Source organism: Loktanella sp. M215, from assembly GCF_021735925.1.
Classification (GTDB): domain Bacteria; phylum Pseudomonadota; class Alphaproteobacteria; order Rhodobacterales; family Rhodobacteraceae; genus Loktanella.
This window is the reverse complement of the sequence record NZ_WMEA01000008.1, coordinates 57,672-112,751: the sequence shown is the minus strand read 5'-3', so window position 1 is coordinate 112,751 and position 55,080 is coordinate 57,672. Positions and strand designations below refer to the sequence as shown.

Here is a 55,080-nt window from a genome sequence, read left to right as displayed (position 1 = left end):
GTTCACCGCGTGTCCCTCGTTGCGCAGGTGCCACGTCATCTGGCGAACGCCGAAGAAGGGCGTCTCCAGGAATTGCACGTCGATCAGCCGCATCAGCGCGAGGTTCTGCTCCGTCTCACCCTGCGGCATGTAATAAAACGACGACCGCGGTATCGACAGAAGCGCGCACTGCTGGCCAATCGACAGGTCCGGATGGTCGCGCTCGACCATGCTGCGCCTCACTTCCCGCCCCAAGGTTTGAGCTTTCTTTCCAAAAAAGAGTTGGCCACAGCCAGCTCTCCGATCTTGGCATGCAAGTCCCTGACCTGGTCTTCATCAACGACGGGTGCCTTGCGGCCGCCACGTTCGAAGACACCAGACGCGCCGTCCAGCAGCGCACGTTTCCATTGGTTGATCATCGTCGGATGCACCCCGAACCGGCTCGCCAGTTCCGACACGGTCGCCTCACCTTTCAACGCCTCAAGCGCCACCCTCGCCTTGAACTCAGGGGCATGTTGCTTTCGTTTCGTCATCTTCGATCTCCTTCGTGGTGAAGATCAGCAGACAGCAATTCAGAGCTTACGTCAGTGTCCAGTTTTCGGGGGGCACCTCAATGTCCTCGGCCTCCAGGTCGATGCCATCGGTGGCGAGGATGAATTTTGCCTTGGCGCGAGCGGTAGTGGGACTGGACTTGAGAGCTTCCAATGTTGCGGCAACCTTGCCTACGGTACAGGTCGCAAGGTGAATGTTGTTGGTTTGAAGAACGCCGCCTATGTCTGACTTATTAGACGCGCCGGTGCGCAGGCGCTTGATGGTCGTGTCCTTGTTCCCGAACGCCATCAGGAAGGCATAGGGAAACTCTTCAGCGTCGAAGGGCTGTTCCGCAAGCTCAGAAATAGCTTGCTCAATTTCGACAGCGTTCATGACTGTTTTTCCTTGGTTTGCCGGAAGTCATAACTGTCGCAGCAGTGTCGGCCTTGCGGGTTTTCTACCTGCGGAGGCCACGAGATTGTTGAATATTAGGAGTCTATTACGGCGATATTTTGCAATGCTGATCAGGCGTGAAAACCGCTTCCTTGGGTTACTGTAAACGTTACGCCCTCACGTTGCTTGAGACGCGCCACCATTGCCAGCAGATTGTCCGCCCGAGGATTGCCCTTGGTGCTCAGCATACGCATCAGGCTCTTTGGATCCTTCTGCATGTCATGCGCCAAAGCGTCGAACCCAACGGTCGCATTCACGTAATCCCGCAGCAGTAGCTTGCCGGTTTCCAGATCATCACTCAGCAGCGCTTCGATAGCTTCCTTGAACAACCCAACGCGAAACGCAGGGTCTCGATCGGCGCGAGCCTTGATCGTATCCTTGAAACTTCTGGTCAGTGCCATGTCAGTCTCCTTTTGACTTTCGGGATTTATAGTCGTCCCAATGGGCCTTCGCGTGCTTGATGTCTTGTGCCTGGCGCCGCTTGGTGCCGCCGCACAGCAGGATCACAAGCTTATCGCCGTCTTGCCCGAAGTAGACCCGATACCCTGGACCAAAGGTGATGCGCCGCTCCGACACGCCTTCTCCGACAGGCTTCACATCTCCTAGGTTTCCAGTTTCGATCCGTGCCAGTGCCGTTCGAACTTTAAGAGCGGCGGTAGTGTCCAGCCGGTCGAACCAATCGGCGAATGGGACCTTACCCGCTTCGGTGACATAGATAACGAGTTCGATCATAAGAATTTATGGTGACATATGTGTTACTAAGTGTCAATGCCTACTGCGTCGCACTTACACACATTGCGGTTGGTTGTGACCCTCCCCTGCCCCGCCCATTGTGTGGCCGTAGACAATTTACGGCGCGCTGTTTTTCAAGGCTGCATAAAGGGCGGACTTACTGATCCTAATTCGTGCGGCCGCCTCGCGCACGTTTAGACCTGACGCCATGAGCTGCCGGGCGCGAAGAATTTTGTCGGTTGTGACTGCGATAGGCCTACCACCTTTGCGCCCTCTCGCAGCTGCGGCAGCTAGCCCAGCATTCGTTCTTTCGCGGATCAGATCGCGCGCAAACTGGCCAAGCGCCCCGAAGATGTGAAAAACGAGACGTCCGGTCGGCGTGGTGGTGTCAATATTTTCCGTTAGCGACTTGAAGCCAACACCGCGACCTTCAAGTTCTGCAACGGTTTGCAGCAGATGCGTCATCGACCGACCCAGACGATCAAGTTTCCAGACAACCATTGTGTCGCCTTCTCGCAGAAACGAAAGTGCGGCGGTAAGCCCCGGTCGCTCAGTCTTGGCACCGGAGATACCGCGGTCCTCGAAGATGCGGGAAGCCCCGGCGGCATTCAAAGTGTCGAGCTGAAGGGCAAGATCTTGTTCAGCGGTCGAGACCCGGGCGTATCCAATGAGCGACATGACAATCCTTTGGGCTTGAAGGCGCTATGATCCGCCCCCGCCAGACCCATCTGTCCGCAATCCCATCCAAAAATCAAGTTGTCCAGTTACCCGTTGTAGAGGCGTTGTTGGACTGACTTGGCATTTGTCCATTAAACGCACGTCTGATGGACAACGGATAATTGTTCCAGTCATTTAGCTGTTCGGAGAGCACATCGCATTTTTGGTCTAGGGCGTTCTTAGGACGGTACCATCGGCGTTTTGCGCTGATGCAATCGCGTCTCGTCCTGCGCAGGCGACAATCGGACCGATAGCCCGATCTTGCAGTGTCTGGAAAAGGTGACCAGTTGAGCGCGACCCCCGCGCCCTACCTTGGTCTGTAACTGGAGCGGTGCCGCGCAACGGATATTGCCTTTTTGGGCCCGGCTCGGTCTAGTGATCCTGCTTGGTGTTCCAGACGCACTACGTGTAGGAACCGAACAGGGAATCTGGTCAGGATCGATCCGGTATGGAGATCCGATGCCAGAGCCGCCCCCGCAATTGTAAGAGTTGAGCGACTGCCGAATTGTCCACTCACATCCCATGATGTGGGGAAGGCCGGCAGATCGTTATGACCTGCGAGCCAGGAGACCTGCCAAGCACAATGCAAACCGACCGTCGGGTGTGACGGCAAGGAGGATGACCTAAGACGATGCTTGTTCAATCGAGGGTGCGCGATGCAGGCGGCACGCGCGTAATCTTAATTGCCTTGGCGTTCGGCCTAGCTTTGATCGCGTCCGTTGGCTTTGCCTCGGCCTGTGCCATTCACGACGCGGTGCACGATGTGCGCCAAGCGACCGGCCTTTCCTGCCACTGACATGTTGCGTCCCATTCTGACGACCGTGCTGCTGGCTGGCGCGGCCGCCGGCGTTCTTCACCTTGTCTTCGTTCACCCGATGCACCGATGATCCCTGTCATGCAGGGGCCCGCCTCGTTGAACGACATTGAGTCCACCGCAGTGTGGTCGCCGAAGCGTTTCGTCAGTGTCTTGACCTGCAGCATGGACGTCCCCCGACGTTTCGATTGGGGGAAGACTTAAGGACTACAGGATTCAGTTTTGTTTAATGATCATGACGGGACCGTGACAAATGCGGCGGCTGGTGATCCAAGTCGCGTCCGCCGAGAGAATTACGAATCCCTTGGGAACGGTACAAATCCGGCCTACCGTGACGTCCAGATGACAAAATCGGGGGATTCGCCATGAACAATCGATCGCGCTACATCGCAGAAACGGATGAACGCGGCACTGTGATCTGGTTATGGGAGCTGCATCCGGGCGACCGCATGGCCCGTCCGGTCCGCAAGCTGTCGCTGCTTGATCAGCGTCTTTGCGATGCGACGATCGAGGGCGCGAGCCTGAATTCCGTGACAGACTGGTTGGCGCGCGAGCAGCAAAGGTCACCTATCGGCGGACGTCAGCTGTCCGACGGCGCGAACCGGCATTGACACATCACGTCGTAAGCGACCGGGCGGCCCATACGGCCGCCCGGGCATCGTAATTGATCAGACGGTTTGCGGCTCCAGATCGACGGACCACAGTTCAACATCGGCACTGTCCATCAGACGCACTGTCATGACGCCCGTATCCGCCGCGATATCGACTTTGCCAAAGAACTGCATCCCGTCGCTGGGCGGCAAGTTTGCTTGACCGGCGTCAGGATGTTTGGCGAACCGGACTTCGGGACCAAAGGTATTGTCATACTCGCTCGGGCCGAAGGTGCCGGCGTGTAGCGGACCGGACACGAATTCCCAGAACGGTTCAAAATCCTGAAACACGGCGCGGTCGGGGGAATAGTGATGCGCTGCGGTGTAGTGAACATCTGCCGTAAGCCAGACCGTGTTCGCGATCTGTGCCGCCTTGATGAACGACAACACGGCGGCGATGTCCTTTTCGCGGCCCAGCACGGGGCCGTCGCCGTTGGCACCGTTCTCCATCGCGGTTTCGCCATCGCGCACCATCATCCCGATGGGCATGTCCGCGGCGATGACCTTCCATGTCGCGGTGGAATTCACCATCTCGCGCTTGAGCCACGCCAACTGGTCGGCACCCAGAAACGGAGCACCCTCAGCCTCGGTATTGGCGGTGTTGTCGCCACGATAGGTGCGCATGTCGATCAGGAAGATATCCAGCAGCGGACCGTAGGACACGCGGCGATAGACACGGTTGGGCTCGGCAAGGTTTTGCCGCGTCGGCATCATCTCGTGGAACGCATGGGCGGCGCGGGATGACAGAAGCTGCATGGATTTGACGGTGTATCGGTCGTCGCTGGCCAGTACCTCGTCGGGATACCAGTTGTTCGTGACCTCGTGGTCATCCCACTGGGCGATCATCGGCACGGCGGCGTTAAACACCCGCACGTTGCTATCCATATAGTTATAGAGGTGCTGACCGCGGAATTCGTCTAGCGTCTCGGCGACCTTAGACTTGGCCGGGGTGACGATGTTCTTCCACATCGTCCCGTCGGCAAGCGCCACCTCTGCCTCAACCACGCCGTCCGCATAAACTGTGTCGCCGGAATGCAGAAAGAAGTCGGGGGCATGACCCAGCATGGTGGCATAGGTCGTCATGCCGCCGCGATCCTCGTCGATGCCCCAGCCCTGCCCGGCCGTGTCGCCGGACCAGACAAAGCTGACGTCGCGGCTGCCCATAGGTGCGGTGCGGAACGTGCCGGTGACGGGGTCGGACAGCGTGCCGTCGGCCAGATCGGCCATCGTTACGCGGTAAAAGATATCCTGATCGCTGGGCAAACCGGTCAGTGCCAGCTTGCCGGTAAAGTCGCTGGGCGTGCCGACGGCCAAGCCGGGCACGGCGCGCGCATCGGTCATGCTTTCGGTCGTGGCCCATTCGACCAGCATCTTGGCCTCGCGGTCAGCGCGGCCCCAGATGACGGCACCGTCGTGGGCAACGTCGCCCGACATGACACCATGGGTGATCAGCGGGCGCGACTGCGCGCGCGACAGCGACGGCATGGCAAGTGATGCGCCAAGGGCGGCACCGCCCATCAGGGTCTGTCGGCGGGTAAAGGAAATGCGCGGCATCCAGGAATCTCCGTTGATGAATTGCTCATCACGGATCGTCGGACCGTCAGGTAACAGTTGATTGTTAGCGGCACGACGGTTTCATGAACCTTGCGTGACAGCTGTCGGCAAGACAAATCGCACAAGTTAGATCACCGCCGCATAGGCGTCACTTCTTCGTCGCTTTAGAAGTCTTGACCTTTGAAAGTTTGGCTTCTTTTTTCGTCCCCGTGGATTTCGCCTTTTTAGACGATGGGGCCTTCGTCGCCTTGGCCTCAACCTTATTCTTCGACTTATCGCCCTCGGACTTCTTTTTCTTAGGCTTTTTTATCTCGGCCTTTTTGGCATCAGACTTTGTGGCCTTGGACTCTTTGGCCTTCGACTTTTTGTCAGACGCCTTCTTGTCTGGCTTGCCAGATTCCTTCTGTGGGGTCTTCTTGTATTTGCCCACATCTTTCATCACGGGTGGATCGCTGGCTTCAACTTCGGCCGGGTCTTGCGATGCCAGACCCTGTTCCGTATCGCCGCTGACAGCAGACCGGGCCGCAGTCAAAAGCTTCTCTGCCCGCAGTGCGCCAAGGCGCGGGATATCCAGCAAGATGTCGGGCGATGCCGCCGCCAGCTGTTCTGCGGTGGCAATCCCGCGATTGGCGAGTGCCGTGGCCAGTGTCCGACCGATCCCGGCAACCTTTTGGAGAGGTGTCATCTTGAATATCCCTTGAGCGTCACGCGTCAAATCCGACGAGGGACCGGCCCCGAAGGCCAGCCCCCCAGCCGTCAACCATCCAGTTCAGGCGGCTTTCTTCAGCGCCTTCTTTGCGGCCTTCAGTTTCTTTTCCTGACGCGCCACTTTGGCCTTCCGGGCTTTGACTTCTTTTTCCAACGATTTTACGGTTGATGTCTTGGACATTTTAGATCTCCGATTATTTCAAGTATCGTGCCCGTCAGGCTGATTGTCGTGATCGCGCAGAAAGTCGCGAATGAAGCGGCGTATTTCACGCGCCGCACTCGTGTCGAGCGTATCGCATAATGACACGAAGCGATCCCTGTCAGATGCCGTGATCCTGACGATCAACTGACTGTCCTTCAGGTCCTTCTTCTTCGTCTTCTTCTTGTCGGTCACATCACATCCTGTCGATGGGCACGTCATTTGTTACGACAATATATATCGTTTGTATATACATTCTTTGCAAATGGCAGTTTGGCGCCCGTTTGAACGCAATACGCCGGGACAAAGCCCGGCGCATCGCATCATTTGAAAACGCCGGGTGCCGCAACACCCGGCAGGCGTCAGTTCGACAGCGACTTCGTCGCATTCGCGGCGACAATCATCGGCCGGAACGTAAAGACGTCGCGCGTCGTGGCGTCCACGTCGACCGGATCCAGTGGACGTTGGGCGACCCGAAGGTCTGCACCCGCGTGAGGTTCGCCAGCGTGTGGAAGGCGTCGGGCAGCGGCTTGTCGATCTTGAAGTAGTGGGTGTCGCCGTGCACCAGAACGACCTGACCGTCATAGCCTTCGGTCTGCGCCATTAACGCATCGAGGAAGGCGGCATAGCCTTCCTTACCCGGCATGCGGCTTTCGTCGTCATCCTCGGTCTCTGGCACGTCAAAGCCCATGTCGGCCTGAATGACGATCATGATGCCCTTGTCGCCGGCTTCCTTGGCCTTGGCGAAGGAATCAGTCAGCCAGGCGATGTTGGCCGCGTCACGCTCCTGATACTCCGCATTGTCAGCGGCGCATTGTTCAGGCGTGCGGGCGCTTTTCTTTGTGCAGGCGTCGTCGTCGGCGACCATGTTGTTGTTCGATCCCGGTACGTTCAGGCCCACGAACATCGCACCATCGCGGCTGTAGCGGGTGTTCTCGGCGAATTTCTCGCCCGGTGCCCCCTGATGATCGACCGGCATCTTCGTCTGACCGAAGGTATCTGCAGTGTCGAACATGGTCTGACGAATATGCGTCAGACGCTCGATGTTGTCCCAGCCGCCGTTGTTCGTGCGGTGGCAGTCGGTCCATTCGTTGTCGCCGGGGACATAGATGACCGGGGCGGTCAGGCTGTCGAACATTGCGATGGCATCGGTATAGATCGCGTCGGTGCATTCGGACGAACCGTCCTTAATGTCGCCGTCATACATTGAAAACGCGATATCGGAGGCGTTGATGTCCGCGATCAGCGCAGGAATGGCGGGCGCGTCATTTGCTTTGGCATAGGGCATGTCGCCCCACAGACCCATGGAAAACGGCTCTGCGCTGGCGACGGTCGCCTGCATGATGCCACAGGCCGCAAGTATGACGGCAAGGCGTGAAACAGTATTCATATCGAGATTCTCCTATCCGCGCGGCACAAAGGCCGCTGCCGCCGCTTAGGCCCGTCCTGTGAACCTCTCGTGACAGTGAAATTTGGTGCCCTGTGAAGCGGCTGCCCCGCCTGTCACGAATTCGTCTTGCAAACGTTAATTTCCCGTTACCCGCAGGGCGCAGAGCTTGCGCGTCGCAGGCCTGTCGCCTGCCGGGGCGTCCGTGCCCACCATCCGGAGATCGAAGATGACATCCCTCACCCGCTTTGCCCTGCCGCTGCTCGCCAGCGTCTCTGCCCTGTCGATGACGGCCGCGTTCGCCGAACCGACGAAAGAGCTGATCGACGCCGCCAAGGCCGAAGGCACCCTGACCACCATCGCCCTGCCCCACAACTGGTGCGGCTATGGCGAGGTCATCGACGGCTTCAAGGCCAAGTATGGCCTCGAGGTCAACGAGCTGAACCCGAACGCAGGCTCCGGCGATGAGCTGGAAGCGATCAAGGCCAACAAGGATAACGCCGGTCCGCAGGCGCCCGACGTGATCGACGTGGGCCTGTCCTTCGGCCCCGCGGCCAAGGACGAAGGCCTGATCCAGCCCTACAAGGTCTCGGTCTGGGACAGCATTCCCGACGATGCCAAGGATGCTGACGGATACTGGTATGGCGACTATTACGGTGTGCTGGCGTTTGGTGTGAACAGCGACATCATCCCGGATGCCCCCACCAGCTTTGCCGATCTGGCCGATGCCGCCTATGCCAACGCCGTCGCCATTCCTGGCGATCCGCGCACCGGCAACAGCACCATGATGACGGTTTATGCCGCAGGTATCGCACAAGGTACCGCAGCAGGCGGCGACGCGTTGAACGCCGGCATCGGCTATTTCAAGGGCCTGAAGGACAGCGGCAACCTTGTGCCCGTCAACGGCAATTCCCAGAACCTGACACAGGGCACCACGCCGCTCTACTTCGACTGGGATTACAACCTGTTGGCGATGCGCGACACGCTGGCCGGCAATCCGCCGATAGAGGTCGTAGTGCCGTCCGACGCCGTTGTCGCGGGCGTCTATGTGCAGGCGATTTCCGCCTACGCACCGCACCCGAACGCGGCAAAGCTCTGGATGGAATACATCTATTCCGACGAAGGCCAGACGCTGTGGCTGAAGGGCTATTGCCACCCGATCCGTTTCAACGACATGGCCGACCGTGGCGTGATCCCGCAGGACCTGATGGACAAGCTGCCGCCGGCGGATAACTACGCCAAGGCCGTATTCCCGACGCTGGACGAACAGGCCGCCGCCAAGACCGCCGTGGCCGACAACTGGGCCAAGGACATGGGCGTCGAATAACGCTCCGCCTCACCCTGATCCGGGCGGCAGGTGCAGACCTGCCGCCCAACCCCTGTCCGCAGGAACATCCTTTGACCCTGACCGCCCTGTCGTCCGACACCGTTCCGCCCCGTAGCCGCCGCCTTCAGCTGAACTGGGCCTGGCTGGGCCTTGTGCCCTTTCTGGCCTTCGTGCTGCTGTTCCTGATCCTGCCCGTTCTTTATCTGGTGAACGGCGCGTTCCAGTCGCCCGATGGCACCTATACCCTCGACACCATGCTGCAACTGTCCGCGCCAGAGATCGTGCGGTCCTACCTTCTGTCGATCCGGCTCAGCCTCGCCTCTGCCGCGATGGGCGCGGTGTTCGGCCTGATCTTGGCCTATGCGCTGATCCTTGGCGGGCTTCCCACATGGGTGCGGCGGGCCTTCATGACGTTTTCCGGCGTCGCATCGAACTTCGCAGGCGTGCCGCTGGCTTTTGCCTTCATTGCCACGCTGGGGCGGTTGGGGCTGGTGACGCTGGTTCTGCGCGACCTGTTTGGCGTCAACATCTATGGCATGGGCTTCTCGCTCTTTTCCTTCTGGGGTCTGGCACTGACCTACCTCTACTTCCAGCTGCCGTTGATGGTCCTGATGATCACCCCGGCGCTCGAGGGGCTGCGCCCCGAATGGCGCGAGGCGGCCGAGAGCCTTGGTGCCACACGGACCCAATACCTGACCCGCATCGCGCTGCCTTTGCTGGCGCCGTCCGTGCTGGGCTGCTTCCTGCTGCTTTTCGCCAATGCCTTCGGGACGCTGGCCACGATCTATGCGTTGACCTCAGCCAACTTTCCTGTGGTGCCGATCCTGCTGTTCCAGCAGATACGGGGCAACGTGCTCTATAACCCGAACCTTGGTTACGCGCTCGCCGTGGGCATGATCCTGATCATGGGCCTGTCGAACACGCTCTACTTCGTCCTGCGCCGACGGGCAGAGCGGTGGCAGAAGTGAAGCGCACCCCCGTCCTGTCCATCGTCATCGCCCTGATCGGGGCCGCGTTCTTTGTCCTGCCACTGATCGCAACCTTCAATTTTTCCCTGCGCATGACACGCGGAGAGTTATCGTTCGCCGCCTACAGGTCCGTCTTCGACAGCGACATCTTCCTGTCCGTCCTTGGCTTTTCCGCCACTGCGTCGTTTACGGCCATCATCGCGGGCAGCGTCATCGTCGTGCCCACCGCCTATTGGGTGCGGCTGCGTCTGCCGCGCCTGCGGGGCATGGTCGAATTCTTAAGTCTGCTGCCACTGATCATCCCGCCGGTCGTGCTGGTCTTTGGCTATGTCCGCATCTACGGCACCAGCTCGATCCTGCCACTGACGATGACCGAAGGCGGCACGAACGTCCTGCTGGTCATTGGCTATGTGGTCCTGTCGATCCCCTACATGTATCGCGCCGTCGACAACGGCATGGGGGCGATCGATATCGCGACCCTCACAGAGGCCGCCGAAAGCCTTGGCGCGTCCCGCCTGCGCACCATCGCCTTTGTCATCTTTCCCAACATCCAGTCGGCCATCCTGTCGGGAGCCTTCCTGACCTTCTCGATCAGCCTTGGCGAATTCGCTATCACCAGCCTGCTGAACCGCCCGGCGTTCGGTCCCTACCTCGTGCAGATGGGGCAGGACTACGCCTATCAACCTGCGGCCCTTGCCATCATGGCCTTTGCCTTCACGTGGGCCTGCATGGCCCTGATGGAGGTGTTCGCCATCCGCAAACCGGGCCAGCGCCTGCTGCAATTCCGCGCGCCCCGCGCCGTCACAAAGGCCGAAACATGAGCTTCCTGACCCTGACCGGCATCGGCAAGTCCTTCGGGGCCAATACCGTCGTCCGCGACTTCGACCTCAGCGTGGCGGCGGGCGAATTCGTGTCGTTCCTCGGGCCATCCGGCTGCGGCAAGACGACGGTCCTGCGCATGATCGCGGGGTTCGAGACACCAACCAGCGGCAAGATCCGCGTCGAAGGCACCGACGTCACCGCCCTGCCCGCCAGCCGTCGCCGCAACGGCATGGTGTTTCAGGCCTACGCGCTGTTTCCCAACATGTCCGTGCGTGAGAACGTGGCCTTCGGTCTGCAAATCGCGGGTATGACACGCGCCCAGATCACAGCCCGCGTCGCCGAGATGCTTGACCTTATCGCATTGGGTCATCTGGCGGACCGCTATCCCTATCAACTTTCCGGTGGCCAGCAACAGCGCGTTGCCTTGGCACGCGCGCTGGCCCCCCGCCCGAACCTGCTGCTGCTGGATGAACCGCTGTCGGCGCTTGATGCGCAGATCCGCACGTCCCTGCGCGACGATATTCGCCGCATCCAGCAGGAACTTGGCATCACCACCGTCTTCGTCACGCATGACCAAGAGGAGGCGCTGTCGATCTCTGACCGGGTCGTCGTGATGCACGCGGGCCGCGCCGACCAGATCGGCACACCGGCGCAGATCTACAACCGGCCCGCCACGCGTTTCGTCGCGGGCTTCGTCGGCAAGCTGAATACCTTTGCCGCACAGACCGGGGCAGACGACACCATCGCCTTTGCCGGGCAATCCATCCGCAATCCGCACCATGTCGGTGCGGCACCCGGTGCGCCGATCACGGTCGCCTTACGGCCAGAGGCGCTGTCGCTGCACCGCCGCCCCGGCGACGACCTGTCGCTGCCGGGGCGGGTGCTGCACAGCAGCTTCCTCGGCTCCGTCATTCGTGCTCAGGTCGATGTGTCGGGCCAACCGGTCAGCGTCGACATGTTCAACCGCGCCGATCTTCCCTTGCCCATAGTGGGCGACCAGACTGACGTCTGGTTCACCCGCGACGACGTCCTTGTCATTCCAGAGGTTTCCCCATGATCCTGCCCGCTTTCGCCGCCCCAGGTCGCTTCTACCGCGGCAACCTGCACACCCATTCGACCCTGTCCGACGGCATTCTGGCGCCGCAAGAGGTTTGCCGCCGCTACAAGGCCGAAGGCTACGACTTCATCGCCCTGACCGACCACATGATCGGCATCTACGACTATCCCATCGCCGACACGGTCCCGTTCCGTGACGACGATTTCACGACGATTTTGGGCGCGGAACTGCATGCCGGCCCGATGCAGAACGGAGAGTTGTGGCACATCCTGGCCGTCGGCCTACCCGCCGATTTCAAACCGGCCCATGCGCCCGCCTTCGTCCCCGTCGCGAATCAGGAAACCGGACCGGAACTGGCGCAGCGTGCGGTGGATGCCGGTGCCTTCGTCGCCGTGGCCCACCCACAATGGTCCGGCATGACGCTGGACGATGCCCGCAGCCTGACGGCTGCCCATGCGGTCGAGATCTACAACCACGGCTGTGCTGTGGGTTGCGATCGCCCCGACGGATTCCAGTTCGCCGACCTGCTGCTGTCCGAAGGCCGCGACCTGACCATGGTCGCCACCGATGACGCACACTTCTCGGAACCCGATCATTTCGGCGGCTGGGTCATGGTGAAATCTGAAGACCGCACGCCAGAGGCCCTGCTGACCGCCCTCAAGGTCGGTCACTTCTATTCCAGCCAAGGCCCGCAACTGCATCATATCGAAGTCACCGACAAAGCCATCACGATCGACAGCAGCGCCGTTGCCGCCGTCATCGTTCAAGGCCACGGCTCGGCGGCGCAGGCCGTCCACGGCACCTCGATGACCCGCACGACCGTTCCTCTACTGCGCTGCGCCACATCACCTTGGCTGCGCATCACCGTCATCGACCGTGCAGGCCGTCGCGCGTGGAGCAATCCGGTCCGGCGGACCGCGTCATAGGGACTGAGTGACCGCGGGCCGCACGTCCGGGATTTCAAAGTCCAAAGACTGACATGCGGCACGTTGATGGCCACTCGTCACATCGCTCGCAGCGGCGTCCGCACATCTTGCCTGCGCTGGTCCGCGACATGCATCGCAGACCAGCCTGTCTTACGGGCGTGCTGTCAAAGCTGGCCCAGCGACCAGAAGAACGTCTCGCCAGAGCTGTCATCGACGCCATCGTTGTCGGTGCTGGCCCAAGCGGTGCCATCGGCAAAGATCGCCAGCCCTTCGATCTTGTCCACGACATAGCCGCCCTGGGCCTTCAGATCGGGAATCAGGTCGCGGACTTCAGTCTTGGTGACGACGGGCAGATCAGACCCGATCGGGGCGGCGACCATCTGATCGGCAGGGATGCTGTAGACCTTCTTGATGGCCGCAGCGGCGCCGATTTGGTTGTCACGCTCGACGACGTAAAAGCTGTCGCCGTGGGCCACGATTTCCGACAGGCCGACCCAGCCTTCGTCAGCGCTGGCCTTGGGATACAGGACGGCGCCCCATTCCTCGGTGTCGGTGTTGTAGGCGATCAGTTTGACATGATCCGCCGGATCGTCGCCCCATTCGCGCTGAACCGCCATCCAGAGCGTATCGCCGACCTTGGTGATCCCCTCAAAACCGTAGCGCGTTTCTTGCGCCAGCAATTCCGCAGGCAAACCGATTTCCTGGTCGATCTCGCCATCCGCATCGACGTGATACAAGGCGTGCGGGATCAGCTGATCTGTGCGCCCCTCGGAGGCGACCCAGTATCCACCCTCGCCATCCAGCGTGATGCCTTCCATGTCCAGCTTCTGCGCCGGAGAGCCAGCGCTTGTCACACGCAAAGCATTCGTGATCCGGGCGGGCGACTGCGTTGTGTCGATGGTAAAGATCGTGGGTTGGTAGCCGTAGAAGCTGTCGTTGACCGTATAGATCAGGCCGTCCTCGCCAGCCACCATGCCGGAGATCGCGCCCCAGCCAATCAGCTCCTCTGCCCCCGCGGAGGTCAGTTGCGGATAGGCGGCCGCTGCGTCCTGATATTCGTAAATCATCACGTGGCTGCGCGCGCCATCATCGGCGACAAGATCGGCCTCGTTCGCGGTGATGAACAGGTTGCGATCGGGGATCGCGATAGCCCCTTCCGGCGCGATACCGGATGGCAGAAGCTGTTTCAGCACGGGTTCTATCGGAGGCGGAGTGTGTGGCATTTCTTGCTGTGCGCAGAGACGATGCATCGGATCGTCGCATCGTCTCTGCGGACCCAGCGTCAGGGTTGCAGTGTCTTGTTCACATAGTTCCAGACGTCGCTGATGACGACCGACCCTTCGCCAACACCGCTTGCCACGCGCTTGACTGACCCCAGCCGCACGTCACCCACGCCAAAGATGCCGGGCGCGGATGTCCCAAACGGCGTCGCCGCACCGACCGCCGGGCCGGTCAGGACGAAACCCTTGTCATTCAGGTCAATCACCCCTTCCAGCCATCCGGTGTTGGGCGCCGCCCCGATCATCACGAACAGCCCGCCAAGATCGATGTGCCGCTCTGTGCCATCCCGGGTGTCGCGCAGCCGGCAGGAGTCCAGCGTCGTCTCACCGTCGAGGGCCGCGACTTCGGTATAAGGGTGAATGGTGATGGCGGGTTCGTGTTCCAGACGACTGCTGAGGTAGGCCGACATGGTCTCGTGCAGGTTATCCTTGCGGATCAGGACGTGGACATGCGCAGTGACCCGGGCAAGGAACATCGCCGCCTGTCCGGCCGAATTGCCGCCGCCAACGATAGCGACATGCCTGTCCCTGCAGAACCGCGCTTCCATATCCGTCGCCGCATAATAGACTCCCGCCCCCTCGAAATCCTCGAGCCGCGCAATAGGCAGCCGTCGGTATTGCACCCCTGTCGCCACCACGACGGTCTTGGTCTGGATCGTCTCACCATCGTCCAGCGTCAGGTCCCAGGTCTCGTCGGGCCCGCGCGCGATGCCCGTCACCGACCGCGGCATGACAAACCGCGTGCCAAGGCGCATCGCTTGAATTTCACCACGCCACGCAAGATCCCCGCCCGAGATGCCGGTGGGAAAGCCCATGTAGTTCTCGATCCGCGACGATGATCCAGCCTGCCCTCCGATCACCTCGTTCTCGATGACGATCCCGCGCAGGCCCTCGGCCCCGGCGTAGACGGCGGCGGCAATGCCCGCCGGTCCACCGCCGACGATGGCCACATCGAACAAACCTTCGCCAGTCAGCGGCATGTCCAGTCCCAGCAGCCGCGCGACGGCGCGCGGGGTGATGTCAGTCAGCTGTTTTCCCGCAAACAACGCCGTCGGAATATCTAGCGCGCACTCGGCCTCGCCCAGCAGCCGACAAGCCTCATCGGACCCGAGCTCCAGCCTCTTGACCGCGATACGGTTCCGGGCGGCGAAGGATTCCAGCCGCCGCAGATCCCTGCTCTGGTCGGCGCCGATCAGGGTCAGCGCGCTCTCGTCATTCTCGAAAATCCGCCGCCTGCGGCCCGCGAACACCGTGACGATCCGGTCCGACAGTTCCGGCACCCGCGCCATCAGAGCCAGCATGTCCTCTCGCGGGACGACGACGACCCGAGTGTCGACGGCGGCGCGCATCCCCATGCTCCAGACACCGCCGTTCAGAAAAGCGATCTCGCCGAGATACTGCCCCGCCTTCAGCGATCCCGGCGTCGATTGCCCACCGGTTTGGCTGTCCAGTAGGATGACGTCGCCGTCCTCGACCAGCATGAACTCAATCATCGGATCACCCGGACGGACGACCATATCCCCTGTTGCGTAGCACCTCTCAACCCCGATCGCGCGGATGGCGTCGAGGTGGCTTTCATCGAGTGGCACGCGCGGCTCGTTTGCCAGATTGATCGCAAGCGACTCCATTAGATTTGTCTCCGAACGAGGTTTCTGAAAAGATTATAAGCGCGGGTCGCGCATTCCTAGAGAATTTCAGCATTTGGAGTCTGCTGCAGCGCCATCGCCGCAGTGACTGGTGCAGGTCGCACAGATTATGAACTTAGGGCTAGCAAGACTCATGAGCCTCAGGCTTTATTTGATGACACAATGTGAGTGGCCAAAGACTTTCTCGCTCAACAGTATCCATCATTCTCTGAATGTCAGAAAATCAGCAATGAGGGCTCAAACCAGACCTTCGCCACCGCTACCGGTAAGGTGTGGTAAGCGGAACGGACCTAGTTTTTGCCAATGCTATCGGAAAGTCCGCTTGTGGCGGAACGCTAAAATTCATGAAGCGCAATAGTTCTTTTTTCAGTCTGATGAAGCGCGGTCGTCCTTCGTGAGCCGCTCCAAGTTGGCGTTCAACCGGTACAGCATGGAGCGGAACAGTGTGATTTCTTCCTCTGTAAAATCGCAGAGCGCATTCTTGTTACCTTCCATCAGAACGGCAATCGCAGCAGGTAGACCTGCCTCCGCCTTGGACGTCAGTACGATCTTCCGGCTGCGTCCGTCGTTTGGATCGGACACGCGCGTGATCAATCCATCGCGCTCCATACGGCCAAGCATCTGTGCCATGGGCGGTTGACCGATCTTAACGGCGCGGGCGAGATCGCGTTGTGTGTCGGCCCCTCCGTCGCGCAACGCGATCAGGACCGGCAAATAACCAACTCCGAAGCCAAGAGGTTTGAGGCGCGCTTCGCTCAGGCGAGCGAAACCGCGCGCCGCGATGCCTATCAGGTGCCCGGGCGTCGAGAGTACGTCTTTATCCATCATGCATGCCCTCTTGCGACATAATTACATACGTGCGTATATATAATCTTGGCGCTGTGTCGAGATCCGATGCCGTCGGCCCAATCAATTCTTCTGGAGACATTACCATGCTGCACGAGAAGATCACGGTTCGTATAAACGATAAAGACTGCACGACCCATGTTCTCACGCCAACAGGTAGCGAAGGCGGTCCCGCCATCCTCTTCTACTTCGATGCCGGCGGCATCCGTCCTGTCTTTCTCGACATGGCGCAGCGGCTCGCAAATGCAGGCTACGTCGTCCTCGTCCCTGACCTATTCTATCGCTACGGCCCTTACGGACCATTCGTCCCTGCAGAGGTCTTCGCGGGCGATGCCGCGGCCACTCTTGGACCGCTCATGGCCACGACCGGCAATGCGGTTGCAGCCAAGGACACCGAAGCGGTCCTCTCCTACCTCGACACGAGAACGGACGTGCGTGGCGAGAAGATCGGGTCGGTTGGATTCTGCTTGGGAGGCGGGATGGCAATCGCTGCTGCAGGGACCTACCCAAACAGGATGGCCGCCGCCGCAAGCTTCCATGGCGGCGGTCTCGCAACCGACGCCCCCGATAGCCCACACCTCTACGCTCGGACGCTGAACGCCGAGCTCTACATCGCGGCAGCAACGGACGACGCTTTCTACCCGTCAGGGATGGCGGACCGGTTCAAAGATGCCCTCGACACAGCGGGGGTGACCTACAGGCACGAGACGTACCAGGCCGCCCATGGTTGGATGAAACCGGATTTTCCCAGCTATAACGAAGCAGCGGCCGAGCGTGGTTGGGGCGAGATGATTCCGTTCTTAGATCGTTTGCTGAAGGATCGGTAGCTTCTGCGCGACCGGCTAAAGACGTATCTGGCAGGATTTCCGGCGTTCATTCAGTCCCCTTTTAGATTGAGCGATCGCGGGCGAACAGGAACTCATGTCCTGCTCTTTCGTTGAATACCTAACGATGACGAGAAGCCGCTGTCATAGACAGGCTCCGTAATACACAAGCCTTAGCGTCCAGACCGATGCGCGGCGGTGGTCATCTGATCAACGTGAACCGACGAACGGAAGAGGAAAAATCCAATGCCAACGCTATATACAATGCCGGGCACCTGCTCACTTTCGCCGAATATCGCCGTGGCTTGGCTCGATGCACCGGTCGGAATCCACACCATGGCCTACGGCGACCATAAGAAGGACGACTACCTCGCTATCAATTGAAAAGGCAAAGTGCCTGCGTTGAAATTCGAAAACGGCGACGTCCTGACCGAGGCCGCAGCGATCTTGTCCTGGCTCGGCGCAGCCTACGGATCCGACAGCTACGCCAGCGATACTGAACTCGGTCGGAAAGAAGCTGAAGCACTGTCTTACATGACATCGGAAGTACATGCGGCCTACGGCGGTCACTTCGGTCCACAAAATCTGGCCGAGACCGAAAGTGGTCAGGCCGAGGTCAAACGTAAGACATACAAGACTCTTGCTGGGCAATATGATCGCATGAATGGTATTCTGAGCGATAACGGTGGCGAATGGTATCTTGGCAAGCGTTCATTTGCTGACACATTCCTTTACGTGTTGACGCGCTGGATCGCGCAAACGCCGCTATCGATCGACGACTACCCGGCGCTGAAGCAACATCGTGCACGCATGGAAGCTGACAAAGGCGTGCAGGTCGCCCTCAAACGTCAAAATATGGAAGCGATCGGGTGATATCAGGCAATGACCCGGCGGGACGGCCAATTCTGTCTGATCCGGCTCAATGGAGATCACGCCACGCCGTCCAGCCCCGCACAAGTCCGTAGCTGACGAGGGTGAGCGAGACGAGGACGCCGTCCACGATCAGGCGCAGCATCGGGTCATCCGATGCGACGGCGCCGCCTGCGGATCCAAGCAGGGAAAAACTGAAGAACGTGATGCCAAGCTTTTGGAACAGGACGAGCTCCCACAGGCCGGGCATGCGTCTGGGATAGAAGGCGAGCAGCGCGAACAGACCCGCAAAGACGGGGTAAGCCAGCATTTCCCATGTGTGCGACACGATGCGATCAGGCGGGATTGAGCCAAGCTCGAAGGCCGCATTGGCAAATGCGCCGAGGGTCGAAACTCCCAAGGCAATCATGATGTATTTGGCCACGCGGTCGCGCGACGTCGAGGAGTCGTTCGTAGCCACTGTTGAGTTTTGAGTGTCAGATAGAGTCATGGGATCGGTCCTGTCGTGAGTGAAGATTGGTATGGTGACTGGTGCGCGAAGAGTGGCGCTGAGGCATGTCGTGGCCGTCGCCCACCGGAACTGAGGCCTGAAGAGGCAGCAGTGTCTGGGCGTTTTCGACCTATGCCGCCTGAGAAGTTGATTTTGGCGCAGTCGCGGCGATGAACGCGCGGAGTGCGTCGGCATATCCGTCCGCTGCAGCGGAGAGTGCGGACGGGTCCAGCTTACCGGCGTTGTAGATGATGTAAGGCGCGTGCCACGGCAGACCGCAGCGATAGGCAGTCGCCTTCAATGGAGTCAGAAGGGCGTCGATTGAATAGTAGTTCTGTCCTTCGGGTGTGTAGGCGTCCGGGACGTTACCGGCGGTTACGGCGATCATGATGGGCGTCCCGGAGAGGAGCGCACCTTCCGTAGCGGCGTTGATGTAATACATCCGGGTCAACACGGCGTCCTGCCACGCTTTCAGCAGCACAGGTGTCGCATACCACTGCAGCGGAAACTGCAGCACGATCCGGTCGGTATCCAGCAGCATTTGGGCTTCCACTTCGGCATCCGTAAACATGTCGATGACGCCGTCCGGGTAACGGGCTTGCATGTCGACGACGCGCACGCCTTCGACGGTTGTCGCCGCCTTGGCAAAGGCTGCATTTGTAGTCGATGCTGACAGATTGGGGTGAAACAGAAGGACTAGTGTCTTGGTCATGGGATGTTCCTTTGGGTTGATCTGACTTCAACCTAGGAACGCCGCAGAAATAACTCCAACAGATATAAAATATAGTCTATTATTCAGGTCATGAATTTACGTGCAATTGATCTCAATCTGCTGGTGGTGCTCGAAGCCCTTCTCGAAGAGGCGCACGTCAGCCGTGCCGCTCATCGCCTGAACCTGTCCCAGCCAGCAGTGTCCAGTGCGCTGCAACGATGCCGTGACCTCTTCGATGATCCGCTCCTCGAACGCGGTCGCGGGGTGATGCACCGCACGCCGCGGGCCGAGGCGCTGCGCGCGCCGCTCAAGGCGTTGCTGGCCGAGGTGCATGCTCTGGTCGACCCAGTTGAACGCCCTTTACGGGACTTGGACCAGGTCATACGTATCACTTCCGCCGACGATCCGACTCTTCTGATCGCAGGTCCACTTCTGGCGTCCCTGTCACAGTCGGCGCCGGCTTTGAGGATTGTCTTTCACCCGTGGGTTGGCACACACGGCACCTTGCGAGCTCTGACGGACGGCAATACCGATCTCGCGATTTCCGTGCTTGCGGTCGATCAGCCCGGGCTGGAGCGGGTTACGTTGATGCACGAGACCTACGTTGTCGCAATGCGCAAAGGACACCCTGCCGCAGAGCGTTTCGATCTCGACGCCTGGCTGTCCTGGCCGCATGTCGTCGTCTCTGGCCGTGGCCAGATGCAGTCGCCGCTTGACCTGCAACTCGCCGAGATGGGCCGGAGCAGGTCAGTCGGTGTGGTCGTGCCGGCGTTTCAGATTGTCTTGCCGCTTTTGACAGGCACCGACCTGATCGCGATGGTGCCGCGGCACGGGTTTGCCGATCGGCAGCACCCTGATCTTATCTGTTTTGATCCGCCGATCGACGTTCCAGGCTTCCCCCTGCATCTGGCCTGGCACCGGCGTCAATCGCAGGATCGCGGCGTCCAGCATGTCATCGACACGGTCCAGGATATCTTCCGCGATATCTTGGGATAAAACGGGCGCGGCGGGTTCACCGAAGCTTAGCAATCCGGGCCGAATGCGCGCCAATGTCACGGGCTCCTTCTGACTGAGCGGTCGGCCGGAAGGAGCTTATTTTATGACGAAACGATAAAGTCAGCTGCTGATGTGATGGCTGATACCTTCCGGTTCTATTGGACTACAATTTATGCGGCGGCAGCCGCGATCTGCGGCTCCAGACCCGCGATAAAGCCGTCCATCGTCTGCTCGCCCAGATCGACCGCCTTGGCCCCGCCACCCGCGACGACGGTGACGTCATCGATGCCGATAACGCCGAGAACGAGTCGAAGGTACTGAGGAGCGATGTCACGGTTCTGAATTGGCGAGCCCTCGGTGTAGACCCCGCCCGACGCGATTAGGATGGTGGCCTTCTTGCCCGTCAAAAGGCCCTTGCCGTCGAAACCGAGTGTCATGCCTTTGCGCACGATATGATCGACCCATGCCTTAAGTACGGCGGGTACGTTGTAATTGTAGACCGGCGTGGAGATGACGATGTGATCGGCGGCGATGACTTCGGCCGTCAGCGTATCTGAAAGGCCGAGCGCGGCTTTCATCTCCGGCGTGTGAGCGTCCGGCGGCGTGAAGTAGGCAGCGAGCCATGGTGCGGTCACGAATTGCAGACCTGTTTCCATCAGATCGCGATCAACGACCTCACCCGCTGGATAAGTTGCGCGCCAGTCGGCTAGGAAGCGTCGCGTCATATGGCGAGAGATGGAAGATGCGCCGCGGGGGCTGGTCTCGATGCTCAAAAGTCTGGTCATGTCAGGGGTTCCTTTGGTTGATCTATCCGAAGCGGAAGCCGGAAATCGGCTTGCCGAAAGCATGTCCGTGGAAGTCGGAATGGCCGAGCTCGCCAGATACGGCCCCGGCGGCCACCATCAGCGGCAACAGGTAATCCTCGTGCCGCTGAGCCTTACGAGCACCGGGGGCTTGCTCCCATGCGCTGAGCGCGGCGTCGCGGGTCTCGCCATCTCGTATCTCTAAGAACCGCCTCCGGCCGGACGTCCACCCGGGATACGACACCCGCCAGATAGGCCTCAAACTCATGCCATGTGGCGCGCATCGGACCGGGTTCTAGGAAAAAGCGGGGACCACCGCCGTGACTGATGAAGTGTGTTGGTTGCATGCAACCTTCATAACCATGGCATTCCGATTGCGGGAGCGATGAAATAGTGATCATCTTCATCTAGAAGAGAGATGGAGTATGATTGGCAGTCTAAGTCTCGACCAGCTTCGCGTCCTCATTGCGATCGCCGACGCGGGCAGCTTCTCCGCCGCTGGGCGCGCCCTCGGTCGGGTGCAGTCTGCGATCAGCCAAGCAATCGCAACGCTGGAAGCAACGCAGGGCGTCGCGCTTTTCGACCGGAACAGTTATCGCCCGCGCTTGACCGAGACCGGCCGCGTACTGGTCGATCAGGCGCGGCTGGTCTTGGCCAGTGCGGCCCGGTTCGAGGCGGTCGCGGCTGGGACGCGGGCCGGGCTGGAGCCCGAGCTGACGCTTGCAATCGACCCGCTGGTGCCAAGCGCGCTATTGATCGACAGCCTGCGCGCGCTGAACGAGACCTATCCCGATCTGCCTATCAGCTTTTCGACCGAGGGGCTGGGTGGTTCCCTTCGGCGGCTCCGCGACGATGCGGCGTCGCTGGCGATCTGCCTGTTACTTCCCGCCGTGCCCGACGATATCGTGGCGTATCCGCTGCTGAACGTCGCCATGTGCCCCGTAGCCGCTCCTGGCCATCCGCTTGCATCGTTGAAACGCCGGATCACGCGCGATGATCTCGCAACCCATGTGCAACTCGTTTTGTCGGACCCGGTAACGCCTGACGGGGCGAACTACGGCTTATCGAGCGCGCGGCTGTGGCGCTTCGTCGATCTCGGGCGACGTCTGGATTTCCTCCTTGCCGGTTTCGGATGGTGTCGAATGCCCGAGCATCTTGTCGTGGACTTGCTCGCCAACGGCAAACTCATCGCGTTGCAGATTGAAGACGATTCTGCCCCTGCCGCCGGGCTCACGATCTACGCCGCACACCGGCGCGACCGCGTCCTCGGCCCCGGTGGACGCTGGTTGCTCAATACGCTTCGCTCGCGTCTGGGCAACGACTGATTGTTTGTGAGGGGATCCTTCGACGGACATTTGTCGCCGCAGTTCTGTCCGAACCGCAAAGGTTTTGCCGGGCATCCTCGTCCGTTGTGAAGAACACGGTGTTGGAGCGGGCCTCTGCCGTCATGCGTGAAACAATTCATGCCTGGCCGTGCTCAAGGACCCTGACGACGTTCGACATCCCGTCCTGCATATATTTCTTCCAAATGCTGCGATAATGAGGCCAAGGATTGGGCGACTCAGCACGCTTGTCGGCTTGAACCCGTATGTCCAAATGATCTTGGTGATTTCGCCGACTTCTTCAAACTGCCACAGACCCCGCGCTTCATTGGTCATCCATCCAAGCGGGCCAGAAAAGCCGGAAACCATGTATCCGAATCGGGCCGAACCGTTCGCCGGCGGCACACCGCCCGTCGGATTGCTAAGGGTTATTTGTTCGCGAAGGCGGGCGCCATCTCCCAACACGACCGTTCGGGACATCCCGACCTCGTCCCACCGTCCGGTCTGACCTTCGACGGCGACCACGGGTGGAATAGGGCCTTTCGCTTTTGGAAACACCATTGGTAGCTCAATCGGAACGAAACGCTCCCACGCCACTGCAAGAGGTATATTGGCAGTTGCCGAAACAACTGCAGACGGTCCTAATGATTTAGGATCAGTGAGATTGTTCGCCACGTCTTCACCCTCTATCAGTTCCCCGAAACATAGTGCGACGTTCGTACTAAATCAATCTTGCTCTCGGATTGTATCTGCGACCTGCTCCAGCAGACGAACAAGCGTTTCGCGGTCCTCTTGGGGAAGGGCATTCAGCATTGCCTCACTTGACTGAACCTGCGCCAAGGCAAGAGAGTCAGCCAAAGTCCTGCCAGCCTTCGTGAGAGTTAAAACCCGAACGCGTTTATCGTCAACACATTGCATTCTTTCAACAAGGCCCTTGGTTTGCAGCCTGCTCACAGCGCTTGTCATGGTTGTTTTTGGCAGGCGCAATGCGCTGCCGATATCTCCCTGAACGGCTGGGCTGCATGCTACGGCGATATTCGCAACGATCGACGTCTCGACAAGGCTCAACCCTTCGTAAGGGCCATCCGGTCGCATCTTGAACTGCGCGATGAGTGTCGTGATCGAATCCGAGAGGCGTTTTGGAAGGTCAGTCATGTCCCTTTCATAGCAAATGCAATCATGCGGATCAGCCTCTATCGGTCCAAAAGCCACGGCTATTTTCAGTTGAGAGACGGCCAAGTGAAGAAGATGCGGCATCGGTCAACGCAACGTGACGACGATCTTCTCAGCGGAGACGCCTGCCTTCTGCGTCTCGAGCGCGGCCTGCAGCGCGTCGAGACCATTGCCGACGATGCGCGCCGCCGGAGCAGGTTTGAGGCTGCCATTTTTGAGTGCCTCGGGCAGATAATCCTCGTAGATCGCCTTCCCCATCTCGTTGTCCCGCAGCGTCAGGCCGAAAATCTGCGTCGCCGTGACGGTTTCCGGTTTATCCTCCGGAATAGGCAGCGTCGACGCGACGGTGCGGTTCCCTTTGAGGCGGCTGACGGCGTCGTAGCACGGGCCTGTCTCGCCAACTGTGAATATGGCTCCGGCGATCTGATGGCCGTCGAAAGCGGCGACAACCGCATCGACGACATCGTTCCGGTGATAGTCGATCACCTCGCGCGCCCCCAAGGCCTTCAACGCATCGGCGTTCTTCGGCGATGCCGTCGTGACGACATCGTAGCCCGCAGCGACCGCGAGTTGGATCGCACAGGAGCCGACGCTGGACGCACCGCCCCATACCAGAACTGTGATGCCGGACTTTTTCGCCCCCATGCGCGGGTGGTCGAGTCCAAGATGGTCGGTCTGGAACAGACCGCAGGCGGCCGTGCCGATACCGAGCGGCAGGACGCAGGCCTGGGTATACGTCATGCTGTTTGGCATCGGCGAAGCCAAGTTCACGTCCAGAATTGTCCGGGTCTGGAAGCCACCTTTCGCCGGGGTATTCGTCCAGCAGCCGACCGCCTGACCCAGCACCCTGTCGCCTACGGCGAACCTTGTGACGCCCGGGCCGATGGCCACGACCTCTCCTGCGACGTCGTTGCCGAGGATCATCGGATATTGCATCCAGTCGCCTACAGGCTGAGCCTGAAGGATCCAGTCGGCGGGATTGATGGCAAGCGCTGCATTGTGTACCGCGATCTCATTCTCGCCGGGTAACGACTCGTCAACCGCCTCGACGCGCAGCGTGGCATCCGGTTTGGGCTGCCAAGCGGCCATCAGATGTGTATCCGTCATGGTTTGTCTCCTTGAAACCGTCTGGTCCTCAGATAGCCCTCGTTTTGCACAACAGGAGCCGTGATCGTATCCCGGTATGATCCTTACCCCGCTCTGCGGAACTGCCTGAAACCGATCGTGCCCGCCGCAATGATCGGCACCGTGGCGAACGCCGTTAAGATGCCCGTGGAGTTCATGGGTGGCGTCAACGGATGTAGATACTTGGAAGGTTCAGTTGGGTCATGCTGATGGGCTTCTTTGCGGGTTTGACGTCTCAAGCCCCGCTGGAATCCATTTTGACAAAGGGGTAAGATATCCTGGTATGGACTGGAGATAGCTGGCGATGGCGCAAGAGGAAGACAACGGCCTTGGCAGATATCTCAAGGATCGCCGCGGCAAGCTGGACCCGGCGGCGTTCGGTTTTCCCCTGACGCGCCGACGCACGCCGGGGCTGCGTCGCGAGGAGGTCGCGCTGCGCGCCAATGTCAGTGCGACCTGGTACACATGGCTTGAACAGGGACGTGGAGGCGCACCGTCCGTTGACGTGCTCGACCGTATCTCGCGGGCGCTCGTCCTGACCCCGGCGGAGCGGGAGCATTTATTCCTGATCGCGCAGGACCGGCCCCCCAAGGCGAAGTATACCGTGCCAGAAGCAATCTCTGACCAGCTCCAGCGCGTTCTCGATTCCCTCGTGTCCAGTCCCGCGGTCATTCGCTCCGCGATCTGGGATGTGGTCGCCTGGAACCGGGCCGCGACGCTGATCCTGAGCGACTATTCCGCGATGGAGCCAGGCGAGCGCAACATCCTGCGTATCTTCTTCACCGATCCCCGAATCCCTAACGGGATGCTGGACTGGGAGCAGGAAGCCCGCTTCATGGTCGCCGCCTTCCGGGCCGATGTCGCGCGTGCCGGCGCATCGCAGGCGACCACGGAACTGGTGGCACAGCTCTCCGCGGCGAGTCCCGCGTTCGCGGCGATGTGGCAAGACAACGAGGTCGCGTCCTACGGCGAAGGGCACAAGAACATCGTCACGGGTGTCCTTGGGCCGATGACTTTGGAATATGCGTCGTTCACCGTCGACGGTCGCCCGGACCTTGGCCTGATGATCTACACGCCGGCATCGCGGGACGTGGCTTCGCGGATCGCGCAACTCGTTGCCGCATCGACGTATTAGTTCCCTTTGGGCAGACTCTGTAAGGGGTTATACCCTGATAAGATCACGTATTGTTCGGACCATCTGCTGGATGGAAAGACGTCTCCAGACATCAATGGAGATACCGATGAACCGTTTCACATACAGACCAAGCGCCTTGGCCGCCATGGCCGCTATCCTGATCTCGGGTCCCGCATCCGACCTTGCGGCGCAGGAGACCGACACGGGCCCCCGTGCCATTCCAGCCCGCATCATCCCCACACCGGAAGGCCTCAGCAAAGCCGGAAGGGCGTTGGTCGCGCAACCGTTCTGGCTGCCGTTCTGGAACGAACATCCAGCATCGGCTGATGTGTGGAAAGCCTATGAGGCGGGGTCCGTGGAGCAGATGGAGCCGGTGCTTGCTGATCTTCGCGAGAGTCTGGGCGTCACCATCGAGCAGGTCGAGATGGGCGGCGTCAACGCTTACATCCTGACGCCAGAGACGATCCCTGCAGCGCATGAATTGCAGTTAATCGTGAACGCGCATGGCGGTGCCTACGTCTTTGGTAGCCGCGCATCCGGAACTTATGAAGCGACGTTGATGGCGGCCTATGGCGGATACCGCGTGCTGGCCTTCGACTACCGCTTGGCGCCTGAAGCTCCCTACCCTGCGGCGCTGGACGACGGTGTCGCCGTCTGGCAAGCCGTGCTGAAGCATTATGAACCCGAACGGGTCGCGTTCACCGGCAACTCAGCCAGCGGCGGGCTGATCGTGGCGATGACGCAGCGGCTCGTAGCCGAAGGCCTGCCGGTTCCTGCAGCCGTGGCCGTGAATACCCCATGGGTGGATCTGGCCGGAAGCGGCGATAGCCTGTCCGTCAATGAGGGCGTGGACAACGTCCTGGTAAGCTATGACGGGTTTCTATCGGACGCAGCGCGCCTCTATGCGGGCGACACCGCGCTGACCGATCCGGGCGTCTCACCGGTCCATGGCGATTTCGCGGGCTTCCCGCCGACGCTGCTCATCAGCGGAACGCGCGACTTGCTGCTGTCGGACACCGTGCGGACTCAACGGGCACTTCGGCAGGCGGGCGTAGAGGCAAACGTGCAGATCTTCGAGGCCTTCTCCCACGGGCAGTATCTCTTCGATCCTGTGGCGCCTGAAACGCTGGAGATCTTTGCGGAGATCACCTGTTTTCTCGACGCGCATCTCGCACCATGAGGTGATCGCGCATACAGTTTCAATCAAGCCCGTCTCCGACTGTGTCAGGCTGTTGCTTGGCGAGGCACTGCCCTCGCCATTGGTTGAATATCTGGACGTGTTACGCGGTGTGCCCGTTCTATCATACGCAATTATAGTGCGACGACCGTGGGCTATCTGCTTAGCAGATCACTGATCTCGGCCGATAGAAAATCGGCAACACGGCGGATACGGGCATTGCTGCGGACATCCTCGCTCATCACCAGCCACACGGGCAACGCACTCAGCGTGATGCAGTCTACCTGCTCAAGTTGGTCGTTGCGCCTGGCGAGGACGAGCTGACCAACGCCGATGCCAGCACCGGCAAGCAGCAGATTCCAATTCATCATGACGTCGTCGGTCCGGATCGCGAACTCTTCGCGCGTCAGAGCGATGCCATAGGCCGAAAAGGCCCTCACCAAAAAATCATTGCGATCGAGGCCAATCAGGTCGTGGTATCGCAGATCGTCCTTCGACGTGATCCGGCCGTGCAGATCAAAGTAGCCACGCGTCGCAAACAGGCCAAGCGGTGTGTCACCAAGCTTGCGGGCGATCAGCGCGTTCTGCGTCGGTTTGGCCATCCGGATGGCGATATCGGCGTCACGCCGCAGAAGATTCTGGTTTGCGTCTGAGGCGACGATCTCGATCTGTATGCTCGGTTCGGCCTGCCGCAGCGCCGCGAGCATCGGCGGCAGTATCAGATTGGCGGCGATCACCGACGCGGTGATCCGCACTGTGCCCTGCAACTGCTGCGACCGACCCTGCGCCTTCAGGTTCAGGGCCTCGGCAGCCGCGCCCATGGCGCGGGCGTCTTCGATGAGGCCGAGTGCCGCCTGTGTCGGGTCCAGTCCTTGCGCCGATCGGGTGAAGAGTATCACCCCGAGTGCCGTCTCCAACTCGCGGATGTGCCGGCTCAGCGTCGGCTGGGTGGAGCCGATGTTCCTGGCCGCGGTCGAAAGCGAGCCGCCCTCGACGACGGCGAGGAACGAACGGAGCAGCGCCCAGTCGAGACTATTCATTTCCGGAATGACCTTATCGTTAATTGGCCGATTACTATTCAAAAATACGGCAGTTACCTTGGTGAGGTCAACCACAAGATCGCGGCCCCGCCCAGCGGTCTACAAACTAGGAGAAACCGACCATGACCAATACCAGCAGCCAGACGCAATTCATCACCACCGAAGGCGGCCGTGTCGCGTTCGAAGATACCGGTGGCAACGGCCCCGCCATTCTCGCCATTCCCGGCATGGGCGATCTTCGTTCGGAATACCGGATGATCCGCCCGGTTCTGCAGCAGGCCGGTTACCGCGTCATCACCATGGATGCCCGCGGTTTCGGAGAAACCTCCGCTACGTGGAGCGATTATTCTGCCCGCGCTGTAGGGCGGGACGCAGTGGCCGTTCTCAAGCACCTCGGTGTCGGACCGGCCACCATCATGGGCAACTCCTTCGCCGCAGGATCAGCCCTCTGGGCCGCACAGGATTCAGCGGAGAACGTCAACGGCGTCGTGCTGTTGGGGCCGATCGTCCGCGATCTCGAAGCCTCCTTCATCCAGAAGCTGTCTCTCAAGATCGGCTTTGCCGGCCCTTGGATGGTCGCGTTCTGGACCATGTACTGGAACACCCTGTTCCCGACCGTCAAGCCCGCCGACCATGCCGCCGTGAAGGCCGCGATCACCCAGAACCTGCGCGAGCCCGGACGCATGGACGCCCTGAAGGCGATGCTCTCCCTCTCCAAGGCCGATACCGCCGCCATTCTCGCCAAGACGACCGTTCCCGCATTGATCGTCATGGGTACCAAGGACCCGGACTTTGGCGATGCGGTCGAGGAAGCGCGGACGCTGGCCGGCCTGCTGGGGGCACAGACCATTATTGTCGACGGTGCCGGACACTATCCGCACACCGAAATGCCCGAGATGGTCGCACCAAAGCTCCTGTCCTTTCTGGACGATCTGAAAAGCAACGGCGCCAATGACCGCCTGCGCGCCGTCGCCTGAAGCGACATCGCCTCTGATCCAGACCGCCGCTCAGCGAGAGCGGCGGCGCTAACGAAAACCTTGAAGGATTTAAACCATGCGCTGCAAGAACCTAACCGATATCGATGCAACGCGGATGACCACCCAGATCGTCCTCCCCGGAGTTGTCGCGCCGTCCGGACTGCAGGTCCGCCAGGTCGGCATACCTGTTCCCGGCGCCAATCAGGTGCTCTTGCACATGGAGGCGAGCGGTGTGTCGTTCGCCGAAAAAGCGATGCGGCGCGGGCGCTACCCAATGCAGCCGAAGTTTCCATTCGTGCCGGGCTACGATGTGGTCGGCAAAGTTCTCGAGGTTGGTCCAGGCGGTGATCCGTCGATGATCGGGCGGCGCGTTGCGGCGGCTCTGAAGACCGGCGGCTGGGCGACCCATGTGCTGGTGTCAGCAGACGAGATCGTGCCGGTGCCGGGGGGCGTCGCAGCGGCCGATGCGGAGACAGTGATCGTCAATGGCGTCACCGCCTGGCAGATGCTCTATCGCAAGGCGCAGGCCAAGCCAGGTCAGACGACCCTGGTGCTTGGCGCGTCAAGTGGTGTCGGCACCATCCTCGCGCAGCTCGCCATTGCTGATGGCATGAGGGTGATCGGCACGGCGTCGCCGCGCCATCATGCGGCGCTCAAGGCATTTGGTGTCGAACCGATCGACTACGCCGACCCGGACGTCGCGGCGCGCGTGCGCGCCCTGTCGCCGTGCGGTGTTGATGCGGTGTTTGATCATCTGGGCCCAAGCAGCGTCAGGCAGAGCTTTGGGCTGCTCGACCAGGGTGGCATCCTCGTCGTCTATGGCATTGCGGCGGACCTCGACAAGAAGACGGCGATGTTGCCGCGGTTCCTCGGGCTGCTTGCGACACTCTCGCTCTGGTCAGCGTTGCCTAACGGCAGGCGCGCGATGTTCTACGATTTCTGGCAAGGCATGCTGACCGGCAAGGCGGTAGCGAGGCAGCGCCGCCGCGAGGATATGGCGAAGGTGATGGAGCAGCTCGCGACAGGTGCAATCAAGCCGATGATCGCGGCGACCTTCCCGCTTATCGAGGTGGCGGCGGCGATGGAGAAATCCGAGGCGCGCGGCTTATTCGGAAAGGTGGTTATCGTACCGTGAAGCATGTGACTCGCGAAATTGAAATTGCAACACTGAGAATTCCTAAGGCTGACTTGCGCGCTGTCAATCCGGCGGAATGGGCCGCCGCACTGCATATTACAAGATACTGTCCATAAAACCCAACTTTTCAGAACAAAAGTGCGCAGTTGTCCTTTGTCGTACTTGAGGTCGAGCCGTTGATTCAGCGCGATCACATCCGCTGGGGATGTCAGTCGCCTCCATGACTGGCACTACTGCGCTGAAACCTTCCTTGAACGGCAGCAAACGCGCGCTCGCCACATGTACATTGGCGTGAGGAAAGCTCTACGATCGTACCCAAGCGGGTCTTCGATCGCCTTCTTTGAAACGGCTTCCACGGCGGCGCCGGTTGCGGGAGCTTCATGCCTGCTGAGGCTGCCCCTCAAGTCTTTTCCTCAATCAGCCGAATCAGCTCCTGCACGGCGGCGCGATACCCCGGCGCCCCCAGCCCCGCCATGACGGCGGTAGCGACCCCGGACACCAGCGAATGATGGTACATCTCTTCACGTTTGTGGATGTTCGAGATGTGAAATTCGATCAGCGGACCGGGAAACATCTTGAGCGCATCCATGATCGCCATGGAATAGAAGGTAAAGGCGGCGGGGTTGATGATCATTCCCGCGCCATTGTCAGTCGCCTCGTGAATCCAGCCGATCAGCTCGGATTCCGAATTGCTTTGCCAGAACGCCAGCGGCCAGTCGCCAGCGGCTTCGCGGCAGATCGCCTCGACCTCGGCCAGTGTCGTATGGCCATAGATCTCGGGCTCTCGCTGGCCGAGTCGATTCAGGTTCGGTCCATTCAGGACATAGATCGGTCGCATGACAGTCATCCTGTGTAGCCAAAGAGACGCGGTAGCCAGAGCGATATGCCCGGCACCAATGTGATCAGGGCCAGCGATGCGATCAGCACCAGCAGGAACGGCATCACTTCCTTCACAATGCGACCCAGTGGCTGGCCGGAAATGGTGGTCATCACGAACAGCAGAAGGCCATAGGGCGGCGTGATCAGGCCCAGCATGATGTTCACGACACAGACGATCCCGAAATGCACCATGTCGATCCCAAGCGCATTGGCTGTCGGAATGAACACCGGCACGACCACCAGCAGGATCGTCGTCCCCTCCAGCAGACAGCCGAGGATCAGCAGGATCACGTTGACCATCAGCAGGAACTGCACCGGTGTCATGTCGAACCCGGCCAGGAAGGTGCTGAGGCTGGCGGGGATATTTTCGACCGTGACGACGTAATTGTAGACTAGCGCCCCGGCGATCAGCATCCCGATGGATGCGGTGGTGCGGGCAGAGCCGGACAGCGAGGCCCGTAGCGATGCAAATGAAACGCTGCGGTACAGAAACGCCGACACCAGCAGCGCATAAAGGGCTGCGACGGCTGCCGCCTCCGTCGGGGTGGTGGCTCCGCCGTAGATGCCGCCCAGCAGGACGACCGGCATCATCAGCGCAGGCAAGGCACGGAAGGTGACACCGGGCAATTCGCGCAGGGGCACCGGATCCTCGATCGGGAAATTGCGACGGCGCGCGGTGCCCACGATGATGCCGGCCTGTGCCAACCCCATCAGCAGTCCCGGCACGACACCCGCAAGAAACAGGAACCCGATGGACGCGTCCGAGACCAGTGCATAGACCACGACAGGGATCGAGGGCGGAATAATCGGGCCGATGACGGCGGAACTGGCGGTCAGTGCGGCGGCAAATGCGGGTGGATACTTGCCCCCTTCGGTCATCATCTTCTGCATCATCTTGCCGGTGCCTGCGGCGTCCGCGATGGCGGACCCGGACATGCCCGCAAAGATGACCGACTGCACCACGTTGACCAGCGCCAGCCCGCCTCTGAACCGCCCGACAAAGGCGTTGCAGAATGTCAGCAGGCGCAAGGTCATGGACCCGGAGTTCATCAGCTCCGCGGCAAGAATGAACAGCGGCACGGCCAACAGGATGTAGCTGGTGAACAGCCCGTTCAGGATCTGTTCCGCCGCGATGCCCATGTCCTGCCCTGCCAGCAGTAAATACAGGATCGACGAACAAATCATCGCGTGCCCGATGGGCAGCCCCAGCAGGGCCAGCGCGACGATGGAAATGACACTCAGGGTGAAGGGATCGAACATTATTCCTCCACCTCGTCCATCATCGTGTCGGGCACATGACCCCGGATCGCCTGCACCAGCAGGTAGACATAGCGGATCAGCACGGCCACGACGAAGACCACGAAGATCGAGAACAGGTGGTCATACCGGATGTCGAGGTAAGAAGTCTTGGTCACCTTCATGAAGGTCACAAAGTCCCAGGTTGCGGGCAGCGAATAGCCGTAAAGGAACAGCAGGGCCAGCGACGACAGGATCACCATGATCCGCCGGACGCCAGGCCTGACCGAGGTGTAGAGGATATCGAAGCGGATCTCGTCCTTTTCGGGCACCACGAAGGCCGCACCCCACAAAACCAGCCAGAGCCACATGACGATCGAGAGTTCCGACGCCCAGCCGACGGGCAGGTTCAGCAGGTAGCGGAACACAACCTGACAGATGAACGCGATGAACATCACAGCCAGCATGATCGACGCGATATCGTCGGCGCGCCGGTGCAACCAGCTGCCGACCCTCCTCGAACGTTTCATTTCCGCACTCCCCCCTCAGAAAGGCCATGCCCGCGAAACGCTGCGGGCATGGCACGGCACCTTACAGCGCGTTGATCTTGTCCAGCATACCCTCTGGCCAGTCCTTCGAGATATCCGAGTCCAGATACATCTGCTGCGCATGCGTGCGGAAGGCATCGACGTCGGGGGTCGAGATCTTCAGTCCCTTCTCCTCGAAGAACGCACCCAGCTCGTCCTCACGCGTCAGATGCTGCGCAGTGCTCCAGGCAATCGCCTCGTCGGCGGCTGTATCGAAGGCCGTGCGCTGCTCTTCGGTCATGGCGTCATAAGCGGCCTTCGAGATCACAAGCAGATCGTAGCCGACCAGATGCGACGTGCGCACGATCTGGTTCATCACCTCGTAGAACTTCATGTTCTCGACGTTGGGATAGGGGTTATCCTGCCCGTCGATGGCACCGGTCTGCAGGCCGGTATAGACCTCTGCATAGGCCATCGGCGTCGGGTTTGCCCCCAGCGCCTCGCCAAGGAATTGCCAGGAATCGCCGCCGGGCATCCGCAGCTTGATGCCGCTCATGTCCTCTGGCGTCATGATCTCCTTGTCGATGCGCAGACCGACCTGACGGGTGCCGAAATAGGTCGGCCCAAGGATGTGGATGCCAAGCTGGTCTTCGGCCAGCTTCTTCATCTCGGCGCCGGCGTCGCTCTCGAAGAAGGTCTTCAGGTGGGCGGCGTCGCGGAACAGATAGGCCGACGTCAGGATCGAGAATGCCGGAATCTGGTTGGCGATGTCCTGCGGGGCGACGTTGCCCATCTCAAGATTACCGCGCTGAATCGCGATGATCTCGGTGCCTTGTTTGAAAAGGTTACCGCCGTAGAACATCTCGACCTCGGCGGTGTCGGCGACGGCAGCCTGAAACTGCTGCATCATTTCGGCGCGGATGTCCTGTTCGGAAAACACCGCCGAAAAGCGCAGCTTCGGCTTGTCCTGCGCCCATGCGGGCAATCCTGCTGTCAGCGCTAAGGCGCTTGCCGTCAAAAGACCGAGGGTAGTTCTGCGTGTCGTTTTCATCATTGTCTCCTCCTTGATGATCCGTAATTTCAGATGCGGGGCATTGCGACCGACCGCATCAGCCGCGCTTGCGCCGCGACGCGGTAGGGGGCGTTGGGACCGCCGTAGCCGATGTAGCCGTGCCGGCGCTCGACAATCTCGAAAAAGATGCCGTCGCCGAAGGGGCGGGAATAAAGCTGGACAAAACTGGCGTCGCCGACCCGGTCATAGAGCAGGTTCAGCGCGCGCAATTCTGCGACCTCCGCTGCGCCCAGTCCGAACCGGGCCGCGAGGTCGTCATAGTAGTTCTGGGGGATTTGCAGCGCCTCGAAGCCGTTCGCCGCCAGCGCCTTTGCTGCCGCCCTGATGTCCTGCGTCTGGAACGCGACATGCTGCACGGACGACCCGAAGCTGTCCGCGATAAAGCGCCCGGCGAACGTCCGGTGCGTTTCCGCGCCATTCAGCGTCAGCCGCAACGCGCCGTCCGGTCCCGCGATCGCCTGCGACCGGACCAGTCCATGCGGGTCCACAACGTCCACGACAGGCTGCTTTTCCACGTCGAACAGGGACAAGTAGAACAATGACCACGTGAGCATTTCTTCGTAGTTCATTGTCTGAGCGATGTGATCGATCCGGGTCAGACCCGCCGCGACGGGTGCGGCATCGTCGGCGACGGCGACGAATTCCGTCTGCCACAGGTCGGACAGTGCGCTTTTGCGGTCGATGAAGTGCAGGATACCGCCACCGACCCCGCGGATCGCCGGGATGTCGTGCTCTCCCGGTCCGACAGGCTGCGCAAACGTACTGGCCCCCAGCGCCTTGGCCCTCGCCACGGTCGCATCGGCGTCATCTACCGACAGGCCCACGTCGCAGATGTTCAGACCGTGCGCGATATGGGCCGAGTGAGCAAAGCCTTCGACCTCGGTATTGATCACGATGCGGATGTCGCCCTGCTGCCACAATTCTACTGCTTTTGTGATGTGCCGTCCGACCCTGGCAAAACCGAGGCTGCGCAGCAGCGCGGCGAGTGCGGCTGCCTCGGCCTCGCTCGCAGCAAATTCGACGAAAGCCACGCCGTCGCTGCGGATTCGGTCGGGCATCGGCAGCGAGGTCAGCTTGATACCCGGCTCATGCCGAGCCACCTGATCCATCAGGAACACCAGGGAGCGGTGCCCGTCGACGGCGATCGTGCGGGGGCTGCCACCGCGGAATTGGTCGTTGAAAACCTCAAGGCTCAGCGGCCCGTCATAGCCCGTCGCTGCCACCGCCCGCATGAAGCCCTGCACGTCCAGATCGCCCTCTCCCGGCATGTTGCGGAAGTGGCGCGACCAATACAACAAGTCCATCTCGATCTGCGGCGCATCCGCCAGTTGAACAAAGAATATCTTGTCGCCGGGAATGCTGCGGATCGTATCGGGGTCTATCTTGCGCGCCAGCGTGTGAAAGCTGTCGAGGATCAGCCCGACACTCTTGTGGTCGGCCCGGCGCACAATCTCCCAAGCGTCGCGGTGATCCCTGACGTGGCGCCCCCAAGCCAATGCCTCGAACCCAACGCGCAGACCTCGCGCCGCAGCCCGGTCGCCCAGTTTAGCGAAATCAGCCGCCATGCGGTCGATACCGCCAAGCGCTTCGGGGTGAACGGACGAGCAGACCAGCACCAGATCGGTGCCCAGGTCCTGCATCAGGTCAAACTTGCGTTCCATCCGGTCAAAGGCGCGGCCGCGCAGCGGTTCCGGCAAGCCTTCGAAATCGCGGAAGGGCTGGAACAACGTGATCTCCAGCCCGTGGTCGCGCACCATCGCGCCGACCTCACGCGGGCCGCCGTCGAAGGCGATGAAGTCCTGCTCGAAGATCTCGATTCCATCAAATCCGGCGGCCGAAATAGCCGCAAGCTTCTCGCGCAGATCGCCCGCAAGACAGACTGTGGCGATAGAGGTCTTCATGCCGCGGCCCCGCTGTTAAATTCATCGAAGGTAGCCTGCATCCGCGTGGGATCCGCGGGCAGCCCGGTGAACAACTCGAACGCACGGACCGCCTGAAACAGAGCCATGCCGGAACCCGGCAGAACGGCGCAGCCCAAGGCGCGTGCGCTGGCCAAAAGAGCGGTCTCCAACGGGAAATAGACGATGTCGGCCACCCAGTGCCGTGTTGCGATCAGCGCTTTTGGCAACGGCAGACCCGGCAGCTTGACCATGCCGACCGGGGACGCATTCACGATCCCGTCCACCTGCGAGGCCGCCGTATCCAGATCCGTCACGACCTCCGCACGGTCTTCCCCGAAATGAACACCCAGCGTCTTCGCCAGTCGCGCGGCCGCGCCGGGGTTCGTGTCATGGATCATCAGCCGCTTCACGCCGCTGCCCAGAAGCGCTGCCGATACGGCTCCGCCTGCCCCGCCGGCGCCGATCAGCAGAACGGCATCCCGATTTGCATCCGGCAATCCACGCCGAAAGCTTTCGGCAAATCCCCAGTAGTCGGTGTTGTGACCCAGCCGCCGCCCATCTTCAAAGACGACCGTGTTGACCGCACCCACGTTGCGCGCGTTCTCTGACAGCTCCGACAGATGCGGGATGATGGCCTGCTTGAAGGGGAACGTGACGTTCAGACCGTCAAAGCCTGCGGCCTCGACCTGAATCAGAATCTCTTCCATCCCGGGCGCCGGATCGCAGTCCGCCAGATCGATCAGTCGGTAATCGTAGTCCAGACCCTGTGCCGTGCCTTCCGCCATGTGCATGCGCGGCGTGCGCGAGGCGCCAATGCCATGGCCCAGCAGACCGACAAGCACGCCGCGGTCGCCGCGTCGCAGTCGGCTGTCCACGCTGGGCATCCAAACTCTGGTCAAGATGACGATCCTCCTCCGGTCCGGCCCTCAACCGGATACCGACACATTGTTCGTTACAGTTAATTCTGTCAAGTCAATGTTCGCATCATTACATTTGGCGGATCACTCGCAGTCACACGACGGGACATCTCGATGAAAATTCATTATGCAAACCCTTGATCGGCGAAGGAGACCCGCGGACATGGCGCAGACGACAGACAGCGATGAGACCGGCGATACGCCGCGCCGCAAGTGGAAGCAGGACCCGGACGGCGTACGCAGCGATATCCTGCGGGTCGCACGGGAGGTCTTTGCCCAGAAAGGCTTATCAGGCACCCGCATCGACGAAATCGCTGCCCGAACGTCGACGTCCAAGCGAATGATCTATTATTATTTTGCCGACAAGGAGGGCCTCTATCGCGAGGTCCTGGCCGATGCCTACCGGCAGACGCGGGAGGCCGAGGATGCGCTGAAGCTGGCGGACATGCCGCCCGAGATTGCGCTGCGCAAGCTAGCCGAATTCACATTCGACAACCACCAAAGGTCACAGGACTTCATCCGGCTTGTCATGATCGAGAACGTCCACGAAGCGCGTCACATGCCTGACGCCAGCGACATGTCGGGCGAGAATTCGTCGGCTATCCGGATGCTCGAAGACATATATGCGCAAGGACTGGCGCAAGGCACCTTCCGTAACGGTTTTACGGCAGTCGAGCTTCACTGGCACATTTCGGCGCTGAGTTACTTCAATGTGTCGAACCGGGCGACATTTTCGCACATCTTTGGCGATAGGTTGTTCGACGACGCGGGCCAGGCGACACTGCGCCAGCACGTCGGAGATATGATCTTGCGCCTGGTCATGATCTGACTGGCCACTGAAATAGTCGTCTCACCAAAGTGTCACGCCATCGCATGTAAGTGAATTCGCCAGTCCCCTGTGAACTGAATTTTCAAATTCCTGGTGCACATTCCGGGGTGATCCGATCGGAGATTCCGATTTGTTCCGGTCACCCTTTTTTGGTGTGGATCTGAGGCTGCTGGGCAGTCCTGTGGCGAGCTACGCTTGCTCTTTCGAACAGACCGGGCGGCCCTATGAAGAGACTGACGATGCGGAAGATCAGAGAAGCGCTGCGGCTGCATGCCAGCGGTCGTCGACCAGGAGCCTTCAAGCTGACGATGTCATCGCAAAGGAAATGGCGCAAACTCGACGGCCAAAACCGCCTACCTGAGATCGTCCAAGGGGTTGAGTTCCGCGACGGTCTCCGCCGCCTTCAAACGGCCGCCTGATCAACCGTCACCAACTTTTGCCCATATCTCGTTTCCGCAAGACATGGGGCGCAGGCTTCACCGTTCCCAACCAGATCGTCGTGACGCGCGGTGTCGCATGCCTTTTAGCTAGCGCAATAGCGTAGATCATGCAGTCCATACAGACATTCATCGATGAAAGAGAGCAGTCGAATTCATAGGGGTCCGGTGCTTCAAAATTTTGTCCAAAAAACAGTCAGGAAAGAATTGCTGTCCATTACCAGAATTCTGTCCACAAAACGCATGTTTTGCAAACACCCTAAAGAGGACCGCGCACGGCATAAAGGCCCGGTTGGCGGAAAAGCACCAACTCGCTGTGGCTGCGCCATTAGCCTGTTTCGATCGTACGGCACACAACTCGGTCTCGGAAAAACCAAGCAGGTGCGGCCCGGAACTCAATTCTGAGAGCTTGTCATCCTTATTCGCGAGTGGGCATTCGTCAACACTCAGGCAGCCGCAGCCGATACATCCTGTGAGTTCGTCTCCTAGGCTTTTCAAAGGCTCTATCCGTTCGGTCAAATCGTTGCGCCACGCCGTCGAGACACGTCCCCAATCCTTTGTGGACATCACCTTGTCTTTGGGGATGGTCTCGATCACCGACTGACCAAACCTCACCATCCCTAGACCAACGATCAGACTGAACCGCACGATCAAGGACGCGACCGTCAAACAATATCACTACGACAGCCGCGACCAGCTGCGCACGCACCTTGCGGACTTCATGGCGACTTATAACTTCGCACGGAGGCTTAAAACGCTCAGCGGGCTCATGCCCTACAAATATATTTGCAAAATCTGGACATCAGAACCGGACAGATTCATCATCAATCCAAACTACCAGATGCCGGAACTGAACACCTAAAAGGGAACTGCTTTAGCCATGCGTTCGACACGCAAACGACCGCCGAAAACCGGCGGTCGCATGTTACGATCTTCGGGGGATCAGCCGACGTATTTGCGGATCTCACCTTTTTTCATGCGGCTGCTGTAGGATGTCAGCTCACCCCGAACGACGCGCATGAGAAAATAAAGCGCCGTGATATTCACGACCGCCATGGCAAAGATCGCTGCGTCCGAAAAGTCGATCACCGGACCAAGGCTGGCCGCTGCCCCGATGACGATGAACACGCAGAAGATGATCTTGAACGTTAGCTCTTGTGCCTTCCCTTCACCGAACAGATAGGTCCAGGCCTTCAATCCGTAATAGGACCAGCTGATCATCGTCGAAAAGGCGAACAGGATCACCGCGACGGCCAGAACGTAGGGAAACCACGAAAATGCCGTGGCAAAGGCGGCAGAGGTCAGCGCGACCCCGGTATTGCCGTCGATTGTCGTGATCGCAGTGCCCGCCTCGTTCAACACGAAGCGGCCCGTTTCGGGGTCCGTGATCAACTGGCCGGAAATCGTGATGACCAGCGCCGTCATGGTGCAGATGACCACCGTATCGATGAAGGGTTCCAGCAGCGACACAAAGCCTTCGGTGATCGGCTCTTTCGTCCGCACGGCAGAGTGGGCGATCGCCGCAGATCCGACGCCCGCCTCGTTCGAGAACGCGGCCCGCTTGAAGCCCTGGATCAGCGCGCCGACAAGGCCGCCCGCCACACCCAGACCGCTGAACGCGCCTTCGAATATCTGGCCGAAGGCCCAGCCGATCTTGTCGTATTCCACGATCAGCACGACCAGCGCCGCACCGACATAGAGGATGCCCATGAAGGGCACGATCTTTTCGGTGACGCGGGCAATGGATTTCACACCGCCGACGATCACAGCAAAGACAATGCCGGCAAAGATGACGCCGGTGATCCAGCCCGGAAATTCGCCCGTGATATTGACAATCTGCGCATGCGCCTGATTGGCCTGAAACATGTTCCCGCCGCCCAGAGAGCCAAGGATGCAGAAGATCGAAAACAGGATGGCAAGGAACTTGCCGCCCGGCAGTCCCAATTCTTCAAAGCCTTTCTTCATGTAATACATCGGGCCGCCGGACACGGTGCCGTCTGGATATTCGTTGCGGTATTTCACACCCAGCGTACATTCGGTGAATTTGGACGCCATACCCATCAAACCCGCAAGGATCATCCAGAACGTGGCCCCCGGCCCGCCGATACCCACGGCCACCGCGACGCCCGCGATGTTGCCAAGGCCCACGGTCCCGGACAGCGCTGTCGCCAGCGCCTGAAAGTGGCTGACCTCGCCCGCGTCGTTGGGGTCAGAGTAGTCGCCCTTGACCAGCGCGATGGCGTGGCCAAAAAACTTGAACTGCACGAAGCCGAAATACAGCGTAAAGATCGTGGCCCCGACGACAAGCCACATCACGATCCACGGAAAGATCGTGCCAGGAAACGGCGCGAAGATGAAGTTGACGAACGGCCCGGTCGCTGCTGCAAATGCGGCGTTGACCTTCTCATCAAGCGTCTGCGCCTCTTGTGCTACGGCGGGCGCGGCGGCAAGACTCGCGAACAGGGCAAAGATAAAGAGTCTGATGTTCAGCATGACGCCCCCTCTCAATTCACGACAGTGACGGGCACGGTGGCCTGCATCACGAGGTTTGTTGCGGAACTGCCGAAGATGCGCGCGCCAAAACCAGACTCTGCCTTGCGGCCGATCACGATCATCTCGGCATCTTCGGCCTTGGCCAATGTCTCCAGCGTGTCGGAGACATGGCCATGCCGCACGATACCGCGTGCGCGGATGCCATCGGCGGTCAGCTTGGCAACCGCAGGATCGACGACGCGGCTCTGCGCCAGATCAATCTCTTCCTCGCGGCGCTTGTGCCGTTGGGCGTTTTCTTCGGCGCTTTGAAAGGCGAAGGGTGACCATTCAATCACGTAGGCCACGATGACCTCGCAGTCGCCGATCAGTTTGGCCAGCTTTTCAGCATGCGCCATCGCCCGTTCGCCGGATGCAAGGCCGTCCAGCCCCACCAGCAATTTCGTTATCATAGTGAAGCCCCCGGTGTGAATGTCCCCACCTTCGGGGCTCTGGGACACAGCCTAAACAGGAATGACCTGTTCAACCTACTATTTTCGCGTCCCATTACGGGTCGGGTCACGTTCATCACGATTTTAGGACTGGAATTTTGTCTGGATATCAGCCCCCAGGTTGCTCGTTCCAAGCTGCTCTGCGAAGATACTAAAGGCCCAAGGTGGCCATCCTATCGGTATTGGGAGCGCCCTGCCCTGCCTTTCGCCGCCAGAAATCTTGTTCCAAACTTTAACGGTAATTCTAGGTTTTTGAACGGCCTCAGCTGACTCTCTGATGCGAGCTTTTGGCTATTAGCTCGCATGGCGTCCGGTGGGGTGGTGTTATAGAAAAAAGGGCTATCTGGCAGCTTCAGTGTTTCCCGCATTCCACAACGCACGCTTTCCCGCCATGATATGTGCAGAGCCTGCAAGGATCCGCCCCATGACCGACGGCCCAAAAGGGGCTTGGAACCGCAGCAAGGTGGCGGGCAAGAAGCCCCCGCTGACCTATGCAGACATACCTCGAGAAACGCGACACGGCGAACAATAAGGCCCGCTATTACCGTATGCTGGTCTTGCCCAACCTGTTCGAAGCCTGGACGCTGTATCGGGAGTGGGAACGGATCGGTCAGGGCGGACAGGTCCGCATGGAGTGGTTCGACAGTGAGGATCTCGCCGTGGGGGCGCTCATCTTGCTGGAAGCCACCAAGCGCCGGCGCGGGTATTGGGTGGAGCCGCAGCAGCTGAAGATGTTGAGCTGCTGCCGGTTTCGTGGACACCGGGTTAGGTTTGCATAGCTCGGTCCTCGAACGCCATAGGGCTGAGATAGCCCAGCTTCGAATGCCGTCGCCTCGGATTGTAAAAGCGCTCGATGTAGTCGAACACGTCGGCGCGTGCCGCGTCACGGGTGCGGTAGACCTTGCGGGCTGTCCGTTCGATCTTCAGCGACGAGAAGAAGCTCTCCATTGCTGAGTTGTCCCACACATTGCCTGCACGGCTCACCCGGCAAATGATGCCGTTGTCCAGCAGCAGGCGCTGAAACTGCTCACTGGTATATTGCGATCCTTGGTCTGAGTGATGGAGCAGCGCGTCAGCCTTTCCGCGCCGCCAGACGGCCATCCGCTGCCCGGCAGTGGTTTGCAGGTCATTCCGGTGGAATGACTGGCAAACCATGAGAGGGATCAGCGCATCCATGACCAGTGAAGCATCCCGTTCCGCCTTCATGGACCAGCCGACGGTGAGCCATTGATGCGCCATTGGTTCAAGCACAATGGCGAACCCTGGAGAACAGGTCCAGCACGACCGCCACGTAGAGCCAGCCCTCTGCGGTCCAGATGTAGGTGAAGTCGGCAAGCCACTTCTGGTTCGGCCGGTCTGCTGTGAAGTCGCGGTCAAGGATGTTGTCGGCGATGACCGACCGCTCGCCGTCATCCTTCGGGTTCCCGCGGCGTTTGGGCCGCGCTCTCATTGCATTTAGCCGCATCAAGCGTTCGATCCGGTGCAGTCCACATGCGAGACCTTCTTCCAGAACGTCACGCCAGACCCGGCGGGCGCCATAGGTGCGATCGCTGGCCTTGAAGCTCTTGTCGATCGACTGGACGAGCTTTGCATCCTGAGCCGCGCGTTCGCTTATCGGCCTTCTGAGCCAGGCATGAAAGCCGGATCGGGAGACGCCCAGCACCGCGCACATCCAGCTGACCGGCCAAATGTGCCGATGCTTTGCCACGTAAGCGAACGTCATGTCGCTTCCCGCGCGAAGTAAGCTGCCGCCTTTTTTTAGGATGTCACGCTCCGCCTTGAGCTTGGCGACCTCTTTCTTCAGGGTCGCAATCTCGGCCAATTCTGCGCGTTGCAAGCCATTGCCGGGAAACGCCGCAACAGGCGCTCCCATCAATTCCCGCATCCAGCGACGCAGCACGCTCTCCGCAAGATCCAGGTCCCGGCACGCCTGAGCGACCGCAACGCCTCGCTCGGTCACCAGCCTTACCGCCTCGATCTTGAACTCGCGGCTAAACTTCCGTCTCGTCATATCCACTCTCCAGTTCAATGGTCACGATCTTATCTTCGTGTCCACAAAACCGGCAGCAGCTCATGTTCGGGGCGTGAGCCTACGTGAAGCAGGGGCGATGTTAGTCCCCCTACGCTCTCGGCGATACGGCAGATCTGTCTCGCTGGCATCCGTCAGCGAGAACATAAGATCATTGCCGAACATCCTTATCTTCGTATCTGAAATCTCCATCTCGTTGGTCCGTAGCCAAGAAAGGTGTGGGGCCATTGCAGAAGTCCTGTGGCTCCTTAGCCACAACGCACCCGCAATACGCAATCACCAACCGCAAAGGTTTTCTCGAATCCGCAGGTCTGTGTACCGGTTGTTCACCGGAAGCTCGCAATCAGGGGGGGAGCAGCAATGTCTACATATCTTTGCCAAACCACCCGTTGGAATTGTGTGCACCCGGCGGCGATGACCATCGGTCACCGTTCAGGCGTCTAGCCTGACATATCGCCCGTCGGCCTGCCCTTAGGCTGACACACCTTCCAACTCACCCCGTACGACATCGATCTACCGACGCGCAATTCGTTTGCGCGTCCGATCATGTCTTCACCTTCAAACAGGAGCCGTGTGCAGTGCTGCACGCGGTCAGGAAACGAAAATGAACGCACATCCCGTTAAGACACCGATCTCGTTGCATGACACGGTCGAAGAGCTTGTCGCAAACTTTGGCGCAACAAAAGTCCTGTTCGAAATTGCCGCCAGGCGGTTCCGTAAAATTCACCCGCCGGACAACGCAAGAGCAGCGTTGAGCAGCTTCGATAGCTTGTCGGATCACATGAGAAAAGACATCGGCCTACTGCCAAAATCTGGCGGCAAGCCACATTTCGATCCACTTATGTTGAAGCGGTTCTGAAACGACTTCGGGGCGCTGTTCGCGCCGCGCCCCGGAGTATCCATCTCAATGCGCACCACACTGCATCAATCTCTCTTTGGGCTGGCTCGTTTCAGGTGACACGGAAAACTGGCCCTGTTGCGACACGAAGAACTCGCCTTCTCGACAAGTTGAGGCGGAAGCCTGGAGGACTGATCGGATACCCTGCCCCAAGGTGGCGCACCTTCTTCGCATGGTGAAAGCATCGGGAATAGGGCCATCTGAACGATGGAAGGCAGATTGCAGACTGGCTCCGTGCCAGTCCGCAACCTTGGTGAAGGACCTTAAGACGTGTGACGCCAGATCCGTCGTAGCGCCGTGCTCTCAGGTCAGAAGCGAATGGGCCTGCGTCAGGTCCTCGGCAAGATGCACGACCTCGCAAGGGGCACCGACCCGCAGATGTCCCGCAGAGCCGGCTTGACGCAACACGCTGGCGGGTGCGGCGGTCGCCATCGCGATGGCCCGTTCGAGCGTTATTCCCACATGGTTCACCATGACACCGATCGCCTGCGGCAGCGACAGGTCCGCCCCCGCAAGCGTGCCGTCGGCCAGCGTTAACCGACCGTCGTGACGGTGGATCTCGCGCCCATTCAGGGTAAAGCGGTCAAGGTCGGTCCCCGCGGGCGCCATTGCGTCGCTGACCAAGAAGACGGTCCCCGCGGCCTTGGCCTGCAGCGCCGCGCGGATCGCTGCGGGATGCACGTGCACGCCGTCCGCGATGAGGCCCGTGGCCCCCGTCCCGTCCAGCGTGGCTCCCACCAATCCAGGCTCGCGGTGGCCCAGACCGCTCATGGCGTTGAACAGGTGGGTCGTGCAGCCTGCGCCCGCGGCAAAGGCCGCCTGGCAGGTGTCATATCCCGCGTTCGAGTGCCCCAGCGACACGATCACCCCCGCGGCGGTCAGTTGCGCGATCTGTGCCGTCGTCACGGTTTCCGCGGCAACCGTCAGCATCAGGTTCGGCAGTTGCGCCGCCGCCGCGCAGAGCATCGCCATGTCATCGTTGTCGAGCGGCCGGATCAGCGCCGGATCATGCGCACCCTTGCGGGCCAGCGACAGATGCGGCCCTTCCAGATGCAACCCGATGATCCCCGGCACCGTGTCCGCGGCCGCAACTGCCGCCGCGATGGCGGCCTGCGAGACTTCGCGCCGATCGGTGATCAGCGTCGGTAGCATGGCCGTTGTGCCCATCCCCCGATGGGCGGCGGCCATGGTGCGCAGCGTCTCAACGCTGGCGACGTCGTTGAACATCACACCGCCGCCGCCGTTCACCTGCAGGTCGATGAATCCAGGACACAACGTACCGCCGGGCAAGGTCACGACCGCCGCACCCTCGGGCACTGCTTTCCCAATCCCCACGCAGACGCCATCCTCCAGCAACAGCACCGCGTCGGGGTGCAGCTGCGTGCCGTCGTGGACGTCGCAACCGGTGTATGCGGTCAGCGTCATGTGGTTTCCGTCACCTTGCGCAAATGGCGCGGGGTGTCCGGGTCGATTCCCCGCCCCACGGCCACCCGTTCGACCATGGCATAGAACGTCGCGATCAACGCGACGCCGTCCGTCAGCGGATGCCCGGTGCGCACCACGGGCAGGGGCTTCGCATGGCGCACCTTGTCAGTCGTGGCAAAGACGGCCGCGCCCTTCTGTGCGATGGCGTCCGCCGCCTCGGCCAGCGACGTCTCTGCCGCGTCGGCGGCACACAGGGCCAGCACCGGGAATCCCGGATCGATCAGGGACACCGGACCATGCAGCACCTCGGCCGAGGAATAGGCCTCGGCATGCATCAGGCAGGTCTCCTTGAACTTCAGCGCCGCCTCGCCTGCGATGGCATAGGCCGGACCCCGCCCGAGACAATAAAGCGACGCCCGTGTCTCCAGCGCGGTGCGCACCTCTGGCCAGTCAAGCGCCGTGGCCTGGGACAGTGCCTTTGGCAGGTCGTGCAGGGCGGCCAGCAATGCCGTGTCCTGCGACCATTCCGCCAGCAGCCACAGGGAAACCACGCAAGAGTTCACGAAGGTCTTTGTGGCAGCGACGCTGTGTTCCGCGCCCGCGTGCAGATGCAGGGTCCGGTCGCAAGCGGCGGCGAGGGGCGAGTCCGCCTCGTTCGTCAGCGCAAAGGTCAGCGCCCCGCCACGGGCGGCCATGCCCGCCGTGGCGACGATGTCGGGGCTTTGCCCGGACTGGGACACCGCCACGCAGGCCCCCCGGTCAAGCCGCATCTGACGGCCAAAGATGGACGAAACGGACGGGCCAAGGGAGGCGACCGGAACGCCCATCAGGATCTCTGTCGCGTACTTGAAATAGGTCGCGGCGTGGTCAGAAGACCCCCGCGCCGCCGTGGTCAGAAAGGCCGGATCGCGGTCGCGCAGCGCGGCCCCGGCCCCGGCCATCGTATTGCCACCGGCGGCCAGTAGCTGTGCCACCGCCTGCGGGATGTCCCTGATTTCGTCATGCATCCTGCTGTGGTGCGCCATGTCGGCCCCCTAATCCCGTGTCAGTCGCAATTCCGCGACAAAGTTGTAGGCATCGCCCCGGTAGACCGACCGCGTGAACTCTGCCACGCTGCCGTCGTCCAGATAGGATATCCGCTCGATCCGCAGCCCGGCCTCGCCCGCGGAGACCTGCAGCAGCGCCGCATCGTCGGGACCGAGGTTCACGGCGGAAATCTTCTGCAGCGCCCGCACGGGGGGGTGACCGCCCTCTGCCAGTACTGCGTAAAGCGACGTCGTCACCCGGGCCGGATCGGGGAGCAGCACCAATGGCAGGGCGGCCCGCTCGATCGCCAGCGGTCGCGTGTCCGCCAACCGCAGGCGCGCCAGACGGGCGACGCGATCCTCCTGCCGCAGGCCAAGGGCGATGACCTCGTCCGGGGAGGGGTCGTGGATGCCGCGCCCCAGCCAGCGGGTCGTCGTCGTCAGCCCCCGCCGGGCCATGTCCTCAGTGAACGAGGTCAGGCGCGACATGGATTGCTCCAGCCGCGCTGGCACGTCAGCGACGAAAGAGCCCGAGCCCTGCTTTTGCACGATTAGCCCGTCGCGGACCAGCATCTGCACGGCGCGGCGCACGGTCACGCGCGACAGGGCCGTTAACTGCGCGATTTCGCGCTCTGGCGGCAGGGTGCTGCCCGGGGGCAGCAGGCCCTGTGTCACGGCCTGTGTCAGACGCTGGAACAACTGCTCATAAAGCGGGCCGTTGCGGGCCGACTGCCACTGATCCGGGGCAAGAAAGGCCGCGATGGTCATGCGGCACCCCGTGCAAGCAAGAATGCGCCATCCAGCGCCGTGCCTTTGGGCGCAACGAAGTGCCGCCCGTCCCGCGCCAGATGATCGCGATAGCGCGGCCCCAGCCCGCCGATCAGGCACAGCGGCAGGCTGTCGTCGTGCCCCAGCGCCACAAGGGCCCGCTCCAGCCAGTCCGCTCCCTGCCCCACGATCGCCCGCGCCGCCGGGTCCTCGGCATCCAGCACGACGGGGGCCAGCGCGCCATAGTCCACGGGCCGCGCCGTCGCGGCAAAGCGCACGATGGCATTTGGGTCATCGCCGAACCGACGCAGCAGTTGCCGCGCCATTGCCCCCACAGGCGCCAGACCATCCACAGCCTCCAGCGTCGCGGCCAAACCGGCGCGCCCGATCCAGGCGGCAGAGCCGTTGTCGGATACCTGCAGTCCCCAGCCACCCACGGAACGGACGATGCCCCCCCGCTTCAGCCCGACAAAACTGCCCGTGCCAAGCGCCAGCACCGCGCCGTCCTGCGGACCCAGCGCACCGGCCACCGTCGTCGGCATGTCACCGGTCACGGTGCATCGCCGCATCGGCATCCGCGCCGCGACGGCAGCGCAGACAGCGTCGGAAATCGCGCCTGCCAGCCCCAGATGTCCGACCGCCCCCACGGCGGCACCGGGCACCGCAGCCTCGATCTGCGTCAGGGCCGTCAGGATATTGGCGCAGGCCCCGTCGAAGTCCGAGGTCACGTTCGACGGCCCGCCGTTGGCCCGCGCCAGAACGCGGCCAGCCGCATCCCACAGGGCGACCCGGCAGCCGGTGCCGCCGCCATCCACGCCAATATAAAGGGTTTCAGTCTGCGTCATACGATACCTCTATAATACCTTTCAGCCCGGAAAAATCCCAAATCCACGCGCATCCGCTGATTTTTGTGGCGATACGGGGGATGCCAACAAAGAATCTAGACAAGAGGTATCTGAAAGGTATTACTTGCCCGAAAGGAGAGAGTCAGATGGCCCTGCCTAAGACCGAAGCCCGCATGAGCACCGAGACGCCCATCGACCGTCTGGACGGCCCCGCGGCGCTGACCCGGATGATCGACATCCAGATCGCGAGTCTTGCCACGCTGCGCGACGTCTTGCCCGCCCTTGAAGCCGCCGCTGATCTGGTTGCAGACACGCTGCGCGGCACCGGGCGGTTGGTCTACGCGGCCGCCGGGTCGTCGGGCTTGATGGCGCTGGCGGATGGCAGCGAATTGCCCGGCACCTTCGGCATCGACCCCGAACGCATCGTCATTCGCATGGCGGGTGAGATCCCGACTGGAGCCTACATGCCAGGCAACACCGAAGACCTGACCGACGACGCGATGACCCTGCACCCCGGCGATCTGCTGATCGCGATCTCTGCCAGTGGCAGCACTCGCTGGGCCGTGGATGCCGCCACGCGCGCCCGGGCCGCGGGGGTGCCGGTCATCGGCATCGCGAACAATCCGGATACACCGCTGCTGCACGCCGCCGACGTCGCGATCTGCCTGTCCACCCCGCCAGAGGCGCTGGCCGGATCGACCCGCATGGGCGCCGGGACCGCGCAAAAGGCGGCGCTGAACATGATCTCGACCCTTGCGGGCGTGCGGCTGGGGCATGTCCATGACGGCGACATGGTCAACCTGCGCGCCGACAATGCCAAACTGCGGGGCCGTGCGGCACGGATCGTGGCCGACGTGGCCCGCGTCAGCGAGGCGGTCGCAACCCAATCCCTGAATGCTGCCCGTTATGACACGAAAACCGCTTGTCTTATTGCAGCGGGCGCGGACCCTGCCACGGCCACGGCCCTTCTGACCCATCATCACGGCCACCTGCGCCCGGCGCTCGCGGCGCTGCAAGACCAAGACCCCCGCTAGAACGGGCTGCTCACCTTCAACACCTGGGAGACGACAATGACCTACCGCACCTTTACCGCCACACTGCTGGCCTCGACCCTGCTGGCGGGGTCGGCCTTTGCGCAGGACGTCACGCTGACCATCGAAAGCTGGCGCAACGACGACCTGTCGATCTGGCAGGACCAGATCATCCCCGCCTTCGAGGCATCCCATCCCGGCATCAAGCTGAACTTCGCCCCCTCGGCCCCGGCTGAATACAACGCCGTGCTGAACTCCAAGCTGGACGCAGGGTCCGCCGGTGACCTGATCACCTGCCGCCCCTTCGACGCGTCGCTGGCCCTCTATGACGGCGGCAAGCTTGAGGACCTCTCCGACCTGCCCGGCATGGCGAACTTTTCCGATGTGGCAAAATCCGGCTGGTCCACCGACGACGGCAGCGCCACCTTCTGCGTGCCGATGGCCTCGGTGATCCACGGTTTCATCTACAACAAGGACGCCTTTGCCGAACTGGGACTGGACGTTCCGAAAACCGTCGACGACTTCTTTGCCGTCCTCGACAAGATCAAGGAAGACGGCACCTACATCCCGATGGCGATGGGCACCAACGACCAGTGGGAAGCCGCCACGATGGGCTATCAGAACATCGGCCCGAACTATTGGAAGGGCGAGGAAGGCCGCACGGCCCTGATCAAGGGCGAGCAGAAGCTGACCGACGCAGACTGGGTTGCGCCATTCGAGCAGCTGGCCCGCTGGAAGGACTACCTTGGCGACGGGTTCGAGGCACAGACCTACCCCGACAGCCAGAACCTCTTCACCCTCGGCCGCGCCGCGATCTATCCCGCCGGGTCGTGGGAAATCTCGGGCTTCAACGGCCTCGCGGATTTCGAAATGGGGGCCTTCCCGCCACCCGTGCCAGCAGCGGGCGACGACTGCTACATCTCGGATCACGTCGACATCGCGATCGGCATGAACAAGGCGACCGAACACCCCGAAGAATCCAAGGCTTTCCTGGATTGGGTCGCAAGCCCCGAGTTCGCATCGCTCTACGCCAACGCCCTGCCGGGATTCTTCCCGCTGTCCAGTGAACCGGTCAAATTGGAGGACCCGCTGGCGCAGGAATTCGTCAGCTGGCGCGACACCTGCAAATCGACAATCCGGTCCACATACCAGATCCTGTCGCGCGGCACCCCAAACCTGGAAAACGAGACGTGGAACGCGTCTGCGCAGGTCATCAAGGGTGAAGAGACGCCGCAGGATGCCGGAAAGCGCCTGCAGGACGGCCTCAACACGTGGTACAAGCCCGCAGAGTAAGCGAACCGGCCCCGGCAACCGTGCCGGGGCCATCCATCCGAAGGGCCGCCATGACCGACAGACCCCGCAGACCCTGGCACATTGCCGTCTTTCTGGCCCCCGCGGTGCTGGTCTATACGGCCATCATGATCATTCCCCTGTTCGACACCTTGCGGCTGGCCCTGTTCAACAAGGGCGATGGCGGGGCGGTCTTCGTCGGGCTGGCCAACTTCAAGACGCTGTTCGGCGACCCCAACTGGTCGAGGCAGTTCTGGAACGCGCTGGTCAACAACTGCTGGTTTTTCGTCATTCACATGGCGGTGCAGAACCCCATCGGCATCGCCCTCGCCGCGATCCTGTCGAACCCGCGCCTGCGGTTTTCGGGCATCTACCGCACCGCGATCTTCGTCCCCACGATCCTGTCCTTCGTCATCGTCGGCTTCGCGTGGAAACTGATCCTCTCGCCGATCTGGGGCATCGCACCGGGCATGCTGGATGCGGTTGGCCTGAAATCCCTTTTCTCGCCCTGGCTGGGCAAGGAAAGTTCGGCGCTCACCACGCTCGCCCTGATCTCTGTCTGGCAGTTCGTCGGCATCCCGATGATGCTGATCTACGCCGCCTTGCTGTCGATCCCGGACGAGGTGCTGGAAGCCGCGGAATGCGACGGCATCACCGGCTGGGGCGCCTTCTGGAAGATCAAGCTGCCGTTGATCCTGCCCTCGATCGGCATCATCTCGATCCTGACCTTCGTGGCGAACTTTAACGCCTTCGACCTGATCTATGCGGCGCAGGGCGCGCTGGCGGGGCCGAACTTCGCCTCCGACATCCTCGGCACGTTCCTCTATCGCACATTCTTTGGCTTTCAGCTGCAATTGGGCGATCCCTACATGGGGTCGGCCATTGCCAGTGCGATGTTCGGGGTCATCCTGATCGGCGTGTGCCTGTATCTTTTCGGCATCCAGACGCGCATCCGCCGTTACCAGTTCTGAGGGTCAGATGAGCACCGCGCGGACCAACCCCCTGAACACCGTGGCCGCCCACGTGGCGCTGATCGCCTACATGTTGATTGCGCTGTTCCCGGTCTTCGTGATCGTCATCAACAGCTTCAAGGCGCGCAAGGCGATCTTTCGCGAACCCTTGGCGCTGCCAAACGCCGACAGCTTCTCGCTGATCGGCTACCAGACGGTGCTGAAGCAGGGCGATTTCTTCGGCTATTTCCAGAACTCGATGATCGTCACTGTCGTGTCGCTGTTCTTCATCCTGCTGTTCGGCGCGATGGCGGCCTTCGCGCTGGCCGAGTATCGCTTCAAGGGCAATACGCTGATGGGCCTCTACCTTGCACTCGGCATCATGATCCCGATCCGCATCGGCACCGTGGCGATCCTGCAGATGATGGTGGCGAGCGGGCTGGTGAACACCCTCTGGGCGTTGATCCTCGTCTACACGGCGCAGGGTCTGCCGCTGGCGGTCTTCATCCTGTCAGAGTTCATGCGGCAGGTGTCCGACGATCTGAAAAATGCTGGCCGGATCGACGGACTATCGGAATACGCGATCTTCTTCCGCCTTGTGCTGCCGCTGGTCCGCCCTGCGATGGCGACGGTCGCGGTGTTCAACATGATCCCGATCTGGAACGACCTGTGGTTCCCGCTGATCCTGGCGCCGTCGGAAGACGTCAAGACGCTGACCTTGGGCTCTCAGGTCTTCATCGGCCAGTTTGTAACGGACTGGAATGCCGTCCTCTCGGCGCTGTCGCTGGCGATCCTGCCGGTCATGGTCCTTTACGTCATCTTTTCGCGGCAGCTGATCCGCGGCATCACATCAGGAGCCGTCAAATGAAGATCCTTATCGCCGGCCTTGGCAACATGGGGCGCAGCCATGCACTGGCCCACCACGATCATCCAGACGCGCAGATCGTCGGACTGGTGAACCGTTCACCCGTCGACCTGCCGGTCGATTTGCAAGGCTATCCGCTGTTTACCGACTACGCCGAGGCGCTGGCGCAGACGCAGCCCGACCTTGTCGTCGTCGCGACCTATTCCGATAGTCACGCCGACTACGCCATAGCGGCGATGGAGGCAGGCGCCCACGTCTTTGTCGAAAAGCCCCTTGCCACCAGCGTCGCCGACGCCCGCCGTGTCGTGGCCGCGGCGGAACGCCTGAACCGCAAGCTGGGCGTCGGCTACATCCTGCGCCACCACCCCAGCTGGCAGCGCCTGATCGCAGAGGCCCGTGGGCTTGGCGGGCCTTATGTCTTTCGCCTCAATCTGAATCAGCAATCGACCGGTCCGACCTGGGACACCCACAAGGCGCTGATGCAGACGACATCGCCCATCGTCGATTGCGGCGTGCATTACGTCGACGTCATGTGCCAGATCACCGACGCCCAGCCCGTCCGCGTCAACGGCATGGGTCTGCGCCTGTCCGACGAGCTGCCCGAGGGCATGTACAATTACGGCCAGTTTCAGGTCGTGTTCGACGATGGTTCGGTCGGCTGGTACGAGGCCGGCTGGGGCCCGATGATGTCCGAGACCGCGAGTTTCGTGAAGGATATCGTCTCGCCGAACGGCGCCGTGTCGATCACCGAGGGCAATACCGGCCGGTCCGACGACGTGGATGGCCACACGAAGGTTGGCGCGATCAAGGTCCACCGCCTGACCGGCGACACATTGATCGACATGCCCGACGAGCCGGGGCATCAGGCGCTGTGCGACGCCGAACAGGCGTGGTTGTTGGACGCCATAGCGAACGACGTCGACCTGTCGCGCCACATGGCCGACGCGGTGCAGTCGCTGGCGATCTGCCTCGCCGCTGATCATTCCATCCGGACGGGCTATCCCGTCGCGCTCAAGGATACCCCATGACCGACACCAGCCTGAAACTCGACGGCGTCAGCAAGGCGTTCGGCACCGTCAAGGTGCTGCACGGCATCGACCTGACCGTGGAAAAGGGCGAATTCGTCGTCTTCGTCGGTCCCTCGGGCTGCGGAAAATCAACGTTGTTGCGCGTCATCGCGGGCCTGGAAGATGCCACATCGGGCACCGTCGAAATTGGCGGCCAGCGCGTCAACTCAGTGCCGCCCGCAAAGCGTGGTATCGCAATGGTGTTCCAGAGTTACGCCCTTTACCCGCACCTGAACGTCTCGGACAACATGACACTTGGCCTGAAGCAGGAAGGCGCGCCCAAGGACGTCATCGCCGCGCGACTGGCCGAGGCGGTACGGATCCTGAACCTCGCTCCCTACCTGACCCGCCGGCCGGCAGAACTGTCCGGCGGCCAGCGCCAGCGCGTCGCCATCGGGCGCGCGATCGTACGCCAACCAAAGCTGTTCCTGTTCGACGAACCCTTGTCGAACCTCGATGCCGCCCTGCGCATGAACACAAGGATCGAGATCGCGCAGCTGCACCGTACCCTTGGCGCCACCATGATCTACGTGACACACGACCAGACCGAAGCGATGACCTTGGCCGACCGCATCGTCGTGCTGCGCGACGGCCGCGTCGAACAGATCGGCACACCGATGGAGCTTTATAACAACCCTGCCAATCGCTTCGTCGCCGGATTTCTCGGCGCACCTGCGATGAACTTTCTGACCCCGCCGGACGATGCCCCTGCGGGCGCGGAACTCGGCATTCGGCCAGAGGATCTGCGGCTCGACCCCGACAGTGCGCTGCAAGGGACGGTCACCCATGTGGAAAGGCTGGGGGGCGACACGAATATCGTGGTGCAGACCCGACCCGATGAAGTTGCCACAATCCGCATGTTCGGCCAGCATCCGGCCCGCGTCGGCGATACCGTGGGGCTCGGGTTCGATACCGCCAAGAGTTACCTTTTCGCCGCCGACGGCAGCCGTCTGCGGTGAAGTTTCGTCAGCCCTGACGATCCCAGCCCTCGTCGGTGTCAGCCTCGCAGGCTCGGACGCATCACCAACCAGAAGCACCGACAGTTTGCTGACCACAACTCACGCCTGCGCGAGCGTCTCGGAAGCCCGTGCCGCCATCGGGCGTTAACTGGGCATTTACTACAGCCGGCGACCTCACTCATCGCTCAACAGCAAAACGCCCGATCAGGCCTTCTTCAATCAGTCGTTGCCGGGCGCGCTGGCAGAGGCTGCCTTGAACCACAAGGACTGGCCACGCGTAGCCCGTCAGGTCCTCCTGCCGGCCTGATCGCCCACGCGGCAAAGTCCCCCTGCCCGCGATGGCGATGATCCGCCCGCCCTGACAGCCTTTGCAAAGGGGCGGTTCTGGCCACCGCCCTGCGCATCGGCGGTGTCATAACGGATCCGGCACTGGTCTGTCTTGGGTCTGATGTCCCGCCATTTTTCATTGAGCGCGCCGTGCAAATCACGGGGTTTCAAGCGCGGGGCGCGGCTTTTCCGCGACCAATCGCGGTGTCAATCCCCGATGCCGGCGGCCGCCATGATCTTGCGGGCGGCGCGTTCGTGGGGTTTGTCGATCATCTGCCCGTCGATCCGCACGACACCCGCACCGGGGTCGGCGGCGAAGGCGTCCAGCACCTTCTGCGCCCAGTCCAGCTCTACCTGTGTCGGGGTAAAGGCGGTATTGACGACAGCGACATGCTTGGGATGGATCACCGCCTTGGCGCCAAATCCGTCGCGGCGCGCCGCAGCGGC

The 55,080-nt window shown here is 61.2% G+C and carries 57 protein-coding genes, 5 pseudogenes and 1 riboswitch (2 of these 63 running past the window's edge); of the genes and pseudogenes, 28 read left to right on the top strand and 34 right to left on the bottom strand.

What is annotated here, in order from left to right:
- The 5 genes and pseudogenes from GLR48_RS25095 to GLR48_RS25075 all read right to left on the bottom strand — a co-directional run.
- Window positions 1-512, bottom strand: a protein-coding gene (locus GLR48_RS25095) for an IS3 family transposase (RefSeq protein ID WP_237066933.1) whose coding sequence is annotated in 2 segments (ribosomal slippage) — window positions 1-260 and window positions 260-512 — 1,155 coding nt in all; it reaches 642 nt to the left of the window's first position. Because the reading frame shifts where the segments join, the coding sequence is not laid out codon by codon here.
- 79 nt (window positions 513-591) lie between these two features.
- Window positions 592-903: pseudogene (locus tag GLR48_RS25090) on the bottom strand (type IIL restriction-modification enzyme MmeI); the annotation flags it as partial.
- Between the two features lie 131 nt (window positions 904-1,034).
- Window positions 1,035-1,364 carry a transcriptional regulator gene (locus GLR48_RS25085; RefSeq protein ID WP_237066928.1) on the bottom strand — a complete coding sequence of 110 codons (330 nt, stop codon included), beginning with the start codon at window positions 1,362-1,364 and terminating at the stop codon, window positions 1,035-1,037.
- 1 nt (window position 1,365) lies between these two features.
- Entirely contained in the window at window positions 1,366-1,695 is a 330-nt protein-coding gene (locus tag GLR48_RS25080) for a type II toxin-antitoxin system RelE/ParE family toxin (RefSeq protein WP_237066926.1), read from the bottom strand.
- 117 nt (window positions 1,696-1,812) lie between these two features.
- On the bottom strand, window positions 1,813-2,373 hold the full coding sequence (locus GLR48_RS25075) for a recombinase family protein (RefSeq protein ID WP_237066924.1): 561 nt from the start codon (window positions 2,371-2,373) through the stop codon (window positions 1,813-1,815).
- 408 nt (window positions 2,374-2,781) lie between these two features.
- A riboswitch (cobalamin riboswitch) is annotated at window positions 2,782-3,005 on the top strand.
- A gap of 38 nt (window positions 3,006-3,043) precedes the next feature.
- Here GLR48_RS25075 and GLR48_RS25895 point away from each other — a divergent pair.
- Window positions 3,044-3,208, top strand: a complete 165-nt coding sequence (locus GLR48_RS25895) for a CbtB domain-containing protein (RefSeq protein WP_272911736.1) — start codon at window positions 3,044-3,046, stop codon at window positions 3,206-3,208.
- Between the two features lie 383 nt (window positions 3,209-3,591).
- Window positions 3,592-3,837, top strand: a complete 246-nt coding sequence (locus GLR48_RS25070; RefSeq protein ID WP_237066922.1) for a hypothetical protein — start codon at window positions 3,592-3,594, stop codon at window positions 3,835-3,837.
- A gap of 57 nt (window positions 3,838-3,894) precedes the next feature.
- Here the strand turns inward: GLR48_RS25070 and GLR48_RS25065 are convergent, their stop codons facing one another.
- From GLR48_RS25065 to GLR48_RS25050, 4 genes are all read right to left on the bottom strand, one after another.
- Window positions 3,895-5,430, bottom strand: a complete 1,536-nt coding sequence (locus GLR48_RS25065; RefSeq protein ID WP_237066921.1) for an alkaline phosphatase D family protein — start codon at window positions 5,428-5,430, stop codon at window positions 3,895-3,897.
- 148 nt (window positions 5,431-5,578) lie between these two features.
- Entirely contained in the window at window positions 5,579-6,115 is a 537-nt protein-coding gene (locus GLR48_RS25060) for a helix-hairpin-helix domain-containing protein (protein WP_237066919.1), read from the bottom strand.
- Window positions 6,116-6,337: 222 nt separating this feature from the next.
- Window positions 6,338-6,532 carry a hypothetical protein gene (locus GLR48_RS25055; RefSeq protein ID WP_237066917.1) on the bottom strand — a complete coding sequence of 65 codons (195 nt, stop codon included), beginning with the start codon at window positions 6,530-6,532 and terminating at the stop codon, window positions 6,338-6,340.
- 205 nt (window positions 6,533-6,737) lie between these two features.
- On the bottom strand, window positions 6,738-7,727 hold the full coding sequence (locus GLR48_RS25050; protein WP_237066915.1) for a hypothetical protein: 990 nt from the start codon (window positions 7,725-7,727) through the stop codon (window positions 6,738-6,740).
- Window positions 7,728-7,953: 226 nt separating this feature from the next.
- Here GLR48_RS25050 and GLR48_RS25045 point away from each other — a divergent pair, with 226 nt between their 5' ends.
- The 5 genes from GLR48_RS25045 to GLR48_RS25025 all read left to right on the top strand — a co-directional run bounded on the left by GLR48_RS25045 (window position 7,954) and on the right by GLR48_RS25025 (window position 12,824).
- Window positions 7,954-9,051: an ABC transporter substrate-binding protein gene (locus GLR48_RS25045; protein WP_237066913.1), complete on the top strand. Its 1,098-nt coding sequence runs from the start codon at window positions 7,954-7,956 to the stop codon at window positions 9,049-9,051.
- Window positions 9,052-9,122: 71 nt separating this feature from the next.
- On the top strand, window positions 9,123-10,019 hold the full coding sequence (locus tag GLR48_RS25040) for an ABC transporter permease (protein WP_237066911.1): 897 nt from the start codon (window positions 9,123-9,125) through the stop codon (window positions 10,017-10,019).
- A complete protein-coding gene (locus GLR48_RS25035) occupies window positions 10,007-10,840 on the top strand; it encodes an ABC transporter permease (protein WP_237066909.1) in 834 nt (277 codons plus the stop codon). Before GLR48_RS25040 ends, GLR48_RS25035 begins: the two co-directional genes overlap by 13 nt.
- Complete coding sequence (locus GLR48_RS25030; RefSeq protein WP_237066907.1) at window positions 10,837-11,898, top strand: ABC transporter ATP-binding protein; 1,062 nt, start codon at window positions 10,837-10,839, stop codon at window positions 11,896-11,898. Before GLR48_RS25035 ends, GLR48_RS25030 begins: the two co-directional genes overlap by 4 nt.
- Window positions 11,895-12,824 (top strand): PHP domain-containing protein, encoded by a 930-nt coding sequence (locus tag GLR48_RS25025; RefSeq protein ID WP_237066905.1) that lies wholly within the window; start codon window positions 11,895-11,897, stop codon window positions 12,822-12,824. The genes GLR48_RS25030 and GLR48_RS25025 overlap by 4 nt, the downstream gene beginning before the upstream one ends.
- Before the next feature lie 164 nt (window positions 12,825-12,988).
- Here GLR48_RS25025 and GLR48_RS25020 read toward each other — a convergent pair.
- The 3 genes and pseudogenes from GLR48_RS25020 to GLR48_RS25010 all read right to left on the bottom strand — a co-directional run.
- A pseudogene (locus GLR48_RS25020) lies at window positions 12,989-14,029 on the bottom strand (esterase-like activity of phytase family protein); the annotation flags it as partial.
- Between the two features lie 77 nt (window positions 14,030-14,106).
- Window positions 14,107-15,693, bottom strand: a complete 1,587-nt coding sequence (locus GLR48_RS25015; RefSeq protein WP_237066903.1) for an FAD-dependent oxidoreductase — start codon at window positions 15,691-15,693, stop codon at window positions 14,107-14,109.
- 423 nt (window positions 15,694-16,116) lie between these two features.
- Window positions 16,117-16,578 carry a MarR family winged helix-turn-helix transcriptional regulator gene (locus GLR48_RS25010; protein ID WP_237066901.1) on the bottom strand — a complete coding sequence of 154 codons (462 nt, stop codon included), beginning with the start codon at window positions 16,576-16,578 and terminating at the stop codon, window positions 16,117-16,119.
- Window positions 16,579-16,682: 104 nt separating this feature from the next.
- On the opposite strand from GLR48_RS25010, the gene GLR48_RS25005 reads away from it, so the two are divergent.
- From GLR48_RS25005 to GLR48_RS24995, 3 genes are all read left to right on the top strand, one after another.
- Window positions 16,683-17,423 (top strand): dienelactone hydrolase family protein, encoded by a 741-nt coding sequence (locus GLR48_RS25005; RefSeq protein ID WP_237066898.1) that lies wholly within the window; start codon window positions 16,683-16,685, stop codon window positions 17,421-17,423.
- Between the two features lie 243 nt (window positions 17,424-17,666).
- A complete protein-coding gene (locus GLR48_RS25000; protein ID WP_237066897.1) occupies window positions 17,667-17,804 on the top strand; it encodes a hypothetical protein in 138 nt (45 codons plus the stop codon).
- A gap of 18 nt (window positions 17,805-17,822) precedes the next feature.
- Window positions 17,823-18,293: a glutathione S-transferase family protein gene (locus GLR48_RS24995; protein ID WP_237066895.1), complete on the top strand. Its 471-nt coding sequence runs from the start codon at window positions 17,823-17,825 to the stop codon at window positions 18,291-18,293.
- A 46-nt stretch (window positions 18,294-18,339) separates the two neighbouring features.
- Here the strand turns inward: GLR48_RS24995 and GLR48_RS24990 are convergent, their stop codons facing one another.
- Complete coding sequence (locus GLR48_RS24990) at window positions 18,340-18,780, bottom strand: hypothetical protein (RefSeq protein ID WP_237066893.1); 441 nt, start codon at window positions 18,778-18,780, stop codon at window positions 18,340-18,342.
- 130 nt (window positions 18,781-18,910) lie between these two features.
- Window positions 18,911-19,492, bottom strand: a complete 582-nt coding sequence (locus tag GLR48_RS24985) for an NAD(P)H-dependent oxidoreductase (RefSeq protein ID WP_237066891.1) — start codon at window positions 19,490-19,492, stop codon at window positions 18,911-18,913.
- 90 nt (window positions 19,493-19,582) lie between these two features.
- On the opposite strand from GLR48_RS24985, the gene GLR48_RS24980 reads away from it, so the two are divergent.
- Window positions 19,583-20,488: a LysR family transcriptional regulator gene (locus GLR48_RS24980; protein WP_237066889.1), complete on the top strand. Its 906-nt coding sequence runs from the start codon at window positions 19,583-19,585 to the stop codon at window positions 20,486-20,488.
- Window positions 20,489-20,658: 170 nt separating this feature from the next.
- Here GLR48_RS24980 and GLR48_RS24975 read toward each other — a convergent pair whose 3' ends face one another.
- A complete protein-coding gene (locus tag GLR48_RS24975; RefSeq protein WP_237066887.1) occupies window positions 20,659-21,273 on the bottom strand; it encodes an FMN-dependent NADH-azoreductase in 615 nt (204 codons plus the stop codon).
- Window positions 21,274-21,716: 443 nt separating this feature from the next.
- Between GLR48_RS24975 and GLR48_RS24970 the strand changes: the two genes are divergently transcribed.
- Window positions 21,717-22,616 (top strand): LysR family transcriptional regulator, encoded by a 900-nt coding sequence (locus GLR48_RS24970; RefSeq protein ID WP_237066885.1) that lies wholly within the window; start codon window positions 21,717-21,719, stop codon window positions 22,614-22,616.
- Window positions 22,617-22,736: 120 nt separating this feature from the next.
- Here the strand turns inward: GLR48_RS24970 and GLR48_RS24965 are convergent, their stop codons facing one another.
- The 3 genes from GLR48_RS24965 to GLR48_RS24955 all read right to left on the bottom strand — a co-directional run bounded on the left by GLR48_RS24965 (window position 22,737) and on the right by GLR48_RS24955 (window position 24,893).
- Window positions 22,737-23,288, bottom strand: a complete 552-nt coding sequence (locus tag GLR48_RS24965; protein WP_237066883.1) for a hypothetical protein — start codon at window positions 23,286-23,288, stop codon at window positions 22,737-22,739.
- A gap of 51 nt (window positions 23,289-23,339) precedes the next feature.
- Entirely contained in the window at window positions 23,340-23,768 is a 429-nt protein-coding gene (locus tag GLR48_RS24960; protein ID WP_237066881.1) for a MarR family winged helix-turn-helix transcriptional regulator, read from the bottom strand.
- Between the two features lie 105 nt (window positions 23,769-23,873).
- Window positions 23,874-24,893, bottom strand: coding sequence for a zinc-binding alcohol dehydrogenase family protein (locus GLR48_RS24955; RefSeq protein ID WP_237066879.1), 1,020 nt, complete (start codon window positions 24,891-24,893; stop codon window positions 23,874-23,876).
- 322 nt (window positions 24,894-25,215) lie between these two features.
- Between GLR48_RS24955 and GLR48_RS24950 the strand changes: the two genes are divergently transcribed.
- Window positions 25,216-26,046: a helix-turn-helix transcriptional regulator gene (locus GLR48_RS24950; RefSeq protein WP_237066877.1), complete on the top strand. Its 831-nt coding sequence runs from the start codon at window positions 25,216-25,218 to the stop codon at window positions 26,044-26,046.
- Window positions 26,047-26,152: 106 nt separating this feature from the next.
- A complete protein-coding gene (locus GLR48_RS24945; RefSeq protein ID WP_272911734.1) occupies window positions 26,153-27,226 on the top strand; it encodes an alpha/beta hydrolase in 1,074 nt (357 codons plus the stop codon).
- A gap of 152 nt (window positions 27,227-27,378) precedes the next feature.
- Here GLR48_RS24945 and GLR48_RS24940 read toward each other — a convergent pair whose 3' ends face one another.
- Entirely contained in the window at window positions 27,379-28,263 is an 885-nt protein-coding gene (locus GLR48_RS24940) for a LysR family transcriptional regulator (protein ID WP_237066875.1), read from the bottom strand.
- Window positions 28,264-28,385: 122 nt separating this feature from the next.
- Between GLR48_RS24940 and GLR48_RS24935 the strand changes: the two genes are divergently transcribed.
- Window positions 28,386-29,240 (top strand): alpha/beta fold hydrolase, encoded by an 855-nt coding sequence (locus GLR48_RS24935; protein ID WP_237066873.1) that lies wholly within the window; start codon window positions 28,386-28,388, stop codon window positions 29,238-29,240.
- Between the two features lie 76 nt (window positions 29,241-29,316).
- Complete coding sequence (locus GLR48_RS24930) at window positions 29,317-30,375, top strand: medium chain dehydrogenase/reductase family protein (RefSeq protein ID WP_237066871.1); 1,059 nt, start codon at window positions 29,317-29,319, stop codon at window positions 30,373-30,375.
- Window positions 30,376-30,775: 400 nt separating this feature from the next.
- Here the strand turns inward: GLR48_RS24930 and GLR48_RS24925 are convergent, their stop codons facing one another.
- From GLR48_RS24925 to GLR48_RS24900, 6 genes are all read right to left on the bottom strand, one after another.
- A complete protein-coding gene (locus tag GLR48_RS24925; protein ID WP_442915877.1) occupies window positions 30,776-31,213 on the bottom strand; it encodes a type II 3-dehydroquinate dehydratase in 438 nt (145 codons plus the stop codon).
- Between the two features lie 5 nt (window positions 31,214-31,218).
- Window positions 31,219-32,514, bottom strand: coding sequence for a TRAP transporter large permease (locus tag GLR48_RS24920; RefSeq protein WP_237066867.1), 1,296 nt, complete (start codon window positions 32,512-32,514; stop codon window positions 31,219-31,221).
- On the bottom strand, window positions 32,514-33,020 hold the full coding sequence (locus GLR48_RS24915; protein ID WP_237066865.1) for a TRAP transporter small permease: 507 nt from the start codon (window positions 33,018-33,020) through the stop codon (window positions 32,514-32,516). Before GLR48_RS24915 ends, GLR48_RS24920 begins: the two co-directional genes overlap by 1 nt.
- Window positions 33,021-33,081: 61 nt before the next feature.
- A complete protein-coding gene (gene dctP / locus GLR48_RS24910) occupies window positions 33,082-34,068 on the bottom strand; it encodes a TRAP transporter substrate-binding protein DctP (RefSeq protein WP_336886677.1) in 987 nt (328 codons plus the stop codon).
- A gap of 29 nt (window positions 34,069-34,097) precedes the next feature.
- The gene (locus GLR48_RS24905) at window positions 34,098-35,990 is read right to left on the bottom strand and encodes a bifunctional sugar phosphate isomerase/epimerase/4-hydroxyphenylpyruvate dioxygenase family protein (protein WP_237066863.1); all 1,893 of its coding nucleotides are present in this window, start codon (window positions 35,988-35,990) and stop codon (window positions 34,098-34,100) included.
- A complete protein-coding gene (locus GLR48_RS24900) occupies window positions 35,987-36,889 on the bottom strand; it encodes a shikimate dehydrogenase (RefSeq protein ID WP_237066862.1) in 903 nt (300 codons plus the stop codon). Before GLR48_RS24900 ends, GLR48_RS24905 begins: the two co-directional genes overlap by 4 nt.
- 181 nt (window positions 36,890-37,070) lie before the next feature.
- Between GLR48_RS24900 and GLR48_RS24895 the strand changes: the two genes are divergently transcribed.
- Window positions 37,071-37,736 (top strand): TetR/AcrR family transcriptional regulator, encoded by a 666-nt coding sequence (locus GLR48_RS24895; protein ID WP_237066861.1) that lies wholly within the window; start codon window positions 37,071-37,073, stop codon window positions 37,734-37,736.
- Between the two features lie 224 nt (window positions 37,737-37,960).
- Complete coding sequence (locus tag GLR48_RS24890; RefSeq protein ID WP_237066977.1) at window positions 37,961-38,155, top strand: hypothetical protein; 195 nt, start codon at window positions 37,961-37,963, stop codon at window positions 38,153-38,155.
- 147 nt (window positions 38,156-38,302) lie between these two features.
- Here the strand turns inward: GLR48_RS24890 and GLR48_RS24885 are convergent, their stop codons facing one another.
- Window positions 38,303-38,770 carry a hypothetical protein gene (locus tag GLR48_RS24885; protein WP_237066860.1) on the bottom strand — a complete coding sequence of 156 codons (468 nt, stop codon included), beginning with the start codon at window positions 38,768-38,770 and terminating at the stop codon, window positions 38,303-38,305.
- On the opposite strand from GLR48_RS24885, the pseudogene GLR48_RS24880 reads away from it, so the two are divergent.
- Window positions 38,762-39,035: pseudogene (locus tag GLR48_RS24880) on the top strand (IS3 family transposase); the annotation flags it as partial. The gene GLR48_RS24885 and the pseudogene GLR48_RS24880 overlap by 9 nt on opposite strands.
- Before the next feature lie 80 nt (window positions 39,036-39,115).
- On the opposite strand, the gene GLR48_RS24875 reads toward GLR48_RS24880, so the two are convergent.
- Together GLR48_RS24875 and GLR48_RS24870 are read right to left on the bottom strand one after the other, a co-directional pair.
- Window positions 39,116-40,666 (bottom strand): alanine/glycine:cation symporter family protein, encoded by a 1,551-nt coding sequence (locus GLR48_RS24875; RefSeq protein ID WP_237066859.1) that lies wholly within the window; start codon window positions 40,664-40,666, stop codon window positions 39,116-39,118.
- An 11-nt stretch (window positions 40,667-40,677) separates the two neighbouring features.
- Window positions 40,678-41,115, bottom strand: a complete 438-nt coding sequence (locus tag GLR48_RS24870; RefSeq protein WP_237066858.1) for a universal stress protein — start codon at window positions 41,113-41,115, stop codon at window positions 40,678-40,680.
- Window positions 41,116-41,645: 530 nt separating this feature from the next.
- On the opposite strand from GLR48_RS24870, the gene GLR48_RS24865 reads away from it, so the two are divergent.
- Window positions 41,646-41,933, top strand: a complete 288-nt coding sequence (locus tag GLR48_RS24865) for a WGR domain-containing protein (RefSeq protein ID WP_237066856.1) — start codon at window positions 41,646-41,648, stop codon at window positions 41,931-41,933.
- Here the strand turns inward: GLR48_RS24865 and GLR48_RS24860 are convergent.
- A pseudogene (locus tag GLR48_RS24860) lies at window positions 41,920-43,165 on the bottom strand (IS3 family transposase). The gene GLR48_RS24865 and the pseudogene GLR48_RS24860 sit on opposite strands and share 14 nt — an antisense overlap.
- Window positions 43,166-43,787: 622 nt before the next feature.
- Between GLR48_RS24860 and GLR48_RS24855 the strand changes: the two are divergent.
- On the top strand, window positions 43,788-44,042 hold the full coding sequence (locus GLR48_RS24855) for a hypothetical protein (RefSeq protein ID WP_237066854.1): 255 nt from the start codon (window positions 43,788-43,790) through the stop codon (window positions 44,040-44,042).
- A 342-nt stretch (window positions 44,043-44,384) separates the two neighbouring features.
- Here GLR48_RS24855 and nagA read toward each other — a convergent pair whose 3' ends face one another.
- The 4 genes from nagA to GLR48_RS24835 are packed head-to-tail and all read right to left on the bottom strand — an operon-like array spanning window position 44,385 to window position 48,144.
- Window positions 44,385-45,506 (bottom strand): N-acetylglucosamine-6-phosphate deacetylase, encoded by a 1,122-nt coding sequence (nagA, locus tag GLR48_RS24850; RefSeq protein WP_237066852.1) that lies wholly within the window; start codon window positions 45,504-45,506, stop codon window positions 44,385-44,387.
- Window positions 45,503-46,531 carry an SIS domain-containing protein gene (locus tag GLR48_RS24845; RefSeq protein ID WP_237066850.1) on the bottom strand — a complete coding sequence of 343 codons (1,029 nt, stop codon included), beginning with the start codon at window positions 46,529-46,531 and terminating at the stop codon, window positions 45,503-45,505. Before GLR48_RS24845 ends, nagA begins: the two co-directional genes overlap by 4 nt.
- Before the next feature lie 9 nt (window positions 46,532-46,540).
- A complete protein-coding gene (locus GLR48_RS24840) occupies window positions 46,541-47,299 on the bottom strand; it encodes a GntR family transcriptional regulator (protein ID WP_237066848.1) in 759 nt (252 codons plus the stop codon).
- Entirely contained in the window at window positions 47,296-48,144 is an 849-nt protein-coding gene (locus tag GLR48_RS24835) for a BadF/BadG/BcrA/BcrD ATPase family protein (protein ID WP_237066846.1), read from the bottom strand. Before GLR48_RS24835 ends, GLR48_RS24840 begins: the two co-directional genes overlap by 4 nt.
- A 146-nt stretch (window positions 48,145-48,290) precedes the next feature.
- Here GLR48_RS24835 and GLR48_RS24830 point away from each other — a divergent pair, with 146 nt between their 5' ends.
- The 7 genes and pseudogenes from GLR48_RS24830 to GLR48_RS24800 all read left to right on the top strand — a co-directional run.
- A complete protein-coding gene (locus GLR48_RS24830) occupies window positions 48,291-49,178 on the top strand; it encodes an N-acetylmuramic acid 6-phosphate etherase (protein WP_237066844.1) in 888 nt (295 codons plus the stop codon).
- A 36-nt stretch (window positions 49,179-49,214) separates the two neighbouring features.
- Entirely contained in the window at window positions 49,215-50,468 is a 1,254-nt protein-coding gene (locus GLR48_RS24825) for an ABC transporter substrate-binding protein (RefSeq protein WP_237066842.1), read from the top strand.
- A gap of 50 nt (window positions 50,469-50,518) precedes the next feature.
- Entirely contained in the window at window positions 50,519-51,436 is a 918-nt protein-coding gene (locus tag GLR48_RS24820) for a carbohydrate ABC transporter permease (protein ID WP_237066840.1), read from the top strand.
- A gap of 7 nt (window positions 51,437-51,443) precedes the next feature.
- Window positions 51,444-52,283 carry a carbohydrate ABC transporter permease gene (locus GLR48_RS24815; protein WP_237066838.1) on the top strand — a complete coding sequence of 280 codons (840 nt, stop codon included), beginning with the start codon at window positions 51,444-51,446 and terminating at the stop codon, window positions 52,281-52,283.
- The gene (locus GLR48_RS24810) at window positions 52,280-53,308 is read left to right on the top strand and encodes a Gfo/Idh/MocA family protein (protein WP_237066836.1); all 1,029 of its coding nucleotides are present in this window, start codon (window positions 52,280-52,282) and stop codon (window positions 53,306-53,308) included. The genes GLR48_RS24815 and GLR48_RS24810 overlap by 4 nt, the downstream gene beginning before the upstream one ends.
- Window positions 53,305-54,306: an ABC transporter ATP-binding protein gene (locus tag GLR48_RS24805; protein ID WP_237066834.1), complete on the top strand. Its 1,002-nt coding sequence runs from the start codon at window positions 53,305-53,307 to the stop codon at window positions 54,304-54,306. The genes GLR48_RS24810 and GLR48_RS24805 overlap by 4 nt, the downstream gene beginning before the upstream one ends.
- A gap of 100 nt (window positions 54,307-54,406) precedes the next feature.
- Window positions 54,407-54,550, top strand: a pseudogene (locus GLR48_RS24800) (IS3 family transposase); the annotation flags it as partial.
- 290 nt (window positions 54,551-54,840) lie between these two features.
- Here the strand turns inward: GLR48_RS24800 and GLR48_RS24795 are convergent.
- Window positions 54,841-55,080, bottom strand: partial view of an HpcH/HpaI aldolase/citrate lyase family protein gene (locus GLR48_RS24795; protein WP_237066832.1) — the final stretch only. The gene runs 618 nt beyond the window's last position; the window shows 240 of its 858 coding nt (coding positions 619-858); the start codon falls outside the window, past its right edge — the gene reads right to left on this strand; the stop codon is at window positions 54,841-54,843.

Excerpts from the sequence above, each read along its gene's own strand:
- GLR48_RS25085 (WP_237066928.1), bottom strand. The coding sequence starts at position 1,364 with ATGGCACTGACCAGAAGTTTCAAGGATACGATCAAGGCTCGCGCCGAT.
- GLR48_RS25080 (WP_237066926.1), bottom strand. The coding sequence starts at position 1,695 with ATGATCGAACTCGTTATCTATGTCACCGAAGCGGGTAAGGTCCCATTC.
- GLR48_RS25075 (WP_237066924.1), bottom strand. The coding sequence starts at position 2,373 with ATGTCGCTCATTGGATACGCCCGGGTCTCGACCGCTGAACAAGATCTT.
- GLR48_RS25895 (WP_272911736.1), top strand. The coding sequence starts at position 3,044 with ATGCTTGTTCAATCGAGGGTGCGCGATGCAGGCGGCACGCGCGTAATC.
- GLR48_RS25070 (WP_237066922.1), top strand. The coding sequence starts at position 3,592 with ATGAACAATCGATCGCGCTACATCGCAGAAACGGATGAACGCGGCACT.
- GLR48_RS25065 (WP_237066921.1), bottom strand. The coding sequence starts at position 5,430 with ATGCCGCGCATTTCCTTTACCCGCCGACAGACCCTGATGGGCGGTGCC.
- GLR48_RS25060 (WP_237066919.1), bottom strand. The coding sequence starts at position 6,115 with ATGACACCTCTCCAAAAGGTTGCCGGGATCGGTCGGACACTGGCCACG.
- GLR48_RS25050 (WP_237066915.1), bottom strand. The coding sequence starts at position 7,727 with ATGAATACTGTTTCACGCCTTGCCGTCATACTTGCGGCCTGTGGCATC.
- GLR48_RS25045 (WP_237066913.1), top strand. The coding sequence starts at position 7,954 with ATGACATCCCTCACCCGCTTTGCCCTGCCGCTGCTCGCCAGCGTCTCT.
- GLR48_RS25030 (WP_237066907.1), top strand. The coding sequence starts at position 10,837 with ATGAGCTTCCTGACCCTGACCGGCATCGGCAAGTCCTTCGGGGCCAAT.
- GLR48_RS25025 (WP_237066905.1), top strand. The coding sequence starts at position 11,895 with ATGATCCTGCCCGCTTTCGCCGCCCCAGGTCGCTTCTACCGCGGCAAC.
- GLR48_RS25010 (WP_237066901.1), bottom strand. The coding sequence starts at position 16,578 with ATGATGGATAAAGACGTACTCTCGACGCCCGGGCACCTGATAGGCATC.
- GLR48_RS25005 (WP_237066898.1), top strand. The coding sequence starts at position 16,683 with ATGCTGCACGAGAAGATCACGGTTCGTATAAACGATAAAGACTGCACG.
- GLR48_RS25000 (WP_237066897.1), top strand. The coding sequence starts at position 17,667 with ATGCCAACGCTATATACAATGCCGGGCACCTGCTCACTTTCGCCGAAT.
- GLR48_RS24990 (WP_237066893.1), bottom strand. The coding sequence starts at position 18,780 with ATGACTCTATCTGACACTCAAAACTCAACAGTGGCTACGAACGACTCC.
- GLR48_RS24985 (WP_237066891.1), bottom strand. The coding sequence starts at position 19,492 with ATGACCAAGACACTAGTCCTTCTGTTTCACCCCAATCTGTCAGCATCG.
- GLR48_RS24980 (WP_237066889.1), top strand. The coding sequence starts at position 19,583 with ATGAATTTACGTGCAATTGATCTCAATCTGCTGGTGGTGCTCGAAGCC.
- GLR48_RS24975 (WP_237066887.1), bottom strand. The coding sequence starts at position 21,273 with ATGACCAGACTTTTGAGCATCGAGACCAGCCCCCGCGGCGCATCTTCC.
- GLR48_RS24970 (WP_237066885.1), top strand. The coding sequence starts at position 21,717 with ATGATTGGCAGTCTAAGTCTCGACCAGCTTCGCGTCCTCATTGCGATC.
- GLR48_RS24960 (WP_237066881.1), bottom strand. The coding sequence starts at position 23,768 with ATGACTGACCTTCCAAAACGCCTCTCGGATTCGATCACGACACTCATC.
- GLR48_RS24955 (WP_237066879.1), bottom strand. The coding sequence starts at position 24,893 with ATGACGGATACACATCTGATGGCCGCTTGGCAGCCCAAACCGGATGCC.
- GLR48_RS24950 (WP_237066877.1), top strand. The coding sequence starts at position 25,216 with ATGGCGCAAGAGGAAGACAACGGCCTTGGCAGATATCTCAAGGATCGC.
- GLR48_RS24945 (WP_272911734.1), top strand. The coding sequence starts at position 26,153 with ATGAACCGTTTCACATACAGACCAAGCGCCTTGGCCGCCATGGCCGCT.
- GLR48_RS24940 (WP_237066875.1), bottom strand. The coding sequence starts at position 28,263 with ATGAATAGTCTCGACTGGGCGCTGCTCCGTTCGTTCCTCGCCGTCGTC.
- GLR48_RS24935 (WP_237066873.1), top strand. The coding sequence starts at position 28,386 with ATGACCAATACCAGCAGCCAGACGCAATTCATCACCACCGAAGGCGGC.
- GLR48_RS24930 (WP_237066871.1), top strand. The coding sequence starts at position 29,317 with ATGCGCTGCAAGAACCTAACCGATATCGATGCAACGCGGATGACCACC.
- GLR48_RS24925 (WP_442915877.1), bottom strand. The coding sequence starts at position 31,213 with ATGCGACCGATCTATGTCCTGAATGGACCGAACCTGAATCGACTCGGC.
- GLR48_RS24920 (WP_237066867.1), bottom strand. The coding sequence starts at position 32,514 with ATGTTCGATCCCTTCACCCTGAGTGTCATTTCCATCGTCGCGCTGGCC.
- GLR48_RS24915 (WP_237066865.1), bottom strand. The coding sequence starts at position 33,020 with ATGAAACGTTCGAGGAGGGTCGGCAGCTGGTTGCACCGGCGCGCCGAC.
- dctP (WP_336886677.1), bottom strand. The coding sequence starts at position 34,068 with ATGAAAACGACACGCAGAACTACCCTCGGTCTTTTGACGGCAAGCGCC.
- GLR48_RS24905 (WP_237066863.1), bottom strand. The coding sequence starts at position 35,990 with ATGAAGACCTCTATCGCCACAGTCTGTCTTGCGGGCGATCTGCGCGAG.
- GLR48_RS24895 (WP_237066861.1), top strand. The coding sequence starts at position 37,071 with ATGGCGCAGACGACAGACAGCGATGAGACCGGCGATACGCCGCGCCGC.
- GLR48_RS24890 (WP_237066977.1), top strand. The coding sequence starts at position 37,961 with ATGAAGAGACTGACGATGCGGAAGATCAGAGAAGCGCTGCGGCTGCAT.
- GLR48_RS24875 (WP_237066859.1), bottom strand. The coding sequence starts at position 40,666 with ATGCTGAACATCAGACTCTTTATCTTTGCCCTGTTCGCGAGTCTTGCC.
- GLR48_RS24870 (WP_237066858.1), bottom strand. The coding sequence starts at position 41,115 with ATGATAACGAAATTGCTGGTGGGGCTGGACGGCCTTGCATCCGGCGAA.
- GLR48_RS24865 (WP_237066856.1), top strand. The coding sequence starts at position 41,646 with ATGCAGACATACCTCGAGAAACGCGACACGGCGAACAATAAGGCCCGC.
- GLR48_RS24855 (WP_237066854.1), top strand. The coding sequence starts at position 43,788 with ATGAACGCACATCCCGTTAAGACACCGATCTCGTTGCATGACACGGTC.
- nagA (WP_237066852.1), bottom strand. The coding sequence starts at position 45,506 with ATGACGCTGACCGCATACACCGGTTGCGACGTCCACGACGGCACGCAG.
- GLR48_RS24845 (WP_237066850.1), bottom strand. The coding sequence starts at position 46,531 with ATGGCGCACCACAGCAGGATGCATGACGAAATCAGGGACATCCCGCAG.
- GLR48_RS24840 (WP_237066848.1), bottom strand. The coding sequence starts at position 47,299 with ATGACCATCGCGGCCTTTCTTGCCCCGGATCAGTGGCAGTCGGCCCGC.
- GLR48_RS24835 (WP_237066846.1), bottom strand. The coding sequence starts at position 48,144 with ATGACGCAGACTGAAACCCTTTATATTGGCGTGGATGGCGGCGGCACC.
- GLR48_RS24830 (WP_237066844.1), top strand. The coding sequence starts at position 48,291 with ATGGCCCTGCCTAAGACCGAAGCCCGCATGAGCACCGAGACGCCCATC.
- GLR48_RS24825 (WP_237066842.1), top strand. The coding sequence starts at position 49,215 with ATGACCTACCGCACCTTTACCGCCACACTGCTGGCCTCGACCCTGCTG.
- GLR48_RS24820 (WP_237066840.1), top strand. The coding sequence starts at position 50,519 with ATGACCGACAGACCCCGCAGACCCTGGCACATTGCCGTCTTTCTGGCC.
- GLR48_RS24815 (WP_237066838.1), top strand. The coding sequence starts at position 51,444 with ATGAGCACCGCGCGGACCAACCCCCTGAACACCGTGGCCGCCCACGTG.
- GLR48_RS24810 (WP_237066836.1), top strand. The coding sequence starts at position 52,280 with ATGAAGATCCTTATCGCCGGCCTTGGCAACATGGGGCGCAGCCATGCA.
- GLR48_RS24805 (WP_237066834.1), top strand. The coding sequence starts at position 53,305 with ATGACCGACACCAGCCTGAAACTCGACGGCGTCAGCAAGGCGTTCGGC.